Source organism: Candidatus Enterococcus murrayae (assembly GCF_017315985.1).
Lineage (GTDB): Bacteria > Bacillota > Bacilli > Lactobacillales > Enterococcaceae > Enterococcus_A > Enterococcus_A murrayae.
The window spans coordinates 1-57,671 of record NZ_JAFLVR010000070.1 but is presented as its reverse complement, the minus strand read 5'-3'; the positions used below and the strand labels follow the sequence as shown (position 1 = coordinate 57,671).

45 protein-coding genes (1 of these 45 running past the window's edge) are annotated in these 57,671 nt (G+C 41.0%); 39 read left to right on the top strand and 6 right to left on the bottom strand.

From position 1 onward, the window contains the following. The 17 genes from JZO85_RS20825 to JZO85_RS20745 all read left to right on the top strand — a co-directional run. Positions 1–838, top strand: the 3' portion of a protein-coding gene (locus tag JZO85_RS20825; protein ID WP_347401815.1) for a PocR ligand-binding domain-containing protein. The gene continues 179 nt to the left of window position 1, outside the view; the window shows 838 of its 1,017 coding nt (coding positions 180–1,017); the start codon falls outside the window, past its left edge; the stop codon is at positions 836–838. Between the two features lie 131 nt (positions 839–969). Then, positions 970–3,117, top strand: coding sequence for an ATP-dependent helicase (locus JZO85_RS20820; RefSeq protein WP_207110439.1), 2,148 nt, complete (start codon positions 970–972; stop codon positions 3,115–3,117). Positions 3,118–3,145: 28 nt separating this feature from the next. Further along, on the top strand, positions 3,146–3,583 hold the full coding sequence (locus JZO85_RS20815) for a GNAT family N-acetyltransferase (protein ID WP_207110438.1): 438 nt from the start codon (positions 3,146–3,148) through the stop codon (positions 3,581–3,583). 27 nt (positions 3,584–3,610) lie between these two features. Further along, positions 3,611–3,997, top strand: coding sequence for a C-GCAxxG-C-C family protein (locus JZO85_RS20810; protein WP_207110437.1), 387 nt, complete (start codon positions 3,611–3,613; stop codon positions 3,995–3,997). A gap of 165 nt (positions 3,998–4,162) precedes the next feature. Then, entirely contained in the window at positions 4,163–4,579 is a 417-nt protein-coding gene (locus JZO85_RS20805; protein ID WP_207110436.1) for a hypothetical protein, read from the top strand. A gap of 224 nt (positions 4,580–4,803) precedes the next feature. Continuing rightward, positions 4,804–6,417, top strand: a complete 1,614-nt coding sequence (locus JZO85_RS20800; protein ID WP_207110435.1) for an FAD-dependent oxidoreductase — start codon at positions 4,804–4,806, stop codon at positions 6,415–6,417. A gap of 4 nt (positions 6,418–6,421) precedes the next feature. Further along, a complete protein-coding gene (locus tag JZO85_RS20795; RefSeq protein ID WP_207110434.1) occupies positions 6,422–6,772 on the top strand; it encodes a hypothetical protein in 351 nt (116 codons plus the stop codon). 96 nt (positions 6,773–6,868) lie between these two features. Beyond that, on the top strand, positions 6,869–7,378 hold the full coding sequence (locus JZO85_RS20790; RefSeq protein ID WP_207110433.1) for a DinB family protein: 510 nt from the start codon (positions 6,869–6,871) through the stop codon (positions 7,376–7,378). A gap of 511 nt (positions 7,379–7,889) precedes the next feature. Further along, complete coding sequence (locus JZO85_RS20785; protein ID WP_207110432.1) at positions 7,890–9,755, top strand: BglG family transcription antiterminator; 1,866 nt, start codon at positions 7,890–7,892, stop codon at positions 9,753–9,755. Further along, positions 9,745–10,785: an aminopeptidase gene (gene ypdE, locus JZO85_RS20780; RefSeq protein ID WP_207110431.1), complete on the top strand. Its 1,041-nt coding sequence runs from the start codon at positions 9,745–9,747 to the stop codon at positions 10,783–10,785. The genes JZO85_RS20785 and ypdE overlap by 11 nt, the downstream gene beginning before the upstream one ends. Before the next feature lie 15 nt (positions 10,786–10,800). Then, entirely contained in the window at positions 10,801–11,106 is a 306-nt protein-coding gene (locus JZO85_RS20775) for a PTS sugar transporter subunit IIA (protein WP_207110430.1), read from the top strand. 28 nt (positions 11,107–11,134) lie between these two features. Continuing rightward, the gene (locus JZO85_RS20770) at positions 11,135–11,476 is read left to right on the top strand and encodes a PTS sugar transporter subunit IIB (RefSeq protein WP_207110429.1); all 342 of its coding nucleotides are present in this window, start codon (positions 11,135–11,137) and stop codon (positions 11,474–11,476) included. 24 nt (positions 11,477–11,500) lie between these two features. Continuing rightward, on the top strand, positions 11,501–12,826 hold the full coding sequence (locus JZO85_RS20765; protein ID WP_207110428.1) for a PTS sugar transporter subunit IIC: 1,326 nt from the start codon (positions 11,501–11,503) through the stop codon (positions 12,824–12,826). Between the two features lie 16 nt (positions 12,827–12,842). Then, on the top strand, positions 12,843–13,910 hold the full coding sequence (locus JZO85_RS20760) for a M24 family metallopeptidase (RefSeq protein WP_207110427.1): 1,068 nt from the start codon (positions 12,843–12,845) through the stop codon (positions 13,908–13,910). Continuing rightward, positions 13,903–15,090 carry a MalY/PatB family protein gene (locus tag JZO85_RS20755; RefSeq protein WP_207110426.1) on the top strand — a complete coding sequence of 396 codons (1,188 nt, stop codon included), beginning with the start codon at positions 13,903–13,905 and terminating at the stop codon, positions 15,088–15,090. The genes JZO85_RS20760 and JZO85_RS20755 overlap by 8 nt, the downstream gene beginning before the upstream one ends. Positions 15,091–15,212: 122 nt before the next feature. Next, complete coding sequence (truA, locus tag JZO85_RS20750) at positions 15,213–15,950, top strand: tRNA pseudouridine(38-40) synthase TruA (RefSeq protein ID WP_207110425.1); 738 nt, start codon at positions 15,213–15,215, stop codon at positions 15,948–15,950. 89 nt (positions 15,951–16,039) lie between these two features. Further along, on the top strand, positions 16,040–16,666 hold the full coding sequence (locus JZO85_RS20745; RefSeq protein WP_207110424.1) for a Type 1 glutamine amidotransferase-like domain-containing protein: 627 nt from the start codon (positions 16,040–16,042) through the stop codon (positions 16,664–16,666). Positions 16,667–16,703: 37 nt separating this feature from the next. Here the strand turns inward: JZO85_RS20745 and JZO85_RS20740 are convergent, their stop codons facing one another. Together JZO85_RS20740 and JZO85_RS20735 are read right to left on the bottom strand one after the other, a co-directional pair. Continuing rightward, positions 16,704–17,474: an ABC transporter permease gene (locus tag JZO85_RS20740; protein WP_207110423.1), complete on the bottom strand. Its 771-nt coding sequence runs from the start codon at positions 17,472–17,474 to the stop codon at positions 16,704–16,706. Continuing rightward, positions 17,467–18,384 (bottom strand): ABC transporter ATP-binding protein, encoded by a 918-nt coding sequence (locus tag JZO85_RS20735; RefSeq protein WP_207110422.1) that lies wholly within the window; start codon positions 18,382–18,384, stop codon positions 17,467–17,469. The genes JZO85_RS20740 and JZO85_RS20735 overlap by 8 nt, the downstream gene beginning before the upstream one ends. A gap of 305 nt (positions 18,385–18,689) precedes the next feature. On the opposite strand from JZO85_RS20735, the gene JZO85_RS20730 reads away from it, so the two are divergent. The 9 genes from JZO85_RS20730 to JZO85_RS20690 all read left to right on the top strand — a co-directional run bounded on the left by JZO85_RS20730 (position 18,690) and on the right by JZO85_RS20690 (position 38,561). Continuing rightward, positions 18,690–20,378, top strand: a complete 1,689-nt coding sequence (locus JZO85_RS20730) for a MutS-related protein (protein WP_242550473.1) — start codon at positions 18,690–18,692, stop codon at positions 20,376–20,378. Between the two features lie 473 nt (positions 20,379–20,851). After that, positions 20,852–24,241: a SpaA isopeptide-forming pilin-related protein gene (locus tag JZO85_RS20725; protein WP_207110421.1), complete on the top strand. Its 3,390-nt coding sequence runs from the start codon at positions 20,852–20,854 to the stop codon at positions 24,239–24,241. After that, entirely contained in the window at positions 24,238–25,809 is a 1,572-nt protein-coding gene (locus tag JZO85_RS20720; protein ID WP_207110420.1) for a SpaA isopeptide-forming pilin-related protein, read from the top strand. The genes JZO85_RS20725 and JZO85_RS20720 overlap by 4 nt, the downstream gene beginning before the upstream one ends. Positions 25,810–25,920: 111 nt before the next feature. Beyond that, the gene (locus JZO85_RS20715) at positions 25,921–27,627 is read left to right on the top strand and encodes a SpaH/EbpB family LPXTG-anchored major pilin (protein WP_207110419.1); all 1,707 of its coding nucleotides are present in this window, start codon (positions 25,921–25,923) and stop codon (positions 27,625–27,627) included. Positions 27,628–27,710: 83 nt separating this feature from the next. Continuing rightward, complete coding sequence (locus JZO85_RS20710) at positions 27,711–28,799, top strand: class C sortase (RefSeq protein WP_207110418.1); 1,089 nt, start codon at positions 27,711–27,713, stop codon at positions 28,797–28,799. 82 nt (positions 28,800–28,881) lie between these two features. Next, positions 28,882–29,310, top strand: a complete 429-nt coding sequence (locus JZO85_RS20705; protein WP_347401814.1) for a LytTR family DNA-binding domain-containing protein — start codon at positions 28,882–28,884, stop codon at positions 29,308–29,310. 2 nt (positions 29,311–29,312) lie between these two features. Next, positions 29,313–29,726: a hypothetical protein gene (locus JZO85_RS20700; RefSeq protein ID WP_207110417.1), complete on the top strand. Its 414-nt coding sequence runs from the start codon at positions 29,313–29,315 to the stop codon at positions 29,724–29,726. Positions 29,727–29,772: 46 nt separating this feature from the next. Beyond that, positions 29,773–30,483 (top strand): winged helix-turn-helix domain-containing protein, encoded by a 711-nt coding sequence (locus JZO85_RS20695; protein WP_207110416.1) that lies wholly within the window; start codon positions 29,773–29,775, stop codon positions 30,481–30,483. A gap of 272 nt (positions 30,484–30,755) precedes the next feature. Beyond that, entirely contained in the window at positions 30,756–38,561 is a 7,806-nt protein-coding gene (locus tag JZO85_RS20690) for an InlB B-repeat-containing protein (protein WP_207110415.1), read from the top strand. A gap of 396 nt (positions 38,562–38,957) precedes the next feature. Here JZO85_RS20690 and JZO85_RS20685 read toward each other — a convergent pair whose 3' ends face one another. Together JZO85_RS20685 and JZO85_RS20680 are read right to left on the bottom strand one after the other, a co-directional pair. Further along, complete coding sequence (locus tag JZO85_RS20685) at positions 38,958–39,506, bottom strand: chromate transporter (RefSeq protein WP_207110414.1); 549 nt, start codon at positions 39,504–39,506, stop codon at positions 38,958–38,960. After that, positions 39,506–40,069 (bottom strand): chromate transporter, encoded by a 564-nt coding sequence (locus JZO85_RS20680; RefSeq protein WP_207110413.1) that lies wholly within the window; start codon positions 40,067–40,069, stop codon positions 39,506–39,508. Before JZO85_RS20680 ends, JZO85_RS20685 begins: the two co-directional genes overlap by 1 nt. Positions 40,070–40,176: 107 nt before the next feature. On the opposite strand from JZO85_RS20680, the gene JZO85_RS20675 reads away from it, so the two are divergent. Together JZO85_RS20675 and JZO85_RS20670 are read left to right on the top strand one after the other, a co-directional pair. After that, positions 40,177–41,043, top strand: coding sequence for a LysR family transcriptional regulator (locus JZO85_RS20675; protein WP_207110412.1), 867 nt, complete (start codon positions 40,177–40,179; stop codon positions 41,041–41,043). Positions 41,044–41,125: 82 nt separating this feature from the next. Further along, positions 41,126–41,827 (top strand): DUF975 family protein, encoded by a 702-nt coding sequence (locus JZO85_RS20670; protein WP_207110411.1) that lies wholly within the window; start codon positions 41,126–41,128, stop codon positions 41,825–41,827. A gap of 41 nt (positions 41,828–41,868) precedes the next feature. Here the strand turns inward: JZO85_RS20670 and JZO85_RS20665 are convergent, their stop codons facing one another. Next, on the bottom strand, positions 41,869–43,335 hold the full coding sequence (locus JZO85_RS20665) for a helix-turn-helix domain-containing protein (protein WP_207110410.1): 1,467 nt from the start codon (positions 43,333–43,335) through the stop codon (positions 41,869–41,871). A 411-nt stretch (positions 43,336–43,746) separates the two neighbouring features. On the opposite strand from JZO85_RS20665, the gene JZO85_RS20660 reads away from it, so the two are divergent. After that, entirely contained in the window at positions 43,747–44,103 is a 357-nt protein-coding gene (locus tag JZO85_RS20660) for a VOC family protein (RefSeq protein WP_207110409.1), read from the top strand. A 68-nt stretch (positions 44,104–44,171) separates the two neighbouring features. Next, positions 44,172–44,684: a DNA-3-methyladenine glycosylase I gene (locus JZO85_RS20655; protein ID WP_430732926.1), complete on the top strand. Its 513-nt coding sequence runs from the start codon at positions 44,172–44,174 to the stop codon at positions 44,682–44,684. Positions 44,685–44,749: 65 nt separating this feature from the next. Here JZO85_RS20655 and JZO85_RS20650 read toward each other — a convergent pair whose 3' ends face one another. After that, positions 44,750–45,523 (bottom strand): DeoR/GlpR family DNA-binding transcription regulator, encoded by a 774-nt coding sequence (locus JZO85_RS20650; RefSeq protein ID WP_207110407.1) that lies wholly within the window; start codon positions 45,521–45,523, stop codon positions 44,750–44,752. A gap of 381 nt (positions 45,524–45,904) precedes the next feature. On the opposite strand from JZO85_RS20650, the gene JZO85_RS20645 reads away from it, so the two are divergent. The 9 genes from JZO85_RS20645 (at position 45,905) to map (ending at position 57,340) form a co-directional block, all read left to right on the top strand. Beyond that, on the top strand, positions 45,905–46,978 hold the full coding sequence (locus JZO85_RS20645) for an alcohol dehydrogenase catalytic domain-containing protein (RefSeq protein ID WP_207110406.1): 1,074 nt from the start codon (positions 45,905–45,907) through the stop codon (positions 46,976–46,978). Between the two features lie 38 nt (positions 46,979–47,016). After that, a complete protein-coding gene (locus JZO85_RS20640; protein WP_207110405.1) occupies positions 47,017–47,448 on the top strand; it encodes a PTS sugar transporter subunit IIA in 432 nt (143 codons plus the stop codon). A gap of 201 nt (positions 47,449–47,649) precedes the next feature. After that, the gene (locus JZO85_RS20635; RefSeq protein ID WP_207110404.1) at positions 47,650–48,123 is read left to right on the top strand and encodes a PTS sugar transporter subunit IIB; all 474 of its coding nucleotides are present in this window, start codon (positions 47,650–47,652) and stop codon (positions 48,121–48,123) included. 26 nt (positions 48,124–48,149) lie between these two features. After that, positions 48,150–48,917 (top strand): PTS mannose/fructose/sorbose/N-acetylgalactosamine transporter subunit IIC, encoded by a 768-nt coding sequence (locus JZO85_RS20630; RefSeq protein WP_207110403.1) that lies wholly within the window; start codon positions 48,150–48,152, stop codon positions 48,915–48,917. Next, positions 48,917–49,774 carry a PTS system mannose/fructose/sorbose family transporter subunit IID gene (locus JZO85_RS20625; RefSeq protein WP_207110402.1) on the top strand — a complete coding sequence of 286 codons (858 nt, stop codon included), beginning with the start codon at positions 48,917–48,919 and terminating at the stop codon, positions 49,772–49,774. Before JZO85_RS20630 ends, JZO85_RS20625 begins: the two co-directional genes overlap by 1 nt. Before the next feature lie 459 nt (positions 49,775–50,233). Further along, complete coding sequence (locus JZO85_RS20620; RefSeq protein WP_207110401.1) at positions 50,234–55,048, top strand: SpaA isopeptide-forming pilin-related protein; 4,815 nt, start codon at positions 50,234–50,236, stop codon at positions 55,046–55,048. Positions 55,049–55,156: 108 nt separating this feature from the next. After that, positions 55,157–55,786 (top strand): CatA-like O-acetyltransferase, encoded by a 630-nt coding sequence (locus tag JZO85_RS20615; protein ID WP_207110400.1) that lies wholly within the window; start codon positions 55,157–55,159, stop codon positions 55,784–55,786. Positions 55,787–55,836: 50 nt separating this feature from the next. After that, the gene (locus JZO85_RS20610; RefSeq protein WP_207110399.1) at positions 55,837–56,499 is read left to right on the top strand and encodes an endonuclease III domain-containing protein; all 663 of its coding nucleotides are present in this window, start codon (positions 55,837–55,839) and stop codon (positions 56,497–56,499) included. A gap of 85 nt (positions 56,500–56,584) precedes the next feature. After that, positions 56,585–57,340 (top strand): type I methionyl aminopeptidase, encoded by a 756-nt coding sequence (gene map, locus JZO85_RS20605; RefSeq protein ID WP_207110398.1) that lies wholly within the window; start codon positions 56,585–56,587, stop codon positions 57,338–57,340. The last annotated feature ends 331 nt before the right edge of the window (positions 57,341–57,671 follow it).

Here is a 57,671-nt window from a genome sequence, read left to right as displayed (position 1 = left end):
GCTTTCTGTTTACTGTGAAAAGTGTGATTCGCGAGGCGGGCTTGAAGCGGTTCGAACAGGGCAACCATTTATTTATCGCTGCCATTTTAATATTGTCGATATGGCGATTCCCATTATGATTGACAATCGCTATGTAGGAGCTATTATGGCTGGGGAGATTTTATTAGCTGAAGGGCAGGAAGAGTTGGAGCAAGTGTTGCAATTAGAGGATCAACTCTATTTGAAAACATTCAAAAAGCAACATCAGGAGTTGATCGATCACTATCCGCGATTTAGTCAAGAGAACTTGAAAAAATCAGCGGAAATGCTGGAGAAAATTAGTGAATACATCGTTAGTGAGGCGATCAAAAAGGATTATCTGATCAAAGCGTATAAACAAACTTTACGTCTTTCAAAACAGAAGACATCATTTAACGAGGATGTGTTAGATTTAGAGTTCGTACAAAAAGATATCCAATATACAAAGTTAGAAAACCGTCTGCAAGAGTCTAACGGCGTGTATTTAGCCAAAAATAAGCTGCTGCAGCCAGCGATCGATCTAGTGTTTGAGAATAAAGAGCGTCATATTGATCTAAAAACTTTGGCGGCTGTGACCAATGTCTCGCCGAGTTACCTGAGCCGTTTATTAAAGGCGGAGTTTGGTGAACCGTTCAGTAAAATATATGGCAGGTTAAAAGTTTATTGGGCAGAACAACTGTTGGAAACGACAAATTGGGCGATTAGTGAAATCAGTGATGCACTTGGGTTTGTTGAGCCCAGTTATTTTGTTCGAAGCTTTAAAAAAATTACGGGCGTTACGCCATTGAATTATCGAAAAGAGAAAATGCGAACAGAATAGCTGTTGAGTAAAAGCTATCAGATAGGACTCTTTCAATTAGAGAGAGTCTTTTTATTATTTACTATCAAAAATGAATGATTCCGTTATAATGGACAGGTATGATTTTTTACATAGAAGGGAATCGTTTATTCATGCTTACGAAGCTTTCAAATTACATAAAATCTGATTTAATTGAACGAGAAACAAACGAAACACAAGACAGAGATACCCTGGAACAATTGATCGTTAAAAATGGTGGCCATTCTTTCAGTGAAGAACAACTAAGGGCAATTCGTTTTCCAATGCAGACGCATTTACGAATCATTGCTGGTGCGGGAAGTGGAAAGACACAGACGATTTGCGCGAAAGCGGCCTATTTAGTACTAGAAAAAGCAGTTGACCCAAAGACGATTATGATGTGTACCTTTTCCCGCAAAGCGAAAATGGAAATGGAGGCACGTGTCAATCAATACTTAGGCGGCTATGCTCGGATCAACGTTCAAACGTTCCATAGCTGGTTTAATGCAGAATATAATGATTTGGTGCGCCAAATCCCCTCGGCGAAGCAGTGGGGAATCGAAGCTGAGGTCAATGAGGAGCACTATTATCAAGCAATAAATCAATTGATCAAAAAATATCGGTTATATAATTTTGATAAATTTGAAGATCGAACGATCGCTTCACGGATTAGCTACTGGAGAAATATGGGTTATTCTGATCAAGAGATGGTTAATTTTATTGCAAAATATTTTGATAAAGAAGAGATTCTTCCAAATCAGCAATTGAGTAAGGTATTTCAGCAGTTTTTAGCTGAATTAGAAAAGTTGAAAAGAGTTCAGCAGTTTATCAATTTTGATGACATGCTGTTTAATTTAAAGCAGATCTTGGAAAAGGATGAATCAGCTCGTCATTTTTTACAGGAAAAATATCGTTACATTTTTATCGACGAGTTTCAAGATATCAATCCATTGCAAAAGCAAATCGTCGCATTGATTTGTCCGCCAGATAAACAGTCTGAGCAGATAAATTCAGGTAAGCTGATCATTGTTGGCGATGATGATCAAAGTATTTATTATTTTCGTGGAGCAGAGCCTAGTTATATCAAAGAATTTGAACAAGAGTACCAACAAACCACCTTGCAATTAATGACCAATTATCGTTCAGACGCACCAATTGTGGAGGCGGGAAACCGATTGATTCACTACAATGCGCATGATCGGTTAGAAAAAGTTATGACTGCCAACAAAACAACGACGGTTCATGATTGCTATGGCATTGGTTTTCCTGATGACGAGGCTGAAGCCGCCTGGATTGGACAGAAAATCCAAAGCCTGGCACGGAAAACACCTCTAGCTGACGGGAGCCCTGATTATCGCGATACGATGGTTTTATTTCCAACACGTGTACAATTACGTTCATTGTTGAAACAATTAGAAAAGCAGAACGTCCCGTTTGTCACACCCTCCAATGATGATTTGTTAGGGATTTTTGGACTACCATTGTTTAAAACGCTTTTCCAGCAGTTAGAAATGCTGGCGTCAGCAACATCCATGCAGCAGAAAAATGAGGCATTGAAAAAAATCATTCAACAATATGCCTTTTTTCACTATATCAAATTTGATGTCAGCGCTAAATTCAGCGAGGAGTTATTCAGCAAAAATAAATTCAAAATCAACGAGCTCATCGCTTTTTTAATCAGTGAACGAAAGCTCTCGCAGGCATCCCAGGATCAGGCGAAGGAATTCTTTAAGCAAATTTATTTGTTTTATCAACGGCAGCAACTGGATCTTGCTGCGTTTGCCGCTGCGTTATTAACGACACCAAAATTCAAAAAGGATTTGAGTGATGAAGAAGCTGATTGGCTGCAGAAAGAATTATCCGCAGCAGGCGATTGGCCCGGTCTTCTAGAGGCGTTTCAACAAACCAGTCAACAAAATCAAGGGATGAAAAAACGGTTGAATGACTATAATCAGGAAAAATTGAATGCTGTTTATTTATTGTCGATCCATGCTAGCAAAGGACTGGGAAAGAAAAATATTTTTGTCAAAGGTGTTTATCAAGATGCGCTGCCAAACCACCATACTGTCAAAAAAGCTGACTGTGATTTGCAAAAAGCAAAAGGCGAGGCAGCTCCGCCAACAACGTTAGAAGAGCAGCGGCGATTAATGTATGTTGCAATTACGCGTGCAAAAGAGAACCTTTATGTCACCTTTCCTAAGACAGTCAATAATAAAACGACTGCTGCCTCGCCGTTTCTAAAAGAGGCAGGTCTGCCTCTTAAAGAGTATCAAGAAAAATAGTATAATAATGAAGAAACGAGGAGGACTCATGCTGGATTTAAGATTAGAGATAGGCAATGCGCAATATTTACGAGCGGCCAGCTGCTATGTTCGTATGAAGGTCTTTGTTTTGGAAAGAGCTCTCGCATTGTCAGAAGAGTTTGATCAAAATGATACAGCTGATACGGTTTATTGTGTCCTTTTCGCCGGCTCACTGCCAGTTGCCACCGCTCGCCTGCTAACAGAAGCTGCTGGAATTGCACGCATTGGCCGTGTAGCGACAATAGATGGCTACCGAGGAAAACACTTGGGTAGCCAAGTAATCAGAGCTTTAGAGAATTTGGCCTTGGAGAAAGAGTTTAAGCAGATTTGGATTCATGCGGAATTGACTGCGGCAGTATTTTATGAAAAATTAGGTTATCTCAGAGATGGGGAGCTTTATGAAGAAGATGGCGTACCTTGTATTACATTGGTGAAAAGAATTTAAGTCAGTGTGTCGAAGGGATGGGAGAGCATGGATCATCAAGAGCAGGCAATGACATATTTTCAAGCGGGCTGTAACTGTTGTCAAGCGATCGTAGGGGCCTATTGCAAAGAAATAGGAGTAGGGCTGGATCATGCCAACAGCCTTGCTAGCGACTATGGCGGAGGGAATTACCAAGGATTATGCGGTGCATTAGCCGGTGCGTACATGGTAGCTAATTATTTAAAAGGAACGCCAGACAGGGCTGATCCTGCTAAATGTAAAGATGATGAGGCCGGAAGATTTTTAGTTGAAATGACACAAGCGTTTGAGGGAAAGTGCGGTTCATTGTATTGCACAAAGCTGCTAGGTAGAAAGCCATGTGTTGACTATGTTCAAGCAGCTGTAGCGATTATTGAAGACACTTTAGTTGAATAATGAGACGCGGGTCAGCCATTAGAGAAGATGACTGATCCTTTTCTATTCATATTTAAAAATGAAAATGGTTAAAAAGGATTTGTAAACTCAAAAGCATTATGTTACGATTTTCACTATCTAGAGAAAATGTATGATTATACGATTATTGGAGGCGGTATACATAAGATGAGTATTTCAACTATTTCAGAAATCAAAGAAAATCTTGTGAATTACTTGTCCAAATGGAAAAAGCAAATTGCCAGTGGATTAATGCTTCTTGCAGTTCTAATGCTTTTGACGATTGTGAACAGAGTAATGCCCAATAATTCTGCTTGGCTCCAGGGTGGTTGGACGAACCAATCGACCGGCTATTCGTTCAAAGCACAAAATGCTGAGTTTACTGACTGGATAATCAAATGTAACGGTACTACTGTTTTAAAACATGCGAAAGTTGCTGTCAATTCAAACAAAAAGCGAGTCGTAATGACCGATGATGGAAATAAAATCGAATACCATGCAATCAGAACGGGTCGTAAACAATTGAAATTGAAAGTAGTAAGCAATGGTAAAACAACAAGTTTAAGGGAACTAAAGAAAAAATAGTTGAAGATCAATCATCGAATGAGGTGATTGATCTTTTTTATTTAAAAAATCTCTGGGAGAACAATTCTTTGCTGGTATTTTGTAAAAATAGTACTATCAAGAAAGAGGTCATACTTCTAATTTTAGTGTCTAAAAATTGGGCGTATTGCATATAAGATGGACCTAATAAAATGAGACACGCGTTGAAAATAGGCTTGAACTCAATATAAAAAGGGGAGCTTACCATGAAAATTGTTGTTATCGGCGGAGTAGCAGGCGGTCCTTCATTTGCCACGCGGTTGCGTCGCTTGGATGAAGAGCACGAGATCGTGATTTATGAACGTGGAGAGAATATTTCCTACGCTAGCTGTGCGCTGCCGTATTATTTAGGCGGGGTGATTGAAGACTTAGATTCTTTGATCGAACGGACACCGGAAATTTTGAAGGTGAAAAACAATATCGATGTCTTTACGACACACGAGGTACAGGCGATTGATCCAGATAAAAAGCAGCTAGTCGTCAAAGATATAAAGACTGACGAAGAAACAACGACTGATTATGATAAATTAGTTATTTCCGCAGGGGCGCGGCCGACTTTGCCGCCGATCAAGGGAGCGGAACAGGCAGAGAATGGATTTGTATTGCGGAGTGTAACAGATGCTGCTGAGATCAAAACATTTATCGATGAACAGGCGCCTAGAAAGGTATTGGTTTTAGGCGCCGGAGTGATGGGACTGGAATTGGCTGAAAACTTTAAGCATCGTGGAATGGAGGTGACACTTGTTGATCAGCTGCCGCAAGTAGCTTTTCCATATGATGAGGAAATTGCCGATTTGATCTATGATAAGTTGATCGAAAATGGGCTGCATATTCATTTGAATAGTCACGTGGCAGAAATTCGCCAAGCGGGTAAAGAAGTACTTTTATCTGATGGCAAGACTCTTGAGCCAGACATGATTATTTTTGCGACAGGAGTGGCGCCAAATAATGAAGTGGCAAAAACAGCAGGGATTGAATTGTCTGAAGACGGACAAATCGTCGTCAATGATCAATTAGAAACAAATGTATCGGATATTTATGCGATTGGCGATATTATCAAGACAACGAGTGTGGTTACAGGATTAGCCACATCGAGCATGCTATCGAGTGCGGCTAATCGTCAAGGTCATATGTTGGCGGATATGATTAATGGTACGCCAATGCGCTATCGCGGCTATATCGGTGCGGGTGTAGCGAAAATTTTTGATTACACCGCAAGCTATACGGGTATGACTGAACACGCATTGAAGGCTGCTGGCATTACGAATTATAAGTCAGTATTTGTGACACCATTTGATCACGCGAATTTCTACCCAGGAGCAACGCGATTAAATCTTAAAATTATTTTCGATGCAGCAACTGGGAAAATTTTAGGCGGTCAAGCGGTTGGAGAAAAAGGCGTGGACAAACGTATGGGAGAATTATCGGTCGCGATTACTGGAAATCTAACTGTTTTTGATTTGCCAGATTTGGAGCTGCCATACTCGCCGCCGTATTCAACGACACGCGATCCATTGAATATTGCTGGATATGTAGCAATCAACCAAATGACCAATGTTGTAGAAACAATCAAGGCAGCGGATATTCCGGCAGAAGATCTTAAAAATGCCTTCTTTTTAGATATTCGTGAACCCAATAAAGCAACGTCTGGCAGCATCGAAGCAACCAAGAATATTCCGATGAATGAGCTGCGTGATCGAATCGGCGAAATTCCGAGCGATCGTAAAGTTTATATTACCTTTAGAAAAGGTCTGAATACCTATACCTCGGCTCGTATTTTGGCTGGTTTAGGGATTCCAGCGATTTTGATAGAGGAGTAACGTGATGAATGAGTTTAAACAAGTATTTAACCACGCGCAGCAATTTTTGATTTTACAAGCGTATATTGATTCTCAACTTTCAGAAGAAGAGTTGATGAATTTTACATTGTTAGAAACTGTTGATGGAATTCCTGTAGTTTTTTATTCGGCGGGAGCGCTGGTGATTCAACCAAACATTGATTTGGATCAGTTCACCCATAGCTTCTTACCAAAGAATAAAATTAAGCTGCAACGCGACCTAAATGATTTGGTGGTTCCTTTTTCTGAACAAAAATTACATTTTCACTTCGACCAGATAGACGAAGCCGAACAAGTGGTGAATGATTTCGTTTACTTATATTCGGCTCCTGAATAGTTGCACTCGAAAAATCACCGTAGTAAAGTGAAGGAAGAAATGAAGTTCGTTTTTTTGAAAAAGGAGTACAACAATAAGAATTGGAGGGCTCACAAGATGAAGAATACACAATTTGCAATGGAAATGCTGGATCGTGCGCAAGAACGATTTGAGGATACCTTTGCTCAGATGACGACAGAAGAAGCGAATGAGATGCCGGCGCCTTTGATCAAATCGGTAATTTGGCTGATGTGGCATACAGCGCGTGAATTGGACATGCAAATCTCTGATTTAAATGGAACGGAATATTTATGGACAAGTGCTGGATGGTCAGAAAAATTTGCCTTAGATTTACCAGATGATACAGAAGATTATCGGCATACACCAGAAGAAGCAGCGAAAGTTATTGTAACGGATCGTCAATTGGTGCGTGATTACTTGTCTGCCAGTGTTGAATTTACGAAGCAGTATCTAGACAAAATCGATGAGGGCAGCCTTGCTGATGTGATTGATACGAACTGGGATCCGCCAGTCACACGTCAAGTACGGATTATTTCGGCTATTGATGATGCCGTGATGCATTCGGGTCAAGCTGTCTATACTAGACGATTGGTACTAGGAAAATAGTTTTTGGATGAGCAGTTCTTTCGTAATGAGAGGACTGCTTTTTTAGGAAGTTTTTTACTAATGTATAAAGGAAAAGAGAAAGATCGATCATCTATTGTGATGGTTGATTTTTTTGTTTAGGCATTGTTTTTAAAGAGAAAAAATAAACGTATTCTATTTGTTTACTGGTTTTGCGGATTTGTAATCTATTAAACTTATCATTTTCATTGTGATAGTAAATGAGGGTTGATACAATTCTTAAAGCATCCACCGTGTCGCGGCACTAGTGATTAAAAAGCTTATTTTCTAAACAGATACGTTTTGCACTGTTAGGTGGAAAAAGTTCAACTTTTCTAATTGAAAGGGGTTTCTTATACTGTGTATGTAAATGATTGCGCTTGCAAAGATGCTAATTTAATTTCTTTGTCTATGGATAAGCAAGCAGAGAAAATTTTTTTGCGATTGCTGGACATCGTGAGGATAGACAATTTGTTAATAAAGAGTCTTCATTAAGAAGAAAGGAGCGGTGTGGATGAGAGAGGTACAAATACTGACAGCGTTAAGGGCAAATGACTACTTAAAAATCGATCAGTTAGCCAAAAAGATTGGTGTTTCATCCAGAACAATCCGTAATGATCTGCAAGGACTATCAGAATTACAACAAGGCTTTGTGATTGAAAGATCTGCTAAGCTGGGCTATCGGCTGATTGTTTCAGATGAGGAAAAATTTTCTTCGTATTTGGGAGGTTTTACTGAGACAGTGATTGAAATGCAAAAGGATCGTCTTGAGTCCTTATTGAGTCTATTGTTGATTGATGAAAATTATCAGACAGTCAAACAATTGAGTGAGGAGCTGTCAGTCAGCGGGAGCCAGATTAAAAAGGATCTTTCCAAGCTTGAGCTATATCTTAAGGGCAGTTCTTTGAGTTTGGAACGGAAAGCTCATTATGGCATCCGAATTATCAGCGAACTGAAGAATCGGCTGTTGTTGCTTTTAGATCGCTATCAGCGAGGCAATGCGAAATTACTGGAAAAGCTGGAAGCAGCAATCCCTCTTGAACAACAGCAGCAGTTGAAAGATAGTCTCTATCATTTGATCGGCAAGCATAATTGGGAGATCGATTACGTGGAATTTCGAAGGCTGGAAGAGGAGCTGTATTTACTATTATTGATCAATAGAAGGACTGTGCAGGATGACATTCCTAAGTCCTTTTTAACGGAAGTTCTTTTGGAAACAAGCTTGTCGGTTCCTGTTCAAAAGGAGGTTCATGAGTACTTTGAAGCTAGTCTGCTAGCCAAAACGAAGAAGCTCGAAATCCTGAGCAACAAGCAATTACTGAAGGAGGAAATCAGCAGCTTTTTCCAACAAATGGACCAGCAGCAAAATACTCATTTTTCTACCGATCAAGAATTCATTGATCTCGTCTATCTACATGTAGCAGCGTTGATCGAGCGTTCACGCAAGGAAGTGAACTTCAGTAACCCTTATTTGGAGGTTATCAGTAAGGACTATCCTATGATTTTCAATTTCGCGGTGCTGTTTTCAAAATGGCTGGAGGAAAAATTTGAGCTGAAAATCGCTTCTGATGAAATTGGTTATCTGGCGACCCACATGACAGTCCCCTATCATAAATGGCAGCAGAAATTGATTGAAAATATCTATCGGATCGCAGTAGTTTGTTCGTCTGGTGGTGGGATGGCTTATCTGGTAGAAATGAAATTGAAGCGAATTTTTCCGCGTGCGAAGATTCAAACGTTTTCAATGTTTGAAATGGAGAACGTTCAAGCCTATTATCCCGATTTGATCTTTTCGATTATTGAATTAACGATCGAGGTCGATTGTCCAATCATCTTAATGAGTGAGATTCAAAGTGAGCTTGATTATCTAGAGGTGAGTGAAAATCTTAGCCTATTAAAGAATGAAGAGAATTTTTCAGTTGAACGAGCGTTTTTTGAATTATTTTCCGAGTCGTTGTTTCGGATTGATATCTATCGAGACTATCCTGATATTTTGATGGACTTAGCTGATCAGGTAGAGGAGCAAGTTGGTTTTGCAGGCTACAAGGAATCTTTGATGGAACGAGAAAATTATTTATCGACGATTTATCAGAATGGGATTGCTATCCCTCATCCATTGGTTATGTCGGGCAAAGAAAATCGAGTCGCGGTTTGCTTATTGCCTGAAGGAGCAGGTAAGACTGAACGGACAGCAAAGATTATTTTTATGGTTTCACTAAAGGCGGAGCAACTAGATATTCATCAAATCATCTCGAAAGAGCTAAGCAAGTTGATGAATCATCCAGCAGCAATCAATGCATTAGTCGAAAGTAAAGATTATCACGAATTTTACTATACATTAAAACGAGTTTTAGGAAGAAGGAATTTGAGTGAACATTGATTTTTTGAAAAAACTTTCCAACGCTGACGGAATAGCCAGTAATGAAAGGGAGGTCCGCCAAACGATTTTAACCGAACTGGAAGAACTGCCCTACGAAAAAAGAACAGATGGACTTGGCAGCCTGATTTTTACCAAAAAGGGAAAAAGTCCCAAAAGTATTATGATCTGCGGACATATGGATGAAGTTGGTTTTATGGTTCGAAGCATTAGTGATTTAGGCCTAATTCATTTAATGGTCGTAGGCGGAGTGAAGCCGCTGGCTCAGCATCTGCAAAAAATTCGGATCACGACCTTTGATGGAAGAAAAATAAACGGCATCGTCAACGGCGACTATCGTGAGGGCAAGACAGACAACCTTTACTGCGATATTGGGGCAACGAGTGCGGAGGAAGTGGCTGCTTTGGGTATTGAGGTTGGTAATATGGGATGCTATGCCACTGAGTTCGAAGAATTTGCTGTTAAGGATATCTATGCTGGAAAAGCATTTGACGACCGGTTAGCTTGCTTTGTAATGGGCGAGTTGATGAAAAGATTAGCCGCGGAGGAATTGCCATTAACCATCCATTTTGCTAATACCAGCAGCGAAGAAGTGGGCATCCGAGGGGCGAAGACAGCTGTACAAATGATGAATCCAGATGTCGTTTTTGTTATTGATGTGGCAACCTTCAGTACTGAATTTGTCCGTGATCACACCAATCAGCGCCAAATCGGCAAGGGTCCGATCCTGACACATTTTGACCGAACGTTGGCTCCAAATCTAGAAATGGTTCATTACGTTAAGGAAACTGCAAAAAAAGGAAATATTCCGTTGCAGCTGGATATGTTTAATTCCGGCGGTACCGATGGCGGCGAAGCGCATAAAGTAAATGAAGGAAAACCGACTGTTGTGACGATTTTACCAGTCCGCTATGGTCATTGTGCTTATTCGATCGTAAATAAACAAGATGTTCAACAAATGATTGATCTGTATGAAGGCTTAATCAAAGATTTCACGGAAGCAACGTATCACCGCGTGGCGGATTTCATTTAAAGGGGATAGAACAACATGACAAAAGAAGAACAAGAAATCGTCCAATTGATCTCGATCGCTGGCGAAAGCAAAGCCAAAGCTTTCGAAGCGTTAAAATGTGTCAAAACCAAAGATTTCGATAGAGCAAAAGGACTAATTGCAGAGTCACGCGATTTAGATTTAGAAGCTCATAATATTCAGACGGAATTAATTAGTCGTGAACTGAATGAGGAGATAGAGTCATCAAATGTTGGCTTGCTGATGGTCCATGCGCAGGATCATTACATGACTAGTCAATTAGCGCGCGATTTGATCGAAACATTAATCTCAGTCTTACAATAATAAAAATAGAGAAAAGGGGAAATGAGTTATGAAAATTTTACTATGCTGTGCTGGAGGATTCTCTACAAATATGCTGATGCAAAATATGCGCAAGGTAGTGCAACAAAGCGCAAAATTAAAGGATGAGGACTTTGATTTTACTGCGATACCAGCTGATTCAATTGAAAGTCAAATCGATGGCTGGGATATCGTCTTAGTTGGACCGCAAATCACTCACAAAATCGACTTCATCAAATCCATTCTGGAGCCGCGAGATATTCCTTATGCAGTGATTGATAAAGATGTGTATGGACAAATGGATGGCGCAACTGTAATGAAACTGGCTTTAGTCACCCATAAAAAACATCAGCTAGCTAAGCAAACAGTATAAACCAAATAGAAGAGGAGAAATATTATGTTCGCAAAATTTGAGGCTTTTATGAACCGTTTCTTCGTCCCATTAGCTCACAAGGTCGATAACCAACGACATTTGAGTGCTATCAAAGCTGGGATGGTTGCTATGACCCCCTTCACTATTTTAGGAAGCTTCTTTGCTATCTTGCCTGCATTGCCAAATATGCTGGGAGAATCCAACGCATTTAGTAAATTTATTTTGAGCAATGCAGAGCTGTTTAACTTGCCAGTGACATTGTCGACTGGCTTGATCGGACTTTATGCTTGTGCCGCAATTTCTTACAATTTAGGAAATCATTACAAACTATACATTCCAGGTGCAGTGACCTTATCACTTTTCGGTTTTTTGTTTATGACGGCGACGTTTGATGAAAATGGCCTGTTAGATATTACTAACTTTGGTGCGAAAGGACTTTTTACTGCAATGTTTGTGGCCTTGATCACTGTGGAATTGTATCAATTTTGTAAAAAGCGCAATCTGACCATTCGAATGCCGGAAGGGGTACCGGATTTTGTCTCAAAATCATTTGAACTTATTCCAGTAACATTGATTGTTGGCGGTACCTTTATTCTTGGCCGCTTTGCTTTGATGCAAACATCTGGTGAATTACCGCCAACGATCCTGACTCGTTTCTTATCCCCATTGGTTGGTTCGATGGACAATCCGTGGTCTGTATTGGCTTTGAATTTCTGTATATGCTTGATTTTCTTCTTTGGAATTCATTCGTCTGTTTTCAGTCCGATTACTCGTCCGATCATGGTTGCTTTTATTGCCGAAAATATTTCTGCTTTTCAAGCGGGGCAGCCCATTCCGCATTTCTATACTGCTGGAGCATCTAGCGCATTCTTTGGATTCACAGGATGCGGCATTTCGATTGGTTGTATTGTGGCCTGTCTGGTTTCAAAATCAAAACGCTACCGTCAAATCGGGAAAGTGTCCTTGTTCCCTGCTTTGTTTGGGATTAATGAGCCCATCTTGTTTGGGGCACCGATCATTTTGAATCCATTGATGTTTATCCCACATGTATTCGGCGGAGCGATCATTGGTACGTTGCCGATGTTCTTCATGCATTGGGGATTGATCAATAAACCGATCTTTGATCCGCCATATGTGGGAGTTTTCTTAGAAGGATTTTTGACGAATGGAGACTGGCGGACAATCTTAGTCAATGCTCTGCAATTAGTCCTTGCAGTCGCAATCTATGTTCCCTTCTTTAAGGTGATGGAACGAAACGAGTTGAAAGATGAAGCGAAGAAAAAAGAACAGAAAAATATCTTTGACCAAGGGGATACGGATATTTTGGATGGCTTAGATCTGGACTTCTAGAATGGGAGTGTAGCAGATGAGGATTAAGAAATTGCAGCAGCTGTTAAAAGAATCAGGCAAAGATGCAATCATCATCAAAAATCGCGAGAACAAGAAATATTTTGGTTCATTAGGAGGCAGTGGCATCTATTTAGTTGTCACTCCTTCTTCACAAGTACAGTTTTTTGATGGACGTTATCGGCAAGAAATAAAAGATTTAACAGAAGGTTTTGAAAATTTTGAAGTTCCGCAAGGCAGTTATTTGCCAAAAATGTTCAGTTGGCTGAATCAGCAAAACATTAAAAATCTGGCGATCGAACCAAATGGTTTGTCTATCCAAGAATATTGCCAGTTTTCGGAAGGCTTTAAAGTAGAGATTTGGTCAAGCCAAATTCAAGAACTACGCGCAATCAAATCGGCTGAAGAAATTCAATTGATTAGAAATGCTTGTCTAATGACAGATGAAATTTTTGCAGAGTTATTACCAGAAATAAAGGTTGGCATGTGTGAGAATGAGCTGGGAGCTTTAATCCATTATCTTTCATTGAAAAAGGGTGCAGCTGCGATGGCTTTTGATCCCATCGTTGCCAGTGGACCTCGCAGTGCGCTGCCTCATGGTCGACCGACACGACGTGCTTTTGAAACGGGCGATTTTATTACGATCGATTTTGGAATCGTCTTAGATGATTATCAATCAGATATGACTCGGACCATTACGTTAGGTGAACCTAGCCAAGAATTGAAAACCATCTATCAGGTCGTAAAAGAAGCACAGCAAGCGGCCGCTGATTTTATTCGCGCAGGTGTAACCGGACAAGAAGTCGATGCAGTTGCTCGAAAAATCATTACCGAAGCTGGTTATGGTGAATACTTTAGTCACGGCCTAGGCCACGGAATCGGTATGGGCGGTGATGTGCCAATCTTGAATCCGAAGAGTCAGATGATCTTAAAAGAAAACATGGTGATGAGTGTAGAACCAGGAATTTATCTGCCAGGACTTGGCGGTGTTCGCATTGAGGATGATGTCGTGATCAAAAACGGTATTGGTGTTGCGCTGAATCAAACCACGAAAGAATTGGTGAGCATAGGTGATTGCTATGTATAATTTGGATAAGATCATCGATCGCAAGCAAGGAAACGCGCGAAAATGGAGCAATCAGGTATTGAAAGAGAAGTTCGGCCTAGATGAAGACGCGATACCTATGGACTTAGCTGATATTGATTTCGAAGTTGCTCCGGCGATCCAAGCAGCTTTGATGAAGCGAGCAAGCATTGGGGATTATAGCTATTCTTATGTACCTGATGAATTCTATGATGCCGTGATTGATTGGAATCAGCGACGGTATGACACTTATATCGAAAAAGAATGGATCAAGCTGACCTTTGGAACAGTTTCGACGCTGCATTATATCGTACAGGCCTTTACAAAAAAAGGCGAGGGCGTTTTGATCAACACGCCTGCTTATGATCCGTTTGCTGAAGCGGTTGTAAATAATGAGCGGGAGTTGTTTTGCAGTTCGTTGATCAATCGCGGCAATCGTTATTATCTTGATTTTGACGATATGGAGCGGCAGATGAGCGAAAATGACATTAAGCTGTTTATTTTTTGTAGTCCACAAAATCCTTCTGGACGTATTTGGACGAAGGAGGAGCTTTTCCAATTAGCAGATTTGTGTATTCGGCATAATGTGCTGCTAGTTTGCGATGAGATTCATCGGGATATCGTCTATAAAGGACAAAAATTTACGTCGATTTGGAATGCGCATCCAGAAATCCCGCAGCACAGTGTTTTGTGTCTCTCGCCGAATAAAGGATTTAATTTAGGGGGATTAAAGACCTCTTATGTCGTGGTGCCAAATCCGATGATTCGAGAAACTTTGTTGGAACAGCTAAAAAGAAATTCGATTACCTCTCCGCATGTCTTCGCAGTGCCTGCGATCGTGGCAGCTTATAATGAGAGTGAAGCATGGTTGGATGAAATGATTGATTACGTGGAAGAAAATATGCAGCTTATTTATGATTTCTTTGAAGAAATTCCCGAATCGAAGGTGATGCCAGCCGAATCCTCCTTCTTAGCTTGGATTGATGTACGAGAATGGTTCAAGAACGAAGCAGAGATGACCGAATTTTTCCATCGCGCGAACTTAACGATGGTGGTGGGAAGTTATTTTGTTCAGGACGGTGAAGGGTTTGTTCGATTGAGTATCGGGATGCCGCGGGATTTATTGCTGGAGGCATTGAATCGTATTAAGAGAGAATATATGAATATGATGGAATACGTTTAATTTAAATGAAGGCTGGGGCATTTTATCCAATGTTCCAGCTCTCTTTTTGCCCTCTCTACTAGAGCATCTCAGCGTTCTGTGTTACATTGATTCAGTGTGTAGTGAATGAGGAGGAAAATTGAATGAGAAATATCAAATTAACGATCGAATACGATGGAAAAAGATATCTCGGCTGGCGACGGTTAGGGGATTCGGATAAAACGATCCAAGGGAAAATCGAAAGTGTCATCAACCAAATGACAGGTGAAAAAATCGAGATCATCGGCTCTGGTCGGACGGATGCGGGCGCGCATGCCAAAGGACAGGTGGCGAATTTCAAAACGAATTCAGAAATGGCTCGTGGAGAAATGCTGTCGTTTTTCAATCGTTACCTACCAGGAGATATCGTGGTGAAAAAGGTGGAGGAAATGCCGGAACGATTTCATGCTCGCTACAATGTAAAGGGCAAGCAATACAGCTATTATGTCTGGAATGATCCGATTCCGACAGCTTTTGAACGGTATCATAGTTTTAATGTGCCGGAAAAATTAGATGTAGCGAAGATGCAGGTAGCCTGTGATAAATTGCTGGGAACCCATGATTTTATCGGTTTTTCTGCTTTGAAAAAGACCAAGAAATCGACGACTCGGACGATTGATAAGATTTCAATTGAACAAGAGGGAAGTATGCTGCGTTTTATTTTTGTGGGTAATGGCTTCTTGCATAAGATGGTGCGGATCTTGATGGGGACGATTTTAGCGATCGGTTCTGGAAAACTGCCGTTATCCGTAATTGATGAGGTACTGGAAAATAAAGTTCGGGCGGACGCAGGGGAGACGGCTCCGGCACAAGGTCTGTTCTTGGATGAAGTTTATTATTAATCGAAAGCTGGTTTTGGATATGTTATCCAAGATCAGTTTTTTTCATGCTCCTAGATGGCTTATAATAATAATTGAAGGGTGGGGTAGTCATGAAAAAACTGTTTTTAGCTTCGATGTTCCAAAATGTTTCGCATTTATTGAAATCTGTGGAAGAGGTTAAAGGAAAAACGGTCACCTTTATTCCGATAGCCAGCAAGGTGGAGAAGCTGGGCTTTTTTGTAAAAATCGGCAAGTGGGCTTTGCGCTTCAATGGTATGAAGGTGGAAGAGCTGGACATTCGTACGGCCTCTCATGAACAAATCAAAGCTACGTTAGCCAAAAATGACATGATCTACATAGCCGGTGGAAATACCTTCTATCTTTTACAAGAATTGCGCAGATCAGGAGCGGATCAGCTGATTATTAAAGAGGTTGAAAGGGGCAAGCTTTATATTGGTGAATCAGCAGGAGCAATCGTGGCTTGTCCGGATATTGGCTATTCGACGGTGATGGACGATCCTACGAAAGCACCTGAATTAACGGATTACAAAGGTTTAGGCTTGGTTGATTTTTATGTCGTCCCTCATTATCAGAGTCGCGAGTTTAAGGAAGCGTCGGAAACGATGGTTCGAGAAAATGAAAAGGACAAGGAGTTAGCGATAATCAACGATCGGCAGGCGCTTTGGATTAAGAATGATGATGTAGAAATACTGGAAAATAGCAATAAAAAGAGCTGATTTAGCGTGAAATTTCCGCTAAATCAGCTCTTCTTTGCTAACTCCTCAATCCGCGTCCGCGATCAATCAAATACCAGCAAACGCTGTAAAGGACTACGATGAATAATACTAAGATAGACATTGATACGACGATCGATACATCCATGACACCAAGGAAGCCGTAACGAAAACCGGAGATCATGTAAACGATCGGATTGATTTTTGAGACAGCCTGCCAAAATGGCGGCAACATTGAAATGGCGTAAAAAACACCGCCAAGGTAAGTTAATGGCTGCAGGACAAATGTTGGTACGATGGAAACGTCGTCAAAGGATTGTGCAAAAATACCATTCAATAAACCTGCTAACGAGAACAGAATAGCAGTCATCAGTAAGGTAATGACAACGATCGCCCATGAGTACACATGAAGCGGAACGAAAAATAGCGAAATAACAGTAACTAGTGAGCCCACTAAGACGCTTCGACCAACCCCGCCAGTCACAAAGCCCCAGATGATAATATGAGTGGGTACCGGTGCGACTAGAATTTCTTCGATGTTCTTCTGGAATTTCTGCGAGAAGAAAGAGGATGAAACGTTAGCGTAGGAACTGGTAATGGCCGACATCATGATTAATCCAGGAACGATAAATTCCATGTAAGAAAAACCAGCCATGTCCCCGATACGTCCACCAATCAGATTTCCAAAAATGACAAAGTATAAGGATGTGGTAATGACCGGCGGTACCAAAGTCTGCACCCAGATCCTTAGATAGCGATTTGTTTCTTTGACTGCCAAGCTTTTTAGGGCAGTGAAATATAGATTAGACATGATTTTCCTCCGTGATTTTTAGGAATAGTTCTTCTAGGCGGTTGGATTTATTCCGCATAGAAAGTACTTTGATCCCTTGGTTCGTTAGTTGTTCGAATAATTCGTTGATCCCTTGATCGCGCACGACCTCTACCTCTAAGGTTTGACTGTCTTCAAAAGTATGCTTGAAGCCGTTGATCGTAGGCTTTTTGTCATAAGGAGCCAGGTCAAAAATAAACGTTTCGAACTGTAGTTTTGCCAGCAGTGATTTCATGCTGGTATTTTCAATCAATTCTCCAGATTGAATAATCCCTATATTACGACAGAGCATCTCAGCTTCCTCTAAATAGTGAGTTGTCAAAATAATCGTCGTGCCATTTGCATTAAGCTCTCTTAAGAAGGTCCACATTTCTCGGCGCAGCTCAATATCCACACCAGCTGTTGGTTCATCTAGAATCAGCAATTTAGGCTCGTGCATCAATGCACGGGCAATCATCAAGCGGCGTTTCATCCCGCCAGAAAGCATTCGCGCACGGACATCACGCTTCTCCCACAGGTCTGATTGCTTCAAATATTTTTCACTGCGGACTAGTGCTTCTTTCCGCGGGACTCCATAGTAGCCTGCTTGATTAACGACAATCTGCTGAACTGTTTCAAACGGATTGAAGTTGAATTCCTGAGGCACTAAACCGATTTGTTGTTTTGCCATCACTAGCTCTTTGTCCAAATCATAGCCGAAAACTTTGACGTTGCCGGATGTTTTGTTGACTAGTGAAGTGATAATCCCAATCGTCGTGGATTTTCCGGCACCGTTTGGTCCTAATAGGGCGTAAAAATCGCCTTCTTCTACGGTTAAGTCGATTCCCTTCAAGGCCTCAACACCAGTGGCATATACTTTTTTCAAATTCTTTATTTCAAGTGCATTGGTCATTATAATTTAGTTCTCCTTATTTTGTTTAAAGTAGTAATTTTTTAATTGAAAATAATTACTCGATTTTCCCTATTTGCCTTCCTAGTTTAGTCCGATTCTTTATTCTATCATTCATTTTGATGATCACAAACCCGAAAAGCTCAATTAAATTCTGAAATCATTTAACAAAAAAAGCAGTAGTTGTTTTTTTGGGAGGGTTACGTTAATAGAGGAGTATTTCAATTACTTAAAATCAATTGAATATTTTCTATTTATCCTTATTAATAAGAAAAAGGGCATTCGTGATTACTGAGTTAGATGGTAAAATGAGACAAAAAGAAGGTGAGGGTCATTTTTTGGGAGATATCGGGGTTTATGGAGTCATTTTAGGGGTTTTGGGTCTCTTTTTTCTGCTGTATGTTTATTTTTTGACTCGTTGGAAGCAAAAAGTCCAAGCGCAGATTAGAGCGGAATATGGGAAAGTTCCGGAGTGGAAGTTAGATGAACGAGATTATACTAGTATGAAAAAGTTTTATCATTACAGGAAAAACAATGAACAAATGATTGATGATATTACTTGGGCAGATTTAACTATGGACGAGTTGTTTAAGCGGATAAAAAATACACAGTCGAGTATTGGAGATGAATACAGCTATTACTTTTTTAGAAAACAAAAGAATCCGGATTTGAGTCATTTTGAAGAAGCTGTTCAAAATATCAGTACGGATAGCCAAGCGCGTGAACGGTTGCAGTTTGCCTTTTATCAAATTGGACGAAGGACGAATAACCAGTTGATTGATCTGTTGATAGAACCAAGCAATTTTCCTCAAGTATCCATGCTGCCGGTTATTTTAGTGACGATACTGAGTATTGGGAGTTTGATTGGGCTGACTATTGATAGTGCTTATGGTATTTTAGCGGTCTGCCTCAGCTTTTGTTTGGGGATTGTTCTATTTTCTATCGTGTTGCGAAAAATTTATCAAGCCTTTGAAGCTTTAGGGATGTTTACACGAATGATTCGGGCGGCAAAGTTAATGGTAAGCCTAGAACTCCCTGGATTCAAAAAAGAAACAGAGCAGCTGCGTGAAAACCTTAAAGTCTTTAAAAATATTACAGCTTTGGCAGATTATCTCGTTCAAGTATCCCGTTCATCAAACAGTTTGATGCTGATTGTTACTGCATACTTTTCTTTATACGCCTATGCCTACAATGCGATGGTCAAGTTGTTTAAAAAGTATCGTACTGAAGCGTTGGAGCTATATGAAACGATTGGCTATATCGAACTTTGTATTTCGATCGCATCGTATCGAGAGAGCTTGTCCGATTATTGTCATCCGACGTTTCGTAATAAGAAGAAGGTGGAATTTGAGGAGATCGTTCATCCGTTACTGAAAGAACCTGTCGCTAATACACATAGTATTGGCAATAAGCTTTTGATTACTGGTTCAAACGCGAGTGGAAAATCCACTTTTGCTCGAACTTTGGCAGTCAATGCGATTCTTGGCCAGCTTTTTAACACCTGCTTGGCAAAAAGCTATACCTTCAAGCCGTGTCATGTTTATAGCTCGATGAATCTTAAAGATGATATCGTCACGGGAGACAGCTTTTACATGGCTGAAATAAAGTCACTGAAACGCCTCTTGAAAATCGCTGAATCGAAGGAGTATGCCATGATTTTTATGGATGAGATGTTCAAGGGAACCAACATGGTGGAACGTATTGCTGCTGCATCGACCATCTTAAATGAATTTTCCGGTTTGGATTGTTTTATTTGTTTAGCAACACACGATGTAGAGCTGAGTCGAATTTTAAGCGAACGCTACGAAAACTATCATTTTCGCGAAGTGATTACAAACGAGTATATCTCGTTTGATTATACCTTGCGTGAGGGGGTAACTACTGGCAGCAATGCTATAAAATTGTTAGCCTATTGCCAATATGATCCGAAAATCGTCTCACAAGCTGAGGATTATGCTGAAAAATATCGAATGACCGGAGAATGGACAAAACTATAATTGAGCATAAAGCCGTATCCAATTTTATTGGATGCGGTTTTTTATATGTCGGGATCATTTATTTCCAATTGTTTAGTTTTATTATTTTCGTGACAAATGTATAAATTATTTTACTATTCATCAAAATAATTAGAATTCTATGTAAATGAAAATGTTTTTGTATTAATGATAAATAAATTAAGAATTAAATATTAATTTTAATTAAAAAAGAAAAATTTTAGTACTTAATTTTAACCTCTTATTCTGTTGTGATGCATCTTGTTCCAAAAATATTGTCACATAAAAATAGTAGAAATATAATAAAAATGATTTCAAAATGATTTTTTTACGTTTATTTCCATAAGCTGAAGATTGAGTGTTCTTATGAATGATCAAAATTATTTAATTCGCTTTGAAATAAATGCATCAGAGATGAAGCGGAGGGGATAGCCAATTAAAAGGAAGAAAAAAGTCACAAGTGAAAGGAGGGTATTATGAGCAAATTCAAAAAGCATTGGTGGTCGATTCTTTCGATCTTGCTGATGGTCTTGTCTAGTTTTCCGCTTCAAACAATCGCTGAAAATTTGCAAACTGCAGAAAGCGGCAGTGTAAAAAATTTCCAGCTGACTGATATTGAAGGAGGAGCGCTTGCCCAAGAAGTTGTGCCCGATGCGTCAATCGTTTCACACTTTGATTTGACAATTGCAGAAAACAAGAAAGAGACGTTTGATCTTCCCAAAGAAATCACAACGAATGACCAAAAACTTTATCACAATAAAGAAATCAACGTTTCAATTGAGAACAATCAATTGAAGATTGTTAACGACAGTGATCAGCAGGCATCGATTGAAGAAGTGAATTTTGAATTTAAACTAGCTGATCATGTACGTTCACTATCACAAGTAACATTGAACTTTTTTAATGAACACGAGTTCCATCTGAACTTGAAGCAAGAAGAAACTGGTAAAAAAAGTGCTGCTAAAAAGAAGAATTCTGAAAGCAGTCAGAAAGTAAACACATTAGGCGGTGGAATCGCACCACTTGCAGCTACTGACAAAACCAGTGCAATCAATGATATGAAGTTAAACAATATTTATATCAAAAGAAGCGGCGATCAGGTTGTTTACATTGTAAAGGACGGAGTAAAACAAGAGCCGCAACCGACAATAAAGGTTGGCGATGGTGTCTACTTCGACTATACATTTACAGTTCCGTCATCTGCTAATTTAAAGGATGGCGATTATATCTACATTGCGTTACCAGAAGAATACTTCAATTTTTCTACTGTTAGTAACAGTGTGCCGTTCTACGAAAACTCTGGTGAAAAGATCGGTGACATGACATTAGAAACGAAAGAAGGTAAAAAATACTTAAAGATCACCTTCAATGATGCGGTAGAAAAAGGCTGGAACGGCTTAGATGATTGTTTTGCGACAGCTTATGGAACAGCGAGTAAAGAAAGTAGCGGTGGTTCAACAGGGAATACCGAAACAGGTAGTTATCCAATTGAAATTGATCCCAAGCCATCTGAATCTTTTCCAGGAAACCCGATTGGTGATCAAAAGCCAATTACCAAAAATGGTGGGGCCACTAATAACAGTAATCAAGTTTACTGGAATATTCCGATTATGATGGACAATTATAAAAAAGCGTTTGAGGGTGATAACCCAAGCTTGTACAAAAAAGTGATCTTAGAAGATCAACTTGATCCTTCGCTAACATTGGAGGCATATACTGTCTACGCAAATCTTTACGCTGCGGATGAAGATGGGAATATGACTTCGGATAATATTGGGTTTCTTCAATTAATAGATTCATCTGAAGATAGAGCTACCACGACACCACTGGTAAAGCTTACCCAAAACATTTCTGAATCAGATGATGATTTTGAAGCTAGAATTGAAAGTCATAATTACCCTTGTTACGGAGTGACCTCTCAAAATAAGTTGATCATGAATTTTAGAGACTTGCCAAATGTGACGAATGATAAAAGTAATGGACTGCTTTTATATGGTAATGGCAGTAGCAAGAGTGCTAAACAACGAATTTGGGATGTAATTCAGGATGCAGTTGATAAGGGGAGAATGTCGGCCTCACGTGGTGAAAAGACGAAAGAAGCTTATGAAAAATACTTTAGTTATGATGGCGGACAGACGGATGATAACTATCCATTTTCAGTCGTCACGAGGATTACTTGTTCAACAACTTTAGGCGGCGGCTCAATCATTGAAAACAAAGCGATCGTCTATTGGGAAACTAACGATTCTGGTAGCGAAAGTGATGTAAATAAAGTCACTGTTAGTGATTGGGGCGGTGGTGCAACCCGCGTACCACCAACCACATTTCGTTTGAAGAAGATGGATAAGGACACCCAAGTGATTCTAAAGGACGTTGAGTTCGAATTAAGAAAAGAAGATTCCCCCGGTTCCTATGTCACAATCGCAGGCGGAAAAAAGAAAACCGATAGTAATGGGGTCTTGCTCTACGAGGGTTTAACTGATGGAAATTATTGTTTGGTCGAACTGAATAATCCCGATCCGCGGTATACGGATAAGTTGGATATTATTCCACCAGATGGAAAAAATGAACCTGGAAAGTACTACTTTACGATTAATAAAAATGCGGAAGAAGGCGTGGCCGTCAGTGCCTATAACCAATTAGCTAAAGGAAAAATCACTTTAGTTAAGGAGGATGCAGATACTGGTGAAAAATTAGACGGCGCCAAATTCACGCTGCGTAAGAAAAATGGTGATGAGCTTGTCACACCGCAATTCTTATTGGAATCAGGCAAGAATTACCTTTATCAATACAACAGTACGACTAAAGTGTATGAGCTAGCAGAAGATACTGGAACACCTGGTCAAAAAGGGAAAATCATCGTTGACGGGTTGCCAATCGGAGAATATTACTTCCAGGAAGAAACCCCGCCAGATGGTTATACTTACGACGATAATGGGAAATCTGGTCTAGCGGAAATTACCGCTGATGGTGATACGGTCAGTGTAACGAGGGAAAACCGGCAAAAGGTCGGAAGCCTAAAACTGACGAAAAAAAATACGGACGGCGAGAAATTAGACGGCGCTGAATTCGAATTGTACTTAGTCAATCCAGATACCACCGAGACAAAGATGGGGACCAAATTTGAGACAGGTAAGGATTATGTCTACAAGTACAATACGACAAGTAAAAAATACGAATTTGTTGAAAGTACCGGAACCAAAGGAGAAATCACCATCACAGGATTGCCTTTAGGAAAGTACTATATGAAAGAAACAAAAGCACCTGACGGCTATAAGATTATTGGCGACGGTAAAACGGCGATCAAGGATATCACTGATGATGGTGTCACTATCACCTATGACGTAACCAATGAACGAGCTGAGGGCGGTGTGACGCTGGAGAAAAAAGATGCGACCAACGATAAGAATTTAAAAGGCGCAAAATTTAAAGTAGCTACCGACAAGGCTGGAACTACTTGGTTCGCACCGGAAGAGTTGGAGGTCGGCGATGGTACCGCAGCTAAAGGAACTTATAAAGCAGTGAAGACGGGCTCAGTCTGGAACTTCCAGCTGGAAAACGTCGTAACACCTGTCGGGGAATTAGTGATAACCGGTATGCCGGAAGGCGACTATTATTTTGTTGAAACCCAAGCACCAACGGGGTATGTACAGCTATCGACAACAATAAAATTCACGATCACTGGCGGACAGCTGGCAACTGCGAATGTAGTGACGGTGGAAAACCAACCAAAAGGGACCTTGCCTGAAACCGGCGGCAACGGCCATACCTTGATGCTCAGTCTAGCGGCCATTTCATTTGCGATCGTCATCAGCTATTTTGCCAATGAGCGATTCAAGCAAAAAAAGGCAGGTGATGGACGATGAAATTGAAACACGTTCTTTCTCTGCTTTTGATCTGCATAGCCGGGCTTGTATGGACACATCCGACTGATGCGCTAGGAGCAGAAACACAAGTCCATCTCCATAAACGTCTATTTGTAAATCAAGAAGCACCTAGTCAGATCAATCAAGGCGGAGCGTTAGGAAATGCGGATCTGTTAAAAGATTCGTATGGAGTCAATGGTTCAACCTTTGCAATTTTCGAAGTTGGAGAGCACCTTCGCCAGCATGTGATGGCAGATAAGAGTCTGTCCTTCGATCAAGCAAAAGAGTACATTGCTGATGAAGTTAATCTGTTACGCAATGAACTGGAAATATTGGCAACGCCTACTCATACGGATCTCGCTGCTATTCAGGCCCGCTATCCGAAAGTCCACTTTGTTCAAACCAAAGAGACAGCCAGAGGAAGCTATACTGACAGCGGTGGGAACACAGTGACTGAAGATGGTTTGTTATCGGTCACATTGTCGACTGATAAGCAGCAAGTCTACCTCATTGTTGAGTTAGACAGCGGCGACAGTTTGCCTGTCGATCATGCCGGACTATCTAGTTATCTGGTTCTAGACAGCGGTTTGTTTGCTTCAGGAACAACACATGTTTACACCAAAAACAGAGCGTATATTCGTGAACCATACTTTGTCAAAATGGCGAAGGAAACGGATGGAACAACGAAGCCGTTAGCTGGCGCCAGCTTCGTATTATCGAAGAATGAGAATGGTGAAAAATTCTATTTGAGAACGACTGCAGGTTCTGTCAGCGATTGGCTTTCTGAAAAGGAAATCAAGAATTCACCGTTGAAGGATGAGCGAGTGAAAAAAATATTTTCTGACCAAGAGGGGATCGTTAGACCCAATCTAGGGCTGAAAAGCGGCAGCTATCTTTTTGAGGAAGTCGCGACGATTGACGGCTATGAGATTTCTGAACAGGCCCGCCGAATTTCGGTTGAAATCCCTAAAGATCCGCAGCAGCCGATTTTGATCAATGGAACCGAGGTTGGTGCACTATCAGAAAAGGATAAACTACCGATCGTTTACAACCAGCGTGTTGTTGGCAGGAAAAGCTTCCAAAAGGTTGATGAAAAGACTGGTGATGTGTTGAAGGATGCCAGCTTTGTTGTTGTGAACAAAGAGATGCATTATTTAACGAAACAAAAGAAATGGGTCACAGCGGAATATGGCAATAAGCATACCGATGAGCTGTTGATTTTGACTTCCAATGATCAAGGTGTCTTTGAGCTAGAGGGAATGCCGTATGGCAGCTACTCTTTATTAGAAACAAAAGCGCCAGAGGGTTATTTTTTACCAGAAAATCATTTTATTGATTTTGAGATCAATGAAGTCAGCGGCGGAACCAAAGAGCCATTGAAGATCGTTAATAAAAAAGGCGAGAACAAGGAATTACCGTCTACTGGCACGAGCAATGTGATTTCTTACAATCTGCCTAATCGACGGTTGCCGCAAACAGGGATGACGCAATCAGTTTATCTGTTGGCGATTGGTTTTATCTGTGTGCTTTTCTCAGTGATCGTTATAAGAAAAAGGAAGCGAGCCTAGCTAAACCATAAATGCAGGAAGCTGCTAATGGAATGCTGTACGGCTTGAAAATTAGCTTTGTTTTTTGAAGAAAAAGTAAATATATTAAAATGAAAAAAAGGAGTATCAGGCATGAACATTAAAAGAAAAATTTGGGGTTTATTGGGTGTTCTTATCTTCATGGCCAGCAGTTTTGCTGGATTAGGCAATAGTCTTGTCGCAGAGGCAGCACCCGCAGACGTAGATGTAAATATCTATAAAGGGGCTTATGATACAATGCCCACAGATCGCCAAAATACTGGTGAAAAGGATGAGACTTGGCATACTGGGCAAGGCGGACGTCCATTAAAAGATGTTGGTTTTACGGTGTATGATGCAACGGAAAAATTCTATGATCTAGCTGAAGATAACCCAACTTGGGATGTCAACAAGTTGCGTGACGAAATTGCACCTGCTGGTGCGGCTGGTTTGACTGCTGTCGGTACTGAAAAAACTACCGATGCAACTGGACATGTGAAATTTACATTACCAGATAAAGTTACAGTGAACTCTGTTGAGAAAGATGCAGTGTATCTCTTTGTAGAAACATCAGCACCAAGTAATGTTACAACAAAAGCGGACAATATGGTTGTGATTTTCCCAGTCTACAAAATGAATGCGGATGGCACACCTACGAATACGGCTTTATCTGAGCTTTTCTTATATCCAAAAAATGTTCAAACAGATGATATTGATGTAGTGAAGGAAAAAGAAGTGAAAGATGATTTTACTGTCGGCGAGCCGATTGAATACAAAATCACTTTTGAAGTGCCAGTAGGGATCGATGGGTTAGCAAATAATGATCCATTGAATCCAGTCTATCGTTATACGCAATTCTTCCTACGTGATGAAGCACAAACGAACTTACATTATTTAGATAACCAAGGTTTACATGTGGTTGAGAGCGACGGCACTTTGACACCAATCAACGATGTTGATTTCTCGGTCGTAGAGGAGCCAGGCGGTACGCCAATCAAAACTGGTTATGATAATATTTTCCATGTGTTCTTTAACGCAGAGAACAGTTTAACCAAACAAACACCTAACGTTGTTAAACTTAGCAAATATGCTGGTAAAAAATTAGTCTTCAAATATCGTATGTATTTAGATGAAAATACGACACCAGATGAGTGGATTGATAACCAAGCAACGCTGCAATATGAAAACAATCCGTCAGATGGCTTACAAACATTACCATGGACTGGCGATGATGTAATCACTTATGGACGTCGCTTTAAAAAAGTTGATCAAGACAACGGCACTTCTTTAGATGGTGCAGAATTCATCGTGAAACGTAAAAATAATGGCGTGACTGAATACATGATCGCTCAAGCAACGACATCGTCTCCTTCTCGCTGGTCAACAAACAAGGCGGATGCACTTGTATTAACTTCTGCAGGTGGCGGCTTGTTCACTGTTGAAGGCCTTGAAGGAACAGTTAGTCATGACGCTGCTGGTAATGCTTTGCCATTAGAAACAAAACCTGGAAGTTCATCTGTCGGTGATCCGTCACATCCAGCGACTGTTGGCAAGCCATTAGTACAATATTGGTTAGAGGAAACAAAAACACCAAATGATAATTATGTAGCATTAACCTCAGATATTCCTTTCACTGTTGACTATGGCACGTACACATCAACAATCGTAGTTGACGCTGAAACTAAAGTAGAAAACAAACGCAAAGGTACTTTACCAGGCACAGGTGGAAATGGTATCTACGCGATTATCGCAATCGGCGCTGTAGCAGTGCTTGCGGTAGGTGCATACTTTTTACGCAACAAAGAAACAGTTGAAGAATAAAGCAAACAACTGATCTATCAAAGACCGGGATATCAATTCATTGCGATTTGAGTCTCGGTTTTTGCAATTAAGGGAGTGGCTCAATGAAAAAATGGCAGAGAAAAATCATCATCGATGTCCTTATGATGCTGGTTTTAATATTTGGGATTGGAGCCATCGCATATCCTTTTATCGGAAATACCGTCATGTCCTATATTGATCAACAAATTATCGAAAAGGCACAGGAAAAGGCCAATCGAAAAGATCAGGAACATTTAGCAGCGTCTCAAAAGAAAATGTTGGAAAAAAATGCAAAATTGGCTTTAGAAGGAATCAATGCAGGCGGCGATCCTTTTTCTGGAAAAGAAGAGGAACAGGATTTTTCTAAAAACCCTGATTATTTATCGGATCATACGCTTGCCACGATCTCGATTCCTAAGATCGATGTTCGTTTACCGATTTTCGATCGAACCAGTGAGTTTTTTCTCGAACGCGGGGCTTCTTTGCTGGAAGGAACATCCTATCCAATCGGAGGAAAAAATACTCATTCCGTGATTTCTGCCCATCGTGGACTGTCGAATGCGAAATTTTTTACCGATTTGCCTAAGCTAAAAAAGAAGGACCTTTTCTATATTGAGATCGGTGGAAATAGATTTGCTTATAAAGTGATGAAGGTTCAAGTAGTCAAGCCGGAGGAAACCGAACAATTACGAATTGAAGAAGGCAAAGATCTAGTGACATTACTTACATGTACGCCTTATATGGTCAATTCTCATCGCTTATTAGTAACTGGTGAACGGACAAAAGTCCCGGATAAAGCTGAGCAGGAGTTAGATACTTTAAAGAAAAAGCAAAAATGGCTGCTGTTTGTAGTCATTGCTTTAGGACTTCTTCTACTCGCAGGAATCATTTATCTGTTCTGGCGGCGAATCAAAAAGCAGATTATCAGTCATCGCAGCTACAACATTTTAATGCACGGGAAGCAGCAGGATGAATATAAACTATATTATAAAAAAAGTAATAAACCTGTACTTATAAAAAAGAAGCCGATTGTATTGCGGCCGGATGAGGATTTAAAGCTGGTTAGATATAATGTAAGAGGAGGAAACTATGTATTGAAAGGAGAACATGATCAGTATTTTCTATGGATAGACAAAATCAATCAAGCGAATTTTTCATATAAAAATAAATAACATTAATAATTAAAAGCATATTATTTATTTTTTATGTATAATATTCTGGGAAGGTTGGGAGGTTTTTTCTATCAAAATCAAAGTGGATATTATTGACCAGGGAGAGGAAGAACTTGTCCTAAAGGTAAAGTCATTAGATGATGATTTGCTGCGATTAATCAATTCGCTACAAGCGAAAAATGCTTTTTTATGGGTAAATAAGGACGAACAGCTGCATAAAATAAAATTAAGGGATGTCTATTATTTTGAAGCTGTAGAAAAGAAGGTCTTTTTATATACCAAAGATGAGGTCTTTGAAATCAAAGAGAAACTCTATCAGTTAGAAGAAAAATATAAAGATACACAGTATATTCGAGTCTCCAAATCAGTTATTCTTAATATTGAAAAGATTGAATTAATCAGTCCTACCTTTAATGGACGGCTGATAGTGAAGTTGAGGAACGATGAAAAGATCTCTATTTCAAGAAATTATGTTAGAAATCTGAAGAATCAATTGGGGATGGAGGAGTGAGCATGAATAAATGGGTTGTTATTCGGGAATTGACTATCATCTTTACGTTCATATTTACCTTGAGTATCATGTTTGCACTCTTCACCGGCGCAGAACTAACGAATGAAAGTGTGTTTTCTATTCTGATCTTTTCATTAGTATTAGGGGTCGGATGTGTCATCTTCTATATTGATCCTTTAGTGGATTTGCTAGGAGTTTTTTGGATTCAAGCAGCTTATCTCGGCATTATCTTTTCAGCTTTTATCCTTTGTAATCAGTTTTTTGCCTGGAATACTCCTTTAGTACTTATGAAGTGGGTCTTCGTCACCATGGTCGTCGGCTTTTTTATTGGAAAAGCCATTTTATTCAGTGTCAGTGTAAAAATGACAGAACAAATGAACAAACAGTTAAAGAAAAAATTTCAAAAGAAAGATTAGAAATAAATATTTTTCAACAAACTTACGCCAAAGAAGAGGTGGAGAAATGATATCTATATTACTTTTAACAAAGAATATTTTAGTGGAGAAAGAGCTTCAAAAAAAGCTTCAGCGTTTGAATTATGAAGTTTTCTGCTGCTCCAATATGCTTTATTTAATGACCCAGCAGACTAGAAAACTGCCGTTGATCAATTATTTTGATTATGTCATTCTTAGTGAAACGATCTCTGAAAACGAGATGCAGCAAATCCTGGCAGTATTGCCGGAGTCAAAAACTATTTTACGCAAGCTTGAAAAGGAACCGGAAAAACAAATAGAAGGCATTGATGGTTGGATCAGTGAGACAGCGACTGTCGAAGAACTACGAGAAACCCTTTGCCGCTGGGAAAAACGTCCAGTATCACAGGAAACGATTCTTTCACTGGTTGGGAATCGAATCGGCGAAGAATCAGCCATCCAAACTACGGGAACACTCTCTTTATCAAAACTAGAACGACGAGCATTGGAAAAGCTTTATCAAGCAAACGGTAAAGTCATTTCGCGAGAAAATCTCTGTGACTATCTTTGGAAGGACGGTGCAACGAAATCTCGTTTAGCACAGCTTTCGATCCTTATTAAGAAATTACGGATCGCTTTCCAAAAAGACGGAATAGCAGGAGAAACGGTCCAAACTTCTTGGGGCGAGGGTTATTTACTTACCAATACCGCCTTAGAATATTACGAACAGGAACGTGAACAAGAACGGCTGCTTTCGTAAACTTGCTTTCCCCAAAAAAGGTTATCATCAAACGAGAATGACTGTAAGCGTCATATACCTTGGTATATGACGCTTACTTTTTTACATGAATGAAATAGTGAATAAGTGGTGAAAATAATAGAATAATAAGCGTTATATGAGTAATAAGAGGCATATATTAAAAAAAACTCGATGATATACTTAAAACATGATGTTCTTCTTATATAATCATATCTTTTAGATGGAAAATAAGTAGAAATAAATGTTTTTGGTTAAATTCGGGAGGGGAAATTATGAATAAAAAGCAACGGGTAGCAACATCAATTTTAACAATCATAATGATATTAGGTTCGTTTGTACCTAATTTTGGTATGGTGACGGCCGAAGCAGCGGCGAGCAGCAGCCCAACTATTGGACCAGGTGGCGGTGGCGGCTTATTTAACGCGCAGATTAATCCGTCCGATGATAATAATATTGTTATGAATACGGATATGTCGGGGAGCTTCTCAACCATTGATGGAGGCGAAAGCTTTGTTCAACGGAATTTATTAGGAAGCGTGAAGTATTCTTTTAATCCACACAACGAGAATACTGTTTATGCTTATCACGAACATATCTATGTTTCACACGATAAGGGTCAGAATTACGAGAGACTTTATCCACCAGAAAGCAACATCAAGGGATTAGCTTCTGGACTTCAAGAGGGAGTTGAAGTACTTCTTAACGATCCAAATCAGGCGCCAACGCATCGTGTGATGGGACTTACAGTGGATCCAAAAAATGAAAATATCCTTTACTATATTGCTAAAGGTGGGTATGAAGGTAATCGTGCAAAAAATATGAATGCAACAATTCAAAAATCAGTTGATGGTGGGAAAAGCTGGAAAACGGTAGCTGAATTTCCAGAAGGAAAATTCACCTTTCACCGCTATGTAACAAATAGTTTTGAGAAATACATGAAGCTTTATATTGATCCAGATTCTCCAGAGAATAAGCGAGAAATTACTGCATTAACGAGTGATGGAATCTATAAGGTTGTTGATGATGGTTCAGGAAATATTGAAACAATTTCTGATATGACCTCAAGGAACGGAGATTGGTATTACGACGAAAAGACAAAGAAAACTACTTTCTATGTCATAGAAACAGATGTGAGGATTACACCAAAAGGTGATGAAGAATATACCTATAAAGAGTTGTTACGTTCAACAGATTGCAAGAATTGGGTGAGTGTTTCAAAAAATTATCAGGATTCCAATATTGGAACTGACCGAAAAATAGCCGGAGTTGCAGTTAATGGTGATAAGGTCTACATGAGTTTTCGAACGTCTAACGGGAAACACCAGACTTTCGGTGTTGGTGTCGCAGTTTCTGATGATGCTGGGGAAACTTGGGCGACGAGTTTGAAAGGTTGGGATACAGGCAACATAACTGGACATAACTGGACAGAGATAATCGGAAGCGACGTCCCATCTCTGGGATGGAATGGTGTTGAAACTGGATTGACTGTTTCAAAGACAAATCCAGATATTGCGGTCAGTACGAATCATGGAAACGCCTATATTACTAAAGATGGCGGAAAAACTTGGAAAGATACTAATAGTGATTTTGATATAAATACTCAATATGGTTCCACTAGAGGGATTGATCAGATTACTAGTTGGGACGTAGATGTGGATCCATTTGATTCCAACCATATGTTTATGAGTTATTCAGATGTTGGGCTGTTTGAATCAACAGATGGTGGGAAAAATTGGAAAAGATCTCAGAAAAACGGAATACCTGAGCAGGTTTATTATTCCAATTCTTGTTATGCATTTACATTTGATCCGGATATTGAAGGATTATGTTTTGCTGGTTTTACAGGAATTCATGACATGAATATTGGATCTTACGTTTCTAGGGTAATCCAACTAGCAAATGCAACAGATGAAAATGCGAACCGAAAATTTGAATCATTTACAGGCGGGATTGTACGTTCAACAGATAGTGGGAAAAGCTGGAAAGCCAGTGGAGTAATTGGTGAAGTACCGATTCGGGATAATGATGGTGTTTCTGGATTGCCAGACCGAGCTGTTGTAACGGATATCGTTATTGATCCTAAAAGTCCAAAAGAAGCAGACAAACGTGTTGTTTACGCTTCGTGTATGGGGTACGGTGTCTATAAATCAGAAGATGGTGGTCAAACTTGGAGAAAATTTATTGATGGAATGGGCGATGCAAAACAGCAAACACCTTGGCGACTAACTTGGACACCAGATTACTCACGTTTATATGTTATTTTCGCACCAACAGGCGGGGCAGCGCCGGGAAATTATGATCAACAATTAGCCTTGTTGGATTACCATCCAGATGATGGGCCTGTTTATTACTTAGAACGAGATGCAAAAGAATGGAAAAAATTAGCATCAATGCCCACAGAAGGAATGCCACCGAATAGAAAAGGACACGATTATGTAGCTGCATTTAATGGGCTTTCTGTTGACTCGCAAGGGAATATCTATGCAGCTGGACGTGCAGCGTCAGTAAATGGAGAACCTGGTAAAAGGGACTATGGTGGCGGCTGGGTTTCTCAAGATGATGGAAAGACCTGGAAGATGATTTACCCTTCAACTGCTAACGTTTATGATTTGCAAGTAGATAGTCGTAACGATAATGTATTGTATCTTTGTAATACAGTAGGTGGGGAAGTCTATGTTTCATATAAAGGTGCTAATACTAGTTTTGACGACTGGATAAAACTTGATGAGTTTCAACATATGGTGCCAACAAGGGTCCTAGAAGATACAAGAGATCCATCCCAAATGTATGCAACGACATTTGGTGGGGGAATTTGGCATTTAGGGTTGCCACAGACTGTTAAGACCGAAACACATAAGCTGACTTATGATGGTAACGGGAATACAAGTGGAACAGCACCAGTAGAGGCCTCATCACATGAGAAGAAGAGCAAGGTTACATTGAAGGATGAAGGTACTCTTAAAAAGACTGACAAGAAGTTCGTTGGTTGGAATACAAAAAAAGATGGCAGTGGAACCATGTATCAGCCGGATGACAAAATGTTGATTGTTCGTGATACAGTTCTGTATGCACAATGGCGGGATAGTAATAAGAAGTACTCATTGAGCTATGATGGCAATGAAAGCACGAAGGGAACGGTCCCATCAGATGATAAATCACCTTATACATTGAGTAGTGAAATTACTGTCTTAGAACCAGGTGATTTAGAAAAAGAAGGATATCTTTTTAATGGTTGGAATACAGAAAAAGATGGTAGCGGAACGGCCTACAAGCCTAGCGACACGTTTAAGATTATTGATGATACGGTTTTATACGCGCAATGGGAGAAAGGGTTAAAAATAACCTACGTAGGCAATGGGAACGATGAGGGTGAAGTTCCTGTTGATGATGAAGGGCCCCATTTGAAAAATACGAAAGTACCTGTGAAGGGCGCCAACGGCATGACCAAAGAAAAGCATGTATTTGCTGGATGGTGTACTAAAGCAGATTACACTGGAGCAGTTTATAAAGAGGGTCAAACAATTGACATCACTGAAGATACTACATTGTATGCTTATTGGGTACGAGAGCTCAAGGTTACGTATCATGGTAATGGACATGATGATGGAGCACCGCCAGTAGATGAAGAAGCCCACGGTGTTGGTGATCCAATCACTCCATTGGTTCCTGACTATCTATTTAAAGAAGGACATACCTTTAATGAGTGGAATACTAAACCAGATGGAAGTGGAACGACCTATAGTTCTAGAAATAAATATGGGATTGATGATGATTTAGACTTATATGCTCAATGGAAAAAAATTGTTCCAAACGGAAAAGATATACCTGTTCGCTATGCTAAACAGGCTGATGAGCAAGGCGTGGCACCGATTGATGCAAGTTCCCCATACAAACACGGAGATACAGCGACTGTGAAGGGCAATGGAGAATTGAAAAAAGAAGGGTATAAATTTGTTGGTTGGACGAACCGCATGGAATTGACTGGTAGAGTATATAAACCAGGACAAAAGGTAGCTCTTGTGGGAGACATGATTTTTTGGGCTGTGTGGGAAGAAGATGATGGTGGTGATCCAGAAGGTGAATCGTACACACTGACTTACGATGGCAATGGAAATACAAGTGGAACAGCACCAGTTGATTCTAAGTCACCTTACAATGAAAATAGCAGTGTTACAGTTTTAACAGCTGGTAACTTGGAAAAAGCAGGTTACTCTTTCGAAGGCTGGAATACTGAAAAGGATGGCAAAGGGACAGCGTATAGTGCTGGGGGAACATTTAAAATCACTAAAGATACTGTTCTATACGCACAATGGAAAGAAGTTCCAGTAGAAAGTACTGAATGCACTATCGTATACAGAAATACTGATGCAACTGGAGGTGAGATTCCGGTTGATGAAAAATCACCGTATCTGAAAAACAGTGTTGTAGAGATCATGGATCGCAATACTTTGGTACGAGAAGGATACAAATTTATTGGTTGGACAAATAGAATGGAAGCTGGAGGCAGAGTATATAAACCTGGTGAACAAATCACCATTAAGGCAAATATGATTATGTGGCCAGCTTGGGAAGCGAAAGAGAAGTTTGACGTGACATTTGAAACAGATGGTGGTTCATCCGTCGCGAAACAGACAGTAGAAGATGGAAGCAAAGCAAGTAAACCATCTGATCCGACGAAAGCGGGTTATGACTTTACCGGCTGGTACAAAGATGCCGACTGTAAAGAAGTGTTCGATTTCGATACCGAGGTAATTACGCAAGCGACGACCATCTACGCAGGTTGGAAAGAAAAGGCGAAAGAGAAATTCGATGTAACCTTCGAGACAGACGGCGGTTCTGCAATACCAAAACAGACAGTAGAAGATGGCGCAAAAGCCGCGAAGCCAACAGACCCAACGAAAGCAGGCTACGACTTTACTGGTTGGTATAAGGATGCCGACTGTAAAGAGGTCTTCGATTTCGATAAGGAAACGATCACGGAAGCGACAACCATCTACGCAGGCTGGAAAGAAAAAGCGAAAGAGAAGTTTGAAGTAACGTTTGAAACAGACGGCGGCTCATCCGTCGCGAAACAGACAGTAGAAGACGGCTCGAAAGTAAGTAAGCCAACAGACCCAACGAAAGCAGGCTACGACTTTACTGGTTGGTACAAAGATGCAGGTTGTACGGAAGCGTTCGATTTCGATAAAGAAACGATCACGGAAGCGACAACCATCTACGCAGGCTGGAAAGAAAAAGCGAAAGAGAAATTAGATGTAACGTTTGAGACTGACGGTGGTTCTGCAATACCGAAACAGACAGTAGAAGACGGCTCGAAAGCAAGCAAGCCAACAGATCCAACGAAAGCGGGTTACGACTTTACTGGCTGGTACAAAGATGCCGACTGTAAAGAAGTGTTCGATTTCGATAAAGAAACGATCACGCAAGCAACGACCATCTATGCAGGCTGGAAAGAAAAGGCGAAAGAGAAATTCGAAGTAACGTTTGAAACTGACGGCGGTTCTGCAATACCGAAACAGACAGTAGAAGACGGCTCGAAAGCAAGCAAGCCAACAGATCCAATGAAAGCGGGTTACGACTTTACTGGCTGGTACAAAGATGCGGACTGTAAAGAAGCCTTTGATTTCGATAAAGAAACGATCACGAAAGCTACTACAATCTATGCAGGTTGGAAAGAAAAGGCGAAAGAGAAATTCGAAGTAACGTTTGAAACGGACGGCGGTTCGGCAATACCGAAACAGACAGTAGAAGATGGCGCAAAAGCAAGCAAGCCAACAGATCCAACGAAAGCAGGATACGACTTTACTGGTTGGTACAAAGATGCTGACTGTAAAGAGGCATTCGATTTCGATAAAGAAACGATCACGAAAGCGACGACCATCTACGCAGGCTGGAAGGCCAAAGCAAAAGAAAAATTCGAAGTAACCTTCGAAACGGATGGCGGCTCATCCGTCACAAAACAAACAGTAGAAGACGGCTCGAAAGTAAGTAAGCCATCAGATCCAACGAAAGCGGGCTACGACTTTACCGGTTGGTACAAAGATGCAGACTGTAAAGAGGCATTCGATTTCGATAAAGAAACGATCACGGAAGCGACGACCATCTACGCAGGCTGGAAGGCCAAAGCAAAAGAAAAATTCGATGTAACCTTCGAAACAGACGGTGGGTCAGCGGTCACAAAACAAACAGTAGAAGATGGCTCGAAAGCAAGTAAGCCAACAGACCCAACGAAAGCGGGCTACGACTTTACTGGCTGGTACAAAGATGCGGACTGTAAAGAAGCGTTCGATTTCGATAAAGAAACGATCACGGAAGTGACGACCATCTATGCAGGCTGGAAAGTCAAAGCGAAAGAGAAGTTTGATGTTATCTTCGACAGTAATGGCGGTTCCGTTGTCGCAAAACAAACGATCGAAGACGGTAGTAAAGCAACGGAGCCAACGGATCCAACGAAAGCAGGTTATATTTTTGAAGGCTGGTATAAGGAGCAAACGTTCTTAACTCTGTTTGATTTTACAAATGAAACGATTACTGAAAATGTAACGCTTTATGCCAAATGGAAGCAGGAAGATATTACAATTCCAAGTCATCAAGTTACTTTTGAACTGGACAATGGCGAAGCACCAATTAAGCAAGAAGTACAAGATGGAGAGAAACTAGCTCGCCCACTTGATCCGACAAAACCTGGATATAAATTTGCTGGTTGGTACAAAGATGCTCAACATACCAAGGTATTTGATTTTGACAATGAAACAATTTCTGCTAATTTGTCAATCTATGCTAAATGGGAAAAACTTGAAGAGTATAGAGTAACTTTCGATACAGGTGGTGGTGATCCGCTTGATGATCAAATGATATTGGAAGGCGATTGTGTTGTCGCACCGGCTGATCCTACAAGACCTGGATATATCTTTACTGGTTGGTATAAAGATCCAAATGGATTGGAAGAGTTTGACTTCACGAAGGAAATTTCTGAAGATACAATCATCTACGCACTTTGGAAGCAAGAAACTTACCAAGTCGATTATCAGACGAATGGCGGCGATGAGATTGAGTCAGAAATCGTCAATAGCGGCGAACTGATCACGAAGCCAGAAGAGCCAAGTCGGGCAGGCTATACTTTTGAAGGCTGGTATAAAGATAAAGAATTAACTGAAGCGTATGATTTCAATACACCAGTGACTGAAAATCTGGTCTTGTATGCAAAATGGTTAAAAAATGTGGAAACAGAGTATACGGTAACGTATGAAGTGAATGGTGGAAGTAAAGTTGCATCAGAAACAGTTAAGAAAGGTGAACTGTTTGGGAAGCCGAAAGATCCAAGTCGGGAAAGCTATACTTTTGCTGGTTGGTATACGGATAAAGAATTAACAAAAGCGTATGACTTCAATACACCAGCGACAGAAAACTTAGTCTTGTATGCGAAATGGGTACAAAATGTAGAAACGAAATACACAGTATCATATGAGGTGAATGGTGGAAGTAAAGTTGCATCAGAAACAGTTAAGAAAGGCAATCCGTTCACGAAGCCAAATGATCCAAGTCGATCAGGCTATACTTTCGAAGGCTGGTATACGGATAAAGAGTTAACGAAAGCGTATGATTTCGCTACACCAGCAACTGGGAACCTTGTCTTGTATGCAAAATGGGTACAAAATGTAGAAAAAGAATATACGGTAACATATGAAACAAATGGTGGTAGTAAAACGGAATCAGAGACAGTTAAGGCAAATACACCGTTTACACAACCAACAGCTCCAAGTAAGGAAGGATATACCTTTGAGGGCTGGTACACAGATGAGGAATTGACTCAAGCATATGACTTCGCTACACTAGCGACAAGTGATATCACTTTGTATGCGAAGTGGAAGAAAAATGGTGCAACAACGAGCAATAACTATAGTGGAGGATATAGTAACGGAATTTTTGGAGGCAACCAATCCAGTATTGGCAATGCTTCAAAACAGAAATCTCTTCCAGAAACAGGTTCAGTTCAATCTCCGTATCTGTTATTTACAGGGTTTGTATTCGTAGGACTTGCAGCCTTCGCTGTACTGAAACGTAAAAAATTGAAATAAGATTAAGAAGAGGTCACTTCCCACTAATTATGAGTGGGAAGGACCTTTTGTTATATTTATGAGTAATGTATATTTGACTGCTGGAAAGTTATCTTAGAGATTTTCCACCAACTTAATAGAGGGGCATTTTTAAAGTTTTCTTTCACAGAAGATATTCAGTGGGCACTGTGCAAGGTAAGATTTGAAGAAATAGCAAAGAGGCTTTTCTTCTTTGTTAATTAACAGTTCTCAACATGTCAATTAGCGTCTAATGATAAAAGCAATTCTTCCAAGGAAATATGCCTCCGCATCGTGAAAGATTACCTCCATCAACTAAATTGTACTAGGCTTAATGCACAAATCCCATAAAACTGGAAAGAATTTATGTAACGCATTACGAATGACCCTTTTGGGCTTTTAATAAATAAGAAAACCAACGATTCCTGCCAGACACATCAGAAAAATTGGATTGGGCTTGAATCTTCGCAAGATCATCAATGCTGCGGCGAATAATATTGCCGCTTGCCAATCAAAACGAGAAAACAGGCTGCGGGATAATTCAGATGTTCCAAAAAAAGTCATCGTTAGAATCGTAAAGCCGGCGGACATGATCAAACCAACCGATGAGGCTTTCAGGCTCTTTAATGCCGCAGAAACAAAAATGGATTCTTGATATTTTTGAAAGAATTGGTACAAGCAGATTGAAATGATGCAGCCGCCGAGAATACAACCGATTGTTGCTACAAGGGCGCCGTAGATCCCATTAATCTGCATACCGACAAAGGTTGAGGTGTTGACCGCCAATGGTCCGGGCGTCATCTGTGAGATCGTGATAATATCGGCGAAAACCTGCTCGCTCAGCCATTCCTGCTGGTAAACGACCTGCTCTTGGATCAGCGGAATGATGGTATAGCCGCCGCCGATACTAAACAAACCGATTTTTAGAAAAGTCTCAAATAATTGCATTATTGCCCCTCTTTCTTCTGCTGATAGTATGTGTACACCAGACAACTCCCGATGCTGAACAACAGAATATAGATGACATTCAAATTAAAAAAGACATTCGCAATAAAGGCAAAGGGAACCAGTGCGCTTAGTAATTTTGAATGTTCTTGTCGAATCAACTGATACATATCGATCACTATATCGATGATCAATGCGGTCACGCAAGCCTGCATCCCTTTTAATACGGCCATGACTGTTTGATTGGCGGCAAAAGCTGCATACCAATTTGAGATCAATCCCAAGATCACTAGGGGAGGGATGATGGAGCAGATGGCTCCGATGAACACGCCTAACATGCCAGCAACTTTTTTTCCGGCGAGTACACTGAGGTTGATAGCGATGGCCCCGGGAGAAGACTGTGCGACAGCAGCCATCTCCATTAGTTCGTCGTTGGTAAACAAGCCCTTTTTTTCCACATAGTATTTACGAATCATCGGAACGACCACGTAGCCGCCACCGAATGTAAAGGCGCTGATAAATAAATTTATACCTGCTAACCATGAGTAAAATTTTAATTTTGTCATGGAATCCCCCTTCTGTTTGCTTTTCTTCTAGTATAAAGGTTGGTTTGGCATGTGTGAAATGATAGTATTACCATACAAGTATGAATAGAATTCATGGGAGGTTACTGATGAACTTTAAGCAGTGTGTCATTTTTCGTGAGATCGCGAGGACAAAAAATTTTACGAGAGCAGCGAATAATCTATATCTGACGCAATCGGCGGTGTCTCATGCAGTAAAGGACTTAGAGGATGAAGCGGGCACCCAGCTTTTTGAACGGCTGCATCGCGGTGTAGAAATGACTCCTGCCGGTGAGCTATTTCTACGTGAAATTCAGCCGCTTATCGAGGGGTTTGAGTCAGTAGAAGCCCATCTGCCGAATTTAGAAAAACAGCCGCCGCTAAAAATTGCTTCCTGCATCACCTATGCGCAAACTGAATTGCCGCAGCTGCTGCGCAGATTTACTGAAAAATATCCAGCGGCCAGCTTCAATGTCCAAGTTTTTCCGGCTTCTGATTCTATCGCTCGTTTAGAACGCGGGGAGGTAGATTTGGCCTTTATCGAAGGGCATATCCTGCAGCCAGCTTTTGAATCTAAAAAAATTGCAGATTATCGCTTGTGTGTGGTTGCGGCTGCCGATGCCAAAGAGTCTCAGCTCAGTTTTGAAGAGCTTATCCAGCGGCCGCTATTATTGCGAGAGCGAGGAAGTGCGGTGCGGGAGGCCTTTGAATCAGTCGCTGTTTTACAGGGGTTTAAGCTGTTTCCAGCTTGGGAAAGCATTGATTCGCAGGCGTTGATTTCAGCGCTAAAAGCGGGCTTTGGTCTGTCTGTGCTGCCTTATCGATTGGTCAAGGAAGAGCTTTTGCAGGGCAGCTTGAAAGAAATCAAGATCGATGATTGGCAGCTGACCAATGATATTACGGTTTTAGTTCGCAAGAGCCGTTACCAACCAAGGATGCTGGCTGATTTTTGGAAAATGCTGCATCCGATAGAATGAGTAATTGTACAAGTTTATTCAAAAGACTTTCTAAAATAGTCACCATATATTAGAATATTGAACAGAAAGGGGTTATTGGGTTATGAAAACGACTGCTGAATTAAAGGCAGAGGCAAAGAATGCGCTGAGAGGAAAATGGGGACAGGCCGTCATCTTAAACTTGATTCCGACATTATTGACGGTAGCGGTGTTGTTTTTTGTCGTATTATCAGGGGTTATCTGGTTCTTTATTCATGGATCAGGCGATAATATGATTTCTTCTGTTTCAGAGTATCAACAAAACAATGCGAGCGGTGGGGGAACGAGTCTGGTTTCTTCAATTATCAGCGCACTGTTTATGAGTGGGATTTCTTGGACGTATTTGGATTTAATAAGAGGGGAACGAACTCATATTGAACCATTGAAGGATGCGTTTCGCGGGTTTCAAGGCGTGTTTATCGGCGGTGTTATCCTATTAGCATTGCTTACCAATATTTTTACTACTTTATGGACATTTCTATTTATTATTCCTGGGATCGTAAAAGCGTATGCTTATTCCCAAAGCTATTTTATCTATTATGATCAAATCCAGCAAACGGGTGAAAAGCCGAAAGTACTGGATACGATTACGGCCAGTCGTCGCTTGATGGATGGGCATAAGGGACGCTTGTTTTGGCTGGACCTTACGTTTATCGGCTGGTACATTGTCATTGCATTGACCCTAGGGATCGCCTACTTATGGGTAGCCCCTTATATTTCGGCTACTAAAGCGGCTTTCTACGAAGATTTGCAAGCCAATATCTAAAAAAACGTCTGAGCTCAATGAAGATTGAGCCAGACGTCTTTTTATGCAAATTTCTTCTTATTTTGGATCGCCAACAAACGCGGCAAAAGATCCGATTTATAATCGGCGTTCAGGATATTGATTAGATAGTAGTCACTATTTTGTGACGGCAGCAGTTCTTTGAATGTCGTAATAAAGAGATCGATCGGTTCATCTGGCTGCGGCTGAAAAACAATTTCTATGAAGTTTAGATTGTTCAGAAATTTAACGACATGCTGTAAATAGAGATAGTTGGGGATGGAAACTAGCCCGACACGGATTTTTTCATTATTCGCGCTAAAAAGCGGCAGCAGGTTCAAGCACAAGGTCCTTGAGAGCGACTCATTGACTGCCGTCAGCCATTCGAGCTTTCTGCGGCGGCTTAATTTCTGGATCGCTTTTTTGACAGCTGGATATAACTCGCGATACAGCTCCGATTGCAGAAACTGTTCCTTATTGCCTGTTTCAAAAAGCATCGGGATTTTTTTCTTTTGAATCGAGTAGCCCAAAAAGGTTCGAGCAATGTTATTCAATAATATTTTTTCTTCGTGCTCGTCTAATAGATTTTGTAACAGCTCTTTTGCACAATAGCGATAAAAGCTGTCGATAGCCAAGCATAAGGGATCGCGTTCTTCCACATTTTTCGCGTAATAAAGCATTAACGGATTGAGCTTATGGGCATCCTTTTTGACCGAATAGGGATAGTAATAGAATAGGTAATTGAAAAATTCTACATTTCGTTTGATCTGCACAGGTGATTCTAGCAGATTGGACAGATAGCGTTCAAGCAGCGGAGTTGTTTGTGAGAATAGCAAATCATCAAAGGGTGCCTCGTTTAAAAAATTCTTTTGCTCATTTCGCAGGCGGCAGACAAGCAGCATCAGGCGGAGCAATTTAGGATGAAGATGCAAAGGGAACAGGGACAATAATTCTCTGAGTAAATGATCTTCAGCAGTAAAATCTAGCTCGTCTTTTGTTAAATCTTCTCCTAATGAAGCAGCCCAAAGTGCTTTGATGTAGAATAAGCGAATCACGGCTTCGTGACCAGACAGCGTCATTTTTGAAAAATTGAGCTGGATATTGCATTCGGTCAGATAATCGATCAGCGGCCGCATTCTGCGTAAGGTCGTGGACTCGCTGACGTAATTTTCTTTGCTGAAGTCTGAAAGTTTTTTCTCGGGCTGGAATAAGGAGGTCGCTATAAAGCGATAAGGAACGGAATGTCTAACCTGGGAAATCAGAAATCGATTTGACCGTTCAGGGTCGCTTTTCCAATAAATTTTTGAAGCTTGAATAAATAGCGGTTTTTCCTTAAGCTCGATGAGGGTGTCATTGAGCTCACGCAGCATCTGTAAAAAGGGTTGATAATTGCAGTCGAATTTATGACTGAGGGTGTGGACGGAATACTCACCTTCAGGATACCCTTCCATCCGCTTGAAAAACTGGATTTTTTTCTGCTGCTGATTGGTCAAAAACAGTTCTCTAAACATGCGCTTCACGCCTTTCTATAGAAATCTCATTTCTCACAAAAGTTATTTATAAGTTGATTTTAGCATAGCCCACATTCACTGAATGTTAAGACCATGCATCGATTGACTTTAAAAATTCGTCAATGACTGCGAATAATTGATCAATTGATGAAAAATAGTTCTATTTGAACGTTTTTTTACTGAAAAAGCTTTGCTAGGAGCCTCAAATGTTCGTTGTTCTCTTACCTGTACCAAAAAAATTATGATCCGTTCAAAATATGGATAGTTATTTTTAAGGAGAAAGTAACGATACCTATTAAAGGGAGGAAGAGCTGGCTTAATAGTGTTCATTTGATTCGTAGAAAATCAGGTTGGTAGCGCTCTTTTTTTACGCTATACTGAGAGTAATATAGTGAAGGGATGGTGCAATATATGATTGATCATTTGAGTATCGGTGTGTCTGATTTAGCAAAAAGCAAAGCCTTTTATGAAGAAGCGTTGAAGCCGTTGGGGTATCAGGTGAAAATTGAGATGGCGCATGGCGTATGCTTTGGTGCCGATGGTGGAGATCTCTGGATCGTAAAAAACGAACCAAGTAAGGTTCATCTAGCATTTGGAGCAAAGGAACGAGCCTCCGTTGATCAGTTTTATCAAGCAGCCATAAAGGCTGGCGGAGCAGATAATGGCGCGCCAGGATTACGGCCGCATTATCATGAGAATTACTATGGGGCATTTGTTTTTGATCCGGATGGGTACAATATTGAAGCTGTTTGTCACAAAGAAGCTTAGAGGAAGTGTCGGCTGAAAGGCCGGCCTTTTTTTGTTATGATGAAGGCAGCAAAGGCGGTGCATGAATGGTGAAAAAGTCATACTGGTACAGCGAGCGATGGGGAAAACCAACGCGTGATGACCGAATGCTGTTTCTGCTGCTGACGGTCGGTGTTTTTCAAGCCGGATTAAGCTGGCAGGCAGCTGCGGGGAAGCGTGAGGTGTTCGAGAAAAATTTTTGCGGGATGGATTTTTACAAGGTAGCAGCTTTCTTTCCAGAGGATATCGAAAGAATTGCAGAAGATCCAGAAATGATTCGCAATCGACGAAAAATCAAAGCGGTGGTACAAAATGCACGAGCAATCGTCACACTGCTTGAAGACTATGACAGCTTTGCTGATTATCTTTGGGATTTTGTAGGCGGCGTACCAATCGTTCATGAGTATGAGCAGGTGGATGAAGTCCCTAATACGTTACCGGAAGCTACCGTAATCGCTAAGGATATGAAAAAAAGAGGATTTACTTTTGTTGGACCGATCGTTACCTGTATGTTCCTTAAAGCAGCAGGTATCATGCAGGATCGTGTCTGGAATACGGATTAATTCTATATAAAAATAAAAAGAACAGCCAATTTTGTACCTAAATACAAAGTTGGCTGTTCTTTTTGTTACACGTGTTCTATTCGTTGGATCCCATTTTTATACATCTCGTCAATCAGCTTCTTATCCGTTTGATTATCGGTAATCAGCAAATCGATCTGATCAATGGGGAGGAAGGTATATAAGGCGCGGCGACCAATTTTCGTATGATCTGTTACGACGATTTTTTTGGCAGCCGCATCGATCATATTTTTTTTGGTCGCAATCAACAATTCGTTAAAATGAGTCAGTCCCTTTTCGACATTGAGCGCTGGAGTGGCGATAAAGGCCTTATCAACACTTAGCTGCTGCAGCGACTCGTTGGCGATCTGTCCATTCAGCATAAAACTGTCATGGAAAAGGGTTCCTCCGGTCACGATGGTCGTAATATTCCGGTTGGAACGCAGAACAGAGGCAATATTAACGTCATTGGTGATGATCGTTATGTCTTGCAGCTGAGGCATCTCATTCAATGTTTTTGCGATTTGCAAGGTAGTAGTCCCTGAATCCAGAATGATGGCTTCACCGCTTTTTACATATTTAGCCGCATGCTTTCCGATACGGGTCTTTTCAAGCATATTCTCTGTGGCGCGATCTTCAAAAACGGGCTCATCATTTTTGATACTCGCGGGAACTACCCCGCCATGAATTCTTACTACGAGTCCTTGTGATTCCAATTCGTCTAGATCTCTTCTGATGGTTGTTTCGTGCACCTGAAAAATTTCAGATAGTTGGGAAACAGAAATAAACTGTTTGTTCTCAATTGCTTCTAATAATTTTATTCTTCGCTCGCCTGTCAGCATTTTACTTCACCCTCTCGCTTTCTAAGCAAATTTATGTGCAATCATCACTTATGAAAGGTGCTATCACCATTCAGTCTATGGAAAATCAGCGGAAGTGTCAATATATATTGTTTCACAACGAGCATTAACGAGCGTATTCGAGCTCATGCTTCAGAAAAACTTGCCGTCCATAGTATGGCGTGAGAAATAAACAGAAAAAGCACAAATTAGAGTAAAGGAGTGTTTTTTATTTTGTTTGAAAGTTGTTCTATTTCGCGGAATTAGAGGAAAGTGAGTGATATTTTAAAAATAAAGCGTTTACAAATATGTTTTGCGATGCTATACTCGTAAACGAGCGATAAAGAGTATTAACGAGCGCTTGAAAATGAGGAGGAAGATGAGATGGAACAATCGGTTGAATCAAGAGTTTTTAGTCTTGTTGAACCAGGGACAATTGAAGAAGTTCATAAAATAAGAGAGATCCCAGAAAATTGGGTGGCGGTTGAACCAACGTACGCAAGTATCTGTCACGCGGATCTAAGATATTTTGCCGGGCTCCGCAGACCAGAGGCCCTGGCGAAAAAATTACCGATGGCCTTATTGCATGAGGGAATAGGCGTTGTACGGGAAACACGTTCAGATAAATTTTCAGTAGGCGACCGTGTGGTGGTCGTACCTAATATACCGGGACAGATTTTACACCCCGAAATCGATCAAAAACCGAATGTCCCTGAAAATTATTCAAAGGGAAATGCCTTTTTAGGGAGCGGCTACGACGGAATGGCTCAAAGTCGTTTAGTGCATCCTGAAGAATGCTTGGTGCGGATACCTGCTGAGATCCCGAATGAGATTGCTGTATTGGCGGAGTTGTCCTCTGTTTCTCATCATGCGATCAGTCATGTAGAAGACAAATTGAAGAAGCCAGAAACGCGAGTAGCACTTTTTGGTGACGGACCGGTGGGCTATTTTACTGCGGTCATGCTGAAATATTTATACGGTGTCGATGCAGAACGATTCGTTGTTTTTGGAGCGGCAGATGACAAGCTTGCGCATTTTGACTTTGCTCGAACGGAGAATGTTTTGACGTATAACTTTGCTGAATCAAAGGAGAAGTTCGATGTTCTGATCGAGTGTACTGGAGGAAAATTCAGCGAAAGTGCCTTGAACCAAGCGATCGAAATTGCGGATTCATTGGCTGATATCATTTTTATGGGGGTAACAGAAGAGTTGGTCCCTATTGATACACGAGATATTTTAGAAAAAGGAATTACTGCTCATGGAAGCAGCCGGTCATCGACACTTGACTTTGAAGCGGTTGTTGCGGGAATGAAAAAACCGGAATATCGCGCGGCCTTAAGCAAGATATTGCCGGAACAAATCGTTGAGGTTTCAACAGGAGAAGACTTCAGAAAGGTCATGGAAAAATTCGTAGAAAATCCAGGCTGGAATAAAACAGTCATGCATTTCCATTGGTAAATGCTAACGACCAAAGAAAAAGGAACGAGGTGGAAACAATGACAGGAATACTGATCGTTACTCATGGGGAAATGGCAACAGGGCTGATGGACAGTTTAAGCCTGATCATGGGCGAGCAGGATGGCTATCAAACATTAGGCTTAAAGCACGGTGATGATATTGTCGAATTTAGCGAAAAGATTCAAAGCGGGATTTGTCAGTTAGATAAAGGCGACGGCGTTTTAGTGTTAGTTGATTTATTTTCAGCAAGTCCTTATAACCAAGCGGCGCTATGCTTTAACAAATTGAAGGATCACAGCTATCGGCTGATTTCGGGGGTCAATTTGCCAATGCTCATCGAAGCTTTTAATCAACGAATGATCGGAGCAGACCTAGAAACAATGTATCAAGCAGCGATGTCTGCTGGAAAAGATGGCATCAAGGAATTTTTAGAGGAAATGGCAAGAATGAAAGAAAGTTCGAACAAATAAAAAGAAGAGTAGGCTGCGGATTCCTCTTTCTGCAAGCCGATCCAGCTTTCGGGTATTTACCTAGAAAAACGAAAGTGGAGCCGATTGGTGAATTTAACATTTCGTATCAGCGAAAGCAGCTTAGAGGAATCGCCTACGAATAACGATCCATAGAATTTATGTTAGAAAAATTCAGACAAAAAAGAATAGGAGTGTTTACACATGGGAGAAATCGTTTTAGCAAGAATTGATGATCGTTTGATCCATGGACAGGTAATGACTGCCTGGCTGCAATTTACAGGAGGAAACCACATCGTCATTGTGGATGATGCGACGGCAGGAGATGAATTCACCAAATCAATCATGTCGATGGCGGTGCCTAATGGGATCAAATTATCTATTTTTGGCGTTGAGGATGGCGCAAAATTATTAACAGCTATTCCAGATGGTCACAGGATCATTGTTTTGGCAAAAGAGCCTCAGACCTATTGGCAGCTGATTGAAAATGGTGTGATGTTTGATGAGATCATTATTGGCGGGATGGGTGCTAGAAAAGATCGAAAAACATTTTATAAAAATATTTCGGCGTCGGAGGAAGAAAAAGAAACCTTCAGAAATATTGTTGCCAAAAATGTAAAAATGAAGATTCATGTCATTCCAGATCAGGGATCACAAGCAATTGAAGGGTTGCTATAAAAAAATTCAGTGAAGGAAGTGGAAAAATGAAAATTAGTCTAATCCAAGCAATTTTAATCGGTGTCGTTTATTATCTTGGTATCAACGGAACGCCTTGGCTTTCGTTGGTTGGTACTCACGGCTGGATGCGTCCGTTAGTGAATGGGACAGTTGTGGGATTGATTTTGGGTGATCCGGTTCAAGGCTGTATCATCGGAGCGGCGATCAACCTGCCGTATCTGGCATTTATCTCAGCAGGAGGGACGGTTGCTATGGACCCGGCACTTGCGGGAACTCTTGGAACCGCTTTAGCGATGGCTGCGAAGGTAGAACCAGCAGTTGCCGTAACCTTGGCTGTACCGATTGGTTTATTGGGGACCTTGATTTGGGTTGCTCATATGACGGTAGATATCACTTTTGTCCATATGGCGGATAAAGCAGCCGAAGAAGGAAAGATTGATCGAATCAATTGGCTTCATATCGTTCCACCGCAATTATTTTTACTTTTGATTACTGTAGTGCCTGTTGCGTTAGCCGCTTATCTTGGTGCCGATGCAGTAGAAGGAATTGTTGATGCATTAAGTGGTCGTCCGTTAGATGTTCTTTCAGCTATCGGCGGTATTTTACCAGCGTTGGGGATCGCGATGAACTTGCGGGCGATGAATGGAAAGGGTACCCTGCTGTTCTTTACTTTCGGCTTTATGCTGGCGATCTATTCTGGCCTGCCATCTGTGCCGATCGCCGTATTTGCTGGAATCATCGGTTATGTCTTCACTGAGTTGTACTTGAAAGATAAGAATGGAGGATTAGCTTAATGGAGCAGACTGCAGAAATAAAAAAAGAGAAGCTGTTAACAAAAAGAGATGTCGTTAAAGCTTTCTGGCGCTGGACGTTCTTTTCCCACGCAAACTACAACTATGAACGCCTTCAAGCGACGGGTGTCGTTCATGCCTTTAGTCCGATTTTGAAAAAATTGTATGGCAAGGACGAGGATGAAATGAAATCCGCCTTAGAGCGTCATATGCAGTTTTTCAATACAGAGCCTTCCTTCGGCGGGCCAATCTTGGCTATGACTATTGCAATGGAGGAGGAACGAGCATCTGGTGCTGATATCAGCGACCAAACGATCAATGGATTGAAGACTGGATTGATGGGACCTCTGGCAGGGATCGGTGATACTTTATGGCAAGGGACCTTGATCCCGATTCTGCTTTCATTCACACTGCCATTTGGTGCTAAAGGAAATATTTTTATGGGTCCTGTTTTATTCTTTGCACTGCATTGGATCATTATGACGGTTATCGCATACTTCTTGTGGATCCAAGGATATGAACAAGGCAAGGAAGGAATCCAAAAGATGATGGCTGGCGGCCGCCTGTCGTATATCATGACCTTCTCGCAAACCTTGGGGGCAATCGTTATCGGTTCGTTGGCAGCAAACTTCGTTAAGATCGCAACACCGTTAAGTGTTCATCTAAGCGGAAAAGAAAACCTATCGATTCAGACAGACGTGCTGGATGCTTTAGTCAAAGGAATACTGCCGCTGGGAGTAACACTGCTAACCTACTATTTACTGAAACATAAAAAATATACGCCAACCAAAGTATTGGTAATCCAAATTGTTGGCGGCGCGATTTTAGCCGCAATCGGTTTGATCGTGAATTCGATATAAGCAGAGACCGACGTTAGAAAGAAACGTATTTTTCTAATGTCGGTTTTTTTGTTTGCATAAAGAACCCCTGCGAAGCGCAATTGATTTTGAGCGGAAAGAAGTAACTATATAATTAACAAGAAGATGCGGCTTCCTTGAGCATCTTTTTTGTATCTGTAAGAGAAACACTGAGGAAGCAGCTTTAGCGATTCCTGGCTTTTAGCTTTACTATTGAGCAGTACCCTTCTAACTTAAAGAACAGCTGGGCAGACTGGTCAAAAGTTGAAAGATAAAAAATCATTTTTTGCTGTTGTTTTACAATTAACATTGTCCTATAATTTATTAATTGATATCGGTTATTTTTAAATTATTTATATAATAAAATAAAAATAAAAGTATCTGATGTAACGAAAAGATAATCGTTTTGGGCTTTCGGTATCGTTTTCGGAGATTAATAAATCAGGAAAGGTGTTAGTGGTTATGAAAAATAAATTAGTAGTGATTGGATTAGTTACGTTGCTTGTCTTACAGACGCTTAGTCCGGTCTTTGCCTACGGGCAGGGTTCCACCGAATCAACAGTACAGTCATCGGAGAGTGAGAAGAAGGAAGTCACCTCCTCCTCAAAGAAAATCCCCGATTCTGCTGTGTCTGAGGATTCCAGCAGCAAACCACCAGCAGCTGAAAACAGCAGTACAACAGCAACTTCTGCAACAGCGATAAAAACATCAGGGGAAACAGAAAAGCAGGAGGCGGAAAGAAAGCAGGCGCGTACAGCGATTACTGACAATATTTTCAGTTCAGTAAAAATGTACAAAATCAATGGAGATGAAGTTCAGCCGAATGATACTCTGCCGAATATGACAGGGGTGAAGCTGTCGTTGAAATTTTCATTCTCTAATAAAAATTATCAGACTGGTGATACCTTTACCACCCAATTGCCCGCTCAAGTAGCGATCGCAAAGGATCTGTCTGGTGATTTCAGTCCGATGACTTCAGCAAAATGGTCAATCAGCGCGGCAACGAAGGAATTGACGATTACTTTTTTAGAAGATAATGTCTCTTCAGAAGTTTATGATTTGACCTTGATCACGTCATTAGAGAAAGTGACAAACATTGATGAAGAAAATCAAAAAGTCGTTTTTGATACAGCGCCGACACCGACGATCTTTTCCATAGAGGTGACCTCGAGTGTTGATTCTGGAAAAAGCAGTACTGCTGTAACAATGGACACATTGAACCCCAAGAAATCTGAAATCAGCTCGGTTTTCAACTTAGATCGAGTAGACAATACCAATCGGATGTATCAAATCGAAGCATATAACAGTACCAGCAAAATCAGCTTTGACTCGATAAAGGTGTATTCCAGCGATGTTGACTTTAATGGTTCCTTAGTGGGCAGCAAAACATTACTGAACAAAGACACCGATTACGAAATCGTCTATAAGAATGCTGGTACAACTCGTGCCAGCGCAGAAATTAAGCTGCTTAGGTCTATTGGGAAAAAAGCAGTGATTGCGGAGTCTGTAGTCTCTGGCATTGATGGAAAGAACTATGTTGATGAGTCGATTGCAGGAAATGAGTATAACTATTTTTATCCCTACTCTTATACCTATGAGAACAACACGCAGCTAAGCTCTTCTAGTACGAGTAAAGCATTTGTGACCCTGCAGCCGCTAGAAGCTAAGGGGAAAATCAATCAGGATACCGGAGCGATCGATTGGGAGCTCAAGTATAATTTTAATGAACAGCCGCTGACTACCGCTTCTCAGCTGATCACAGATTTAACAGACCAAGGAGTCGAGCTGGTGGCTGGTTCGATCAGTATTGAAAAGGTCGGCTTTAATTATACCAGCGGAAACAGCTATGAGGTAGTTTCTCAGGGGGACGGAGCCGGCGATTTTGCTGTTTCACCTGACAGCTCTGGTTCGCTGACCTTCACGCCTAAAGCCAATACCCAACAGGCGTATGTGATTAGGTATTCGACCAAAATCACTGATCCGACTGAACGTGTCATCAAGAATAAGGTAACGAATGGCACAGTCACCAAAGAAGCTCAAGTGAGTCTGATTCCAAATTTATTATCGAAGGAAGCAGGAACGATCGATATCTTCAATCGGACAATGGAATGGACTATTACAGTTAATGCCGAAAAATACACGATGAAAAAACCAGTCGTGCATGATTACTTTATCGGTGCAGTCAAGGATTACACGGGGCTGACGATCAATAAAAAAATCTCTGATACTGAATCCGTCCCTCTAGTTGAAAATCAGGACTACAGAATAACCAAATTTGATGAAAATGGTTCACCAGTTGGTGCGCAGCCAAATGTTAACGGTGCACCGGATAGTTTTAATGGTGGTGTGCGGATCGATTTTCTTGGCGAATATAACGAGTTGAAGGATCCCTTAGTGATCACGATCAAAACGAAGATCGATACAGATCAACAAAGAACAGAAATCAAGAATAAAGCAACATTAAACTATGGCGATGTCCCTGGAGTGATTGAGTACGAAGCCAAAGGAACCTTCGTTGACCCCTACTATACGGGCGGCGCGAAGCTCGGAACAAATACAGAAAAAACGGGAAATTATTTACATCAAAATTGGCTGGTCTTTTTGAATGCAACAGGAGCGACATTCAATTTGACGAAGATGGAAGACAGCTTGCCTGCTGGAACAGAGCTTGTTCCGGGTTCACTGCGTTTTGAAGAGGTCACGAGCCAATCGATGATTGATAATATGACACGCTATTTAACGAATGATTATAATCTGGCACCTGAGGGTTCAGACGTCTATCCGACAAAGATCGATACGCAGAACAATCAGATCAATTTAGAATTTGGCAAGTTAGGCTCCAAGCGTGTTTATGTGAAGTACAAGACGCGGATCAAACGAGACTGGTATGTCTATCAACAGGTGAACAATGTGGCGAAAGCAACCTATGATGATAAAGCACCAGCAGAATATAAAGCCGGACTTTACGTTTACAACTATGAGAACGCGCTGCAAAAATCGGTTGCGAAGGATCCAGTCAAGGAGAATGTAGCGAATTGGACTGTGACCACTAGAAATATTTCTGCTGATCTGCCAGTTCAGGACCCTGAAATTATTGATAGTTTGACACAAGGGACCACCAATGCCGCCTATGACCCAACATCTTTTGTAGTTACCAATGCTGCAACGGGTGAAAAGATTAGTACCGATCATTATCGATTGATTATCACGGAGAATACCTTCAAAATTGTTTTTTCTGATTATAAAGCAGAAGATAATATTAAAGTGGAATATGATACAGTCAGTGAGTTTCCAGGCGGCGTCAAAAACCTTTCTCAAGTAAATTCATCAAGCTATGGCGCATTGAATTCTTACTATCGCCAAGCCAATACAGCGGTTAATCTGAGCTTTACCAGCGGAAGCGGAACCGGTGTAGTGAAGACTGCGGATTTATCTGTATTGAAGGTGGATGCAAAAGGCAAAGAGCTGGCCGGTGCTACCTTTGAGATCCTCAAAGAAGATGGAACGGAAACAGGATTAAAAGCTGATACCGATGATACTGGCAAGGTGACCTTTACTGGGCTGCCGTTGGGGAATTATCTGTTAAGAGAAAGCAAAGCGCCTAATGGCTATGAGATCAATCCTGAGTATAAAAACGGCAAGGCACTCACACTGACCGAGGGTATGGATACAATAAAAGTAGTGAATCAAGAAACCGTTCCGAACAGTGTTGAGTTGACCAAAATGGATAAAAAGACGAATGAAGTATTGTCGGGAGCCAAATTCCGCCTAGAAAAAGCAGGTGGCGAAAAAATCAGCGAAGGCCATGAAACTGGCTCGGATGGTCGTTTTACAGTGACGGACCTGCCGATTGGCGAGTATCAATTTATCGAAACAGAAGCTCCTACAGGGTATAAGCTGGATGAAACACCGGTTAAATTTTCGATTACTGAGCGTCAAGGACAGATCGTTAACCTTAAGAAAACCAACAGCCTGTCAACAGGCTCTGTAATCCTGAAAAAAGTCGATGAACAATCGAAGGCGGCCTTAAAAGGGGCGGTTTTCCAATTACAGGATAGTGCTGGAAAAATTGTAAAAGACGAGTTGATCACTGATGGTGAAGGGAAAGTAGAAGTAAGTAATCTAGCACCAGGGGAGTATCAATTTGTCGAAACAAAAGCTCCGACGAATTATCAAACAGATCCAACCCCAGTCGAATTCACTATAACAAAAGCCCAAGAAAAGGCTGCTGAAGTGGAAAAAACCAATACGAAGACACCGGCAAAGACTGGATCGGTCGTTTTGAGTAAAATAGACGAATCAACCGGCGAAGCTTTATCGGGAGCGACCTTTGAATTACAGGACGAGCAAGGGGAGGCTTTACAGTCTGATCTGGTTACTGACAAATCTGGAAAACTATTGCTTGAAGCGCTGACTGCTGGAAGCTACCAGCTAGTAGAAACAGAGGCGCCGACAGGATACGTGAAGGATTCACGGCCGGTCACGTTTACGATCAAGGAGCAAGCAGAAACGCTTGAATTAACGAAGACCAATCAAGCAATTAAGCGTGGTGTTGTTTTAGAAAAAATCGATGAAGCAACCCAGCAGCCATTGTCAGGAGCAGAATTCATTTTACAAACACAAGAGGGAAAAACAATCCCGACGGATAAAATGAGCACAGATGATAATGGCCGTTTATCAGTGAAGGATTTGGCACCAGGCGAGTATCAGCTGGTCGAAACAAAAGCGCCTGCAGGTTATCAGCTGGATGCAGAACCAGTAGCCTTTACGATCAAATCGGATCAAACGGCACCGGTACAGGTAAAGAAAACCAATAAAGGGCTTCCTGCTGCAGCAGTATTGAAAAAGGTCGACAGTACTAGCGGTGAAGGTTTAGCAGAAGCAGTCTTCGCTTTACAGGATGAAAACGGCACGCTCTTAAAAGCGAACTTGAAGACGGATGAAGCAGGAGCGCTTGCTGTGACAGGCTTAAAACCTGGAAAGTACCAGTTTGTTGAGACAAAAGCGCCAACAGGCTATGTCTTGGATGAAAAACCAGTGACTTTCCAAGTGACAGAGGCGAAGAAGCTGGTTACCGTCAAAAAAGAAAATGTAAAGCAAGCAGCAAGTGGAAAGACCCAGAATACTTCACGAACACTTCCGTCCACTACTCTTAATGGGCGCAATCACACGTATCTTCCTAAAACCGGTGAACAAAAATCAACGATCCTAGTTGTCGTTGGTATTGTAATCTTGGTTATCTTGGGAGGAGTAGTCTACTTTAAACGCAAAAAATAACGAATACTCGATCCGGCTAGTTCATAGACTAGCCGGATTTGTTTTGTTTGGCCGTTCATTGTATTTTATAAGTATAAGAAAATTAGAAAAAATGAGGAGGGTGTCGAAATGAGTAATAAGTATGTCAAGATAGACGAAGAAAACTGGAAGCGCGCGATGCATTGCAGGGTATTTAGAGAGAGTGTGGAGCCGGCCTTTTGTGTGAGCTTTGAATTGGATATCACGCATTTCTTGAATGAAATTCGAGCGCAGCATTATTCCTTCACTTTTGCAATGATCTACAGTGTAACTGTTTGTGCCAATCAAATTGAAGAGTTTCGTTACCGATTCGTCGATGGCGACGTGGTTCTATACGATCAAATCGATACGGCATTTACGTACCTTGACAAAGAAACGGAGCTGTTCAAAGTCGTAAATGTTCCAATGGAGGCAACCCTTGAAGCGTATCTGGCTGCTGCAGCGAAAACAGCAGAGGAGCAGAAGGAATACTTCACAGGTCCATTAGGAACCGATGTCTTCCAATTTTCACCTATGCCATGGGTGTCCTTTACACATATTTCCCATACGAATTCTGGGAAGAAAGACAACGCGACTCCTTTGATCGACTGGGGAAAATATTTTCAACGTGATGGCCGTACCCTCCTGCCATTTTCTATACAGGCGCATCATTCCTTTGTAGATGGGCTTCATATTGGAAAATTAGCGGATGCGCTGCAAGCTTATTTGGATGCTTTCTAATATAATGAATGACGAGAAGAAGCAAATTTGAATGATTGCTGAGGGAAAAAATGATTACTAATATTGAAGAATTATACGAAGCGTTTAGTCAAGTCATGACACATAAACGCTGGTGGGACACGGATAATAAATGGGAAATTCTATTAGGGGCGGTATTGGTTCAAAATACGAATTGGCGAAATGTGGATTATGCTTTGGCAAATTTAAATGAAGCCACTCAATTTTTACCGGAAAATGTTTTGGCGTTAGACATGGAGCAGCTGCAGGCGCTGATTCGTCCAAGCGGTTTTTACAGAGGAAAGTCGAACACGATCATCGCGCTGTTGACTTGGCTGGAAGGCTATCACTTTGATTTGACGCAGGCGGCAGACAAGGATTTTTTGACGTTGCGAAAAGAGTTATTGGCAATCAAGGGAATCGGTGAGGAGACGGCGGATGCCTTGTTAGTATATGTTTTTGACCATTCGACCTTTATTGCGGATAAATACGCGCAACGGCTGTTTGAAAAATTTGGTTTTGCTTCTGCCGGTTATCGGCAATTGAAAAGCAAAATCCTCTGGCCTGAGACGATGGACACGCTCAAGGCGCAAAATCTTCATGGCTGGATCATCGACTATGGTCAGGTATATTTGAAAAATGATGAGAGCTGGCAGAACGGTCCCTTGAGAGAATTTAAGCTAAAGTTAAGGCGACCAACGCTTAGTGAAGGGTAAGTATTTTCACTTTCCTTCGAAGACGATTCGTGGTATAAATTTTCAGTGTTATATAGATGAAAAAAACAATAATAGGAGCAAGCAAATGGTCACATTGAAATCAAATAGAGAGATCGAACAAATGAAGGAGTCCGGAGCTATTTTAGCAGGGATCCATCAGCAATTACGAGAGATCATCGTTCCAGGAATCACTACGAAAGAAATCAATCAATTTGTTCAAGAAAAGATTGAAGCAGCAGGGGCGACGGCTGCCCAGATTGGCTTTGAGGGGTATGAGTATGCGACTTGTACAAGTGTGAATGATGAAATCTGTCATGGCTTCCCCTCCAATTACCGTTTAAAATCCGGCGATGTCCTGAAGGTCGACTTTTGTGTCGACTATCATGGAGCAATTTCTGACAGCTGCTGGACATATGCCGTCGGCGAAGTCACTCCAGAACATCAGGCATTGATGGACGTGACAAAAGAGGCCTTGATGATTGGGATCGCACAAGCACAAGCGGGTAAGCGAGTAGGCGATATTGGTCACGCGATCCAAACATACGCGGAAGGCAAAGGTTATGGGGTCGTGCAGGATTTTCTGGCACATGGCATTGGCCCAACGATTCATGAAGAACCCTTTTTCCCGCATTTTGGAACATCAGGCAAGGGGCCGCGTCTAAAAGAAGGAATGACGATTACGATCGAGCCGATGATCACAACGGGAACATGGGAGGCTGGTATTGATGGCAATGGTTGGACGGCTCGTACCTTAGACGGCAGCTATTGCGCGCAGTATGAGCACTCAATCGCAATCACTAAAGACGGACCGATAATCATGACGGAACAAGCAGCTGAATAGTTTTACAGAAAGAGAAAGCGGAAAAGATTCTCCGCTTTCTCTTTTTTTAATCATAAAGGAAGTGAAGTATAAAATTTTCAAATGAATAAGTAGCTTTGCAGCAGGTCTATCCATGTCCGGCTTCGCGAAGCCTTTCTTGTTAGCCATGAAGAGTGTCTATTTTCTAATTAAATAACTCCATTCAAATAGTTTATTTTTTATTAAAATAATTGTTCGTATTTTCTATTTACAATTTTTTTAGTTAATGGTTATTATTAAATTATAAAAAAATGAAAACGTTTTTTCGGGATGGGGGATCGGAAATATGTACGCAGTGAAATTTGGTTCGAGA

What these genes read in the sequence shown, in the direction of transcription:
- JZO85_RS20625 (WP_207110402.1), top strand. Translation starts at nt 48,917, where the DNA reads ATGGAGCAGACTGCAGAAATAAAAAAAGAGAAGCTGTTAACAAAAAGA.
- JZO85_RS20635 (WP_207110404.1), top strand. Translation starts at nt 47,650, where the DNA reads ATGGGAGAAATCGTTTTAGCAAGAATTGATGATCGTTTGATCCATGGA.
- JZO85_RS20680 (WP_207110413.1), bottom strand. Translation starts at nt 40,069, where the DNA reads ATGACAAAATTAAAATTTTACTCATGGTTAGCAGGTATAAATTTATTT.
- JZO85_RS20610 (WP_207110399.1), top strand. Translation starts at nt 55,837, where the DNA reads ATGATTACTAATATTGAAGAATTATACGAAGCGTTTAGTCAAGTCATG.
- JZO85_RS20770 (WP_207110429.1), top strand. Translation starts at nt 11,135, where the DNA reads ATGAAAATTTTACTATGCTGTGCTGGAGGATTCTCTACAAATATGCTG.
- JZO85_RS20805 (WP_207110436.1), top strand. Translation starts at nt 4,163, where the DNA reads ATGAGTATTTCAACTATTTCAGAAATCAAAGAAAATCTTGTGAATTAC.
- JZO85_RS20740 (WP_207110423.1), bottom strand. Translation starts at nt 17,474, where the DNA reads ATGTCTAATCTATATTTCACTGCCCTAAAAAGCTTGGCAGTCAAAGAA.
- JZO85_RS20700 (WP_207110417.1), top strand. Translation starts at nt 29,313, where the DNA reads ATGAATAAATGGGTTGTTATTCGGGAATTGACTATCATCTTTACGTTC.
- JZO85_RS20775 (WP_207110430.1), top strand. Translation starts at nt 10,801, where the DNA reads ATGACAAAAGAAGAACAAGAAATCGTCCAATTGATCTCGATCGCTGGC.
- JZO85_RS20715 (WP_207110419.1), top strand. Translation starts at nt 25,921, where the DNA reads ATGAACATTAAAAGAAAAATTTGGGGTTTATTGGGTGTTCTTATCTTC.
- JZO85_RS20640 (WP_207110405.1), top strand. Translation starts at nt 47,017, where the DNA reads ATGACAGGAATACTGATCGTTACTCATGGGGAAATGGCAACAGGGCTG.
- JZO85_RS20620 (WP_207110401.1), top strand. Translation starts at nt 50,234, where the DNA reads ATGAAAAATAAATTAGTAGTGATTGGATTAGTTACGTTGCTTGTCTTA.
- JZO85_RS20690 (WP_207110415.1), top strand. Translation starts at nt 30,756, where the DNA reads ATGAATAAAAAGCAACGGGTAGCAACATCAATTTTAACAATCATAATG.
- JZO85_RS20660 (WP_207110409.1), top strand. Translation starts at nt 43,747, where the DNA reads ATGATTGATCATTTGAGTATCGGTGTGTCTGATTTAGCAAAAAGCAAA.
- JZO85_RS20675 (WP_207110412.1), top strand. Translation starts at nt 40,177, where the DNA reads ATGAACTTTAAGCAGTGTGTCATTTTTCGTGAGATCGCGAGGACAAAA.
- JZO85_RS20730 (WP_242550473.1), top strand. Translation starts at nt 18,690, where the DNA reads ATGAGACAAAAAGAAGGTGAGGGTCATTTTTTGGGAGATATCGGGGTT.
- JZO85_RS20615 (WP_207110400.1), top strand. Translation starts at nt 55,157, where the DNA reads ATGAGTAATAAGTATGTCAAGATAGACGAAGAAAACTGGAAGCGCGCG.
- JZO85_RS20650 (WP_207110407.1), bottom strand. Translation starts at nt 45,523, where the DNA reads ATGCTGACAGGCGAGCGAAGAATAAAATTATTAGAAGCAATTGAGAAC.
- JZO85_RS20795 (WP_207110434.1), top strand. Translation starts at nt 6,422, where the DNA reads ATGAATGAGTTTAAACAAGTATTTAACCACGCGCAGCAATTTTTGATT.
- JZO85_RS20755 (WP_207110426.1), top strand. Translation starts at nt 13,903, where the DNA reads ATGTATAATTTGGATAAGATCATCGATCGCAAGCAAGGAAACGCGCGA.
- map (WP_207110398.1), top strand. Translation starts at nt 56,585, where the DNA reads ATGGTCACATTGAAATCAAATAGAGAGATCGAACAAATGAAGGAGTCC.
- JZO85_RS20815 (WP_207110438.1), top strand. Translation starts at nt 3,146, where the DNA reads ATGCTGGATTTAAGATTAGAGATAGGCAATGCGCAATATTTACGAGCG.
- JZO85_RS20785 (WP_207110432.1), top strand. Translation starts at nt 7,890, where the DNA reads ATGAGAGAGGTACAAATACTGACAGCGTTAAGGGCAAATGACTACTTA.
- JZO85_RS20630 (WP_207110403.1), top strand. Translation starts at nt 48,150, where the DNA reads ATGAAAATTAGTCTAATCCAAGCAATTTTAATCGGTGTCGTTTATTAT.
- JZO85_RS20760 (WP_207110427.1), top strand. Translation starts at nt 12,843, where the DNA reads ATGAGGATTAAGAAATTGCAGCAGCTGTTAAAAGAATCAGGCAAAGAT.
- truA (WP_207110425.1), top strand. Translation starts at nt 15,213, where the DNA reads ATGAGAAATATCAAATTAACGATCGAATACGATGGAAAAAGATATCTC.
- JZO85_RS20645 (WP_207110406.1), top strand. Translation starts at nt 45,905, where the DNA reads ATGGAACAATCGGTTGAATCAAGAGTTTTTAGTCTTGTTGAACCAGGG.
- JZO85_RS20735 (WP_207110422.1), bottom strand. Translation starts at nt 18,384, where the DNA reads ATGACCAATGCACTTGAAATAAAGAATTTGAAAAAAGTATATGCCACT.
- JZO85_RS20820 (WP_207110439.1), top strand. Translation starts at nt 970, where the DNA reads ATGCTTACGAAGCTTTCAAATTACATAAAATCTGATTTAATTGAACGA.
- JZO85_RS20810 (WP_207110437.1), top strand. Translation starts at nt 3,611, where the DNA reads ATGGATCATCAAGAGCAGGCAATGACATATTTTCAAGCGGGCTGTAAC.
- JZO85_RS20725 (WP_207110421.1), top strand. Translation starts at nt 20,852, where the DNA reads ATGAGCAAATTCAAAAAGCATTGGTGGTCGATTCTTTCGATCTTGCTG.
- JZO85_RS20665 (WP_207110410.1), bottom strand. Translation starts at nt 43,335, where the DNA reads ATGTTTAGAGAACTGTTTTTGACCAATCAGCAGCAGAAAAAAATCCAG.
- JZO85_RS20720 (WP_207110420.1), top strand. Translation starts at nt 24,238, where the DNA reads ATGAAATTGAAACACGTTCTTTCTCTGCTTTTGATCTGCATAGCCGGG.
- JZO85_RS20670 (WP_207110411.1), top strand. Translation starts at nt 41,126, where the DNA reads ATGAAAACGACTGCTGAATTAAAGGCAGAGGCAAAGAATGCGCTGAGA.
- JZO85_RS20800 (WP_207110435.1), top strand. Translation starts at nt 4,804, where the DNA reads ATGAAAATTGTTGTTATCGGCGGAGTAGCAGGCGGTCCTTCATTTGCC.
- JZO85_RS20765 (WP_207110428.1), top strand. Translation starts at nt 11,501, where the DNA reads ATGTTCGCAAAATTTGAGGCTTTTATGAACCGTTTCTTCGTCCCATTA.
- JZO85_RS20685 (WP_207110414.1), bottom strand. Translation starts at nt 39,506, where the DNA reads ATGCAATTATTTGAGACTTTTCTAAAAATCGGTTTGTTTAGTATCGGC.
- JZO85_RS20790 (WP_207110433.1), top strand. Translation starts at nt 6,869, where the DNA reads ATGAAGAATACACAATTTGCAATGGAAATGCTGGATCGTGCGCAAGAA.
- JZO85_RS20710 (WP_207110418.1), top strand. Translation starts at nt 27,711, where the DNA reads ATGAAAAAATGGCAGAGAAAAATCATCATCGATGTCCTTATGATGCTG.
- JZO85_RS20695 (WP_207110416.1), top strand. Translation starts at nt 29,773, where the DNA reads ATGATATCTATATTACTTTTAACAAAGAATATTTTAGTGGAGAAAGAG.
- JZO85_RS20745 (WP_207110424.1), top strand. Translation starts at nt 16,040, where the DNA reads ATGAAAAAACTGTTTTTAGCTTCGATGTTCCAAAATGTTTCGCATTTA.